The 48,463-nt window shown below is 40.6% G+C and carries 39 protein-coding genes, 1 tRNA gene, 1 rRNA gene and 2 pseudogenes; 29 read left to right on the top strand and 14 right to left on the bottom strand.

Annotated elements, in window-relative coordinates:
- The first annotated feature begins 112 nt into the window (after nucleotides 1-112).
- The 3 genes from rrf to FHQ08_RS08900 all read left to right on the top strand — a co-directional run bounded on the left by rrf (nucleotide 113) and on the right by FHQ08_RS08900 (nucleotide 1,646).
- Nucleotides 113-229, top strand: a 5S ribosomal RNA gene (gene rrf, locus FHQ08_RS08910).
- A gap of 186 nt (nucleotides 230-415) precedes the next feature.
- Nucleotides 416-1,177, top strand: coding sequence for a threonine/serine exporter family protein (locus tag FHQ08_RS08905; RefSeq protein WP_269073925.1), 762 nt, complete (start codon nucleotides 416-418; stop codon nucleotides 1,175-1,177).
- Nucleotides 1,178-1,190: 13 nt separating this feature from the next.
- Nucleotides 1,191-1,646, top strand: coding sequence for a threonine/serine exporter family protein (locus FHQ08_RS08900; protein WP_407929199.1), 456 nt, complete (start codon nucleotides 1,191-1,193; stop codon nucleotides 1,644-1,646).
- 230 nt (nucleotides 1,647-1,876) lie between these two features.
- Here FHQ08_RS08900 and FHQ08_RS08895 read toward each other — a convergent pair whose 3' ends face one another.
- The 3 genes from FHQ08_RS08895 to FHQ08_RS08885 are packed head-to-tail and all read right to left on the bottom strand — an operon-like array spanning nucleotide 1,877 to nucleotide 5,775.
- Entirely contained in the window at nucleotides 1,877-2,752 is an 876-nt protein-coding gene (locus FHQ08_RS08895) for an alpha/beta hydrolase (protein ID WP_230914059.1), read from the bottom strand.
- Nucleotides 2,745-4,097 (bottom strand): PTS transporter subunit EIIC, encoded by a 1,353-nt coding sequence (locus tag FHQ08_RS08890; protein WP_230914058.1) that lies wholly within the window; start codon nucleotides 4,095-4,097, stop codon nucleotides 2,745-2,747. Before FHQ08_RS08890 ends, FHQ08_RS08895 begins: the two co-directional genes overlap by 8 nt.
- Nucleotides 4,098-4,113: 16 nt before the next feature.
- Nucleotides 4,114-5,775, bottom strand: a complete 1,662-nt coding sequence (locus tag FHQ08_RS08885; RefSeq protein ID WP_230914057.1) for an acetolactate synthase large subunit — start codon at nucleotides 5,773-5,775, stop codon at nucleotides 4,114-4,116.
- Nucleotides 5,776-6,128: 353 nt separating this feature from the next.
- Between FHQ08_RS08885 and deoD the strand changes: the two genes are divergently transcribed.
- The 3 genes and pseudogenes from deoD to FHQ08_RS08870 all read left to right on the top strand — a co-directional run bounded on the left by deoD (nucleotide 6,129) and on the right by FHQ08_RS08870 (nucleotide 9,244).
- Nucleotides 6,129-6,833 carry a purine-nucleoside phosphorylase gene (gene deoD / locus FHQ08_RS08880; protein WP_230914056.1) on the top strand — a complete coding sequence of 235 codons (705 nt, stop codon included), beginning with the start codon at nucleotides 6,129-6,131 and terminating at the stop codon, nucleotides 6,831-6,833.
- Nucleotides 6,834-7,740: 907 nt separating this feature from the next.
- Nucleotides 7,741-8,115 (top strand): annotated as a pseudogene (locus FHQ08_RS13360) (C40 family peptidase); the annotation flags it as partial.
- A gap of 151 nt (nucleotides 8,116-8,266) precedes the next feature.
- Nucleotides 8,267-9,244 (top strand): annotated as a pseudogene (locus FHQ08_RS08870) (aldo/keto reductase).
- A 12-nt stretch (nucleotides 9,245-9,256) separates the two neighbouring features.
- Here the strand turns inward: FHQ08_RS08870 and FHQ08_RS08865 are convergent.
- Genes FHQ08_RS08865 through FHQ08_RS08855 form a run of 3 tightly spaced genes read right to left on the bottom strand, consistent with a single transcriptional unit; the run spans nucleotide 9,257 to nucleotide 13,306 of the window.
- Nucleotides 9,257-10,180: a sce7725 family protein gene (locus FHQ08_RS08865; protein WP_230914054.1), complete on the bottom strand. Its 924-nt coding sequence runs from the start codon at nucleotides 10,178-10,180 to the stop codon at nucleotides 9,257-9,259.
- Complete coding sequence (locus tag FHQ08_RS08860; protein ID WP_230914053.1) at nucleotides 10,170-10,889, bottom strand: hypothetical protein; 720 nt, start codon at nucleotides 10,887-10,889, stop codon at nucleotides 10,170-10,172. The genes FHQ08_RS08865 and FHQ08_RS08860 overlap by 11 nt, the downstream gene beginning before the upstream one ends.
- A 41-nt stretch (nucleotides 10,890-10,930) precedes the next feature.
- Nucleotides 10,931-13,306, bottom strand: a complete 2,376-nt coding sequence (locus FHQ08_RS08855) for an ATP-dependent DNA helicase (RefSeq protein WP_230914052.1) — start codon at nucleotides 13,304-13,306, stop codon at nucleotides 10,931-10,933.
- Nucleotides 13,307-13,428: 122 nt separating this feature from the next.
- On the opposite strand from FHQ08_RS08855, the gene FHQ08_RS08850 reads away from it, so the two are divergent.
- From FHQ08_RS08850 to FHQ08_RS08800, 11 genes are all read left to right on the top strand, one after another.
- A complete protein-coding gene (locus FHQ08_RS08850; protein ID WP_230914051.1) occupies nucleotides 13,429-14,016 on the top strand; it encodes a hypothetical protein in 588 nt (195 codons plus the stop codon).
- A gap of 21 nt (nucleotides 14,017-14,037) precedes the next feature.
- Nucleotides 14,038-14,886 (top strand): sulfite exporter TauE/SafE family protein, encoded by an 849-nt coding sequence (locus FHQ08_RS08845; RefSeq protein ID WP_230914050.1) that lies wholly within the window; start codon nucleotides 14,038-14,040, stop codon nucleotides 14,884-14,886.
- Nucleotides 14,883-15,251, top strand: coding sequence for a DUF1634 domain-containing protein (locus FHQ08_RS08840; RefSeq protein WP_230914049.1), 369 nt, complete (start codon nucleotides 14,883-14,885; stop codon nucleotides 15,249-15,251). The genes FHQ08_RS08845 and FHQ08_RS08840 overlap by 4 nt, the downstream gene beginning before the upstream one ends.
- Nucleotides 15,252-15,590: 339 nt before the next feature.
- Nucleotides 15,591-18,986, top strand: a complete 3,396-nt coding sequence (locus FHQ08_RS08835; RefSeq protein ID WP_230914048.1) for a hypothetical protein — start codon at nucleotides 15,591-15,593, stop codon at nucleotides 18,984-18,986.
- 126 nt (nucleotides 18,987-19,112) lie between these two features.
- A complete protein-coding gene (locus tag FHQ08_RS08830) occupies nucleotides 19,113-19,733 on the top strand; it encodes a recombinase family protein (RefSeq protein WP_230914047.1) in 621 nt (206 codons plus the stop codon).
- 267 nt (nucleotides 19,734-20,000) lie between these two features.
- On the top strand, nucleotides 20,001-21,629 hold the full coding sequence (locus FHQ08_RS08825) for a hypothetical protein (RefSeq protein ID WP_230914046.1): 1,629 nt from the start codon (nucleotides 20,001-20,003) through the stop codon (nucleotides 21,627-21,629).
- 100 nt (nucleotides 21,630-21,729) lie between these two features.
- Nucleotides 21,730-22,422, top strand: a complete 693-nt coding sequence (locus tag FHQ08_RS08820; RefSeq protein ID WP_230914045.1) for a hypothetical protein — start codon at nucleotides 21,730-21,732, stop codon at nucleotides 22,420-22,422.
- A gap of 4 nt (nucleotides 22,423-22,426) precedes the next feature.
- Entirely contained in the window at nucleotides 22,427-22,603 is a 177-nt protein-coding gene (locus FHQ08_RS08815) for a hypothetical protein (protein WP_230914044.1), read from the top strand.
- Nucleotides 22,604-22,762: 159 nt separating this feature from the next.
- Nucleotides 22,763-23,509 (top strand): zinc ribbon domain-containing protein, encoded by a 747-nt coding sequence (locus FHQ08_RS08810; RefSeq protein WP_230914043.1) that lies wholly within the window; start codon nucleotides 22,763-22,765, stop codon nucleotides 23,507-23,509.
- Nucleotides 23,510-23,637: 128 nt separating this feature from the next.
- Nucleotides 23,638-24,657, top strand: a complete 1,020-nt coding sequence (locus FHQ08_RS08805; protein WP_230914042.1) for an alpha/beta hydrolase — start codon at nucleotides 23,638-23,640, stop codon at nucleotides 24,655-24,657.
- 5 nt (nucleotides 24,658-24,662) lie between these two features.
- Nucleotides 24,663-25,886 carry a TcaA second domain-containing protein gene (locus FHQ08_RS08800; protein WP_230914041.1) on the top strand — a complete coding sequence of 408 codons (1,224 nt, stop codon included), beginning with the start codon at nucleotides 24,663-24,665 and terminating at the stop codon, nucleotides 25,884-25,886.
- Between the two features lie 72 nt (nucleotides 25,887-25,958).
- On the opposite strand, the gene nrdF is transcribed toward FHQ08_RS08800, so the two are convergent.
- The 4 genes from nrdF to FHQ08_RS08780 form a co-directional block, all read right to left on the bottom strand.
- Complete coding sequence (gene nrdF / locus FHQ08_RS08795) at nucleotides 25,959-26,936, bottom strand: class 1b ribonucleoside-diphosphate reductase subunit beta (protein ID WP_230914040.1); 978 nt, start codon at nucleotides 26,934-26,936, stop codon at nucleotides 25,959-25,961.
- A gap of 230 nt (nucleotides 26,937-27,166) precedes the next feature.
- Nucleotides 27,167-29,332: a class 1b ribonucleoside-diphosphate reductase subunit alpha gene (gene nrdE / locus FHQ08_RS08790; RefSeq protein ID WP_230914039.1), complete on the bottom strand. Its 2,166-nt coding sequence runs from the start codon at nucleotides 29,330-29,332 to the stop codon at nucleotides 27,167-27,169.
- 261 nt (nucleotides 29,333-29,593) lie between these two features.
- Nucleotides 29,594-29,824 (bottom strand): glutaredoxin-like protein NrdH, encoded by a 231-nt coding sequence (gene nrdH, locus FHQ08_RS08785; RefSeq protein ID WP_230914038.1) that lies wholly within the window; start codon nucleotides 29,822-29,824, stop codon nucleotides 29,594-29,596.
- A 400-nt stretch (nucleotides 29,825-30,224) separates the two neighbouring features.
- Complete coding sequence (locus FHQ08_RS08780) at nucleotides 30,225-31,445, bottom strand: aminotransferase-like domain-containing protein (RefSeq protein WP_230914037.1); 1,221 nt, start codon at nucleotides 31,443-31,445, stop codon at nucleotides 30,225-30,227.
- A gap of 122 nt (nucleotides 31,446-31,567) precedes the next feature.
- Here FHQ08_RS08780 and FHQ08_RS08775 point away from each other — a divergent pair, with 122 nt between their 5' ends.
- The 4 genes from FHQ08_RS08775 (at nucleotide 31,568) to brnQ (ending at nucleotide 35,875) form a co-directional block, all read left to right on the top strand.
- Complete coding sequence (locus FHQ08_RS08775; protein ID WP_230914036.1) at nucleotides 31,568-32,464, top strand: LysR family transcriptional regulator; 897 nt, start codon at nucleotides 31,568-31,570, stop codon at nucleotides 32,462-32,464.
- 201 nt (nucleotides 32,465-32,665) lie between these two features.
- A complete protein-coding gene (locus tag FHQ08_RS08770) occupies nucleotides 32,666-33,301 on the top strand; it encodes an LVIS_2131 family protein (protein WP_230914035.1) in 636 nt (211 codons plus the stop codon).
- A 26-nt stretch (nucleotides 33,302-33,327) separates the two neighbouring features.
- A complete protein-coding gene (locus FHQ08_RS08765) occupies nucleotides 33,328-34,323 on the top strand; it encodes a hypothetical protein (RefSeq protein ID WP_230914034.1) in 996 nt (331 codons plus the stop codon).
- A 208-nt stretch (nucleotides 34,324-34,531) separates the two neighbouring features.
- Nucleotides 34,532-35,875 (top strand): branched-chain amino acid transport system II carrier protein, encoded by a 1,344-nt coding sequence (gene brnQ, locus FHQ08_RS08760; protein ID WP_230914033.1) that lies wholly within the window; start codon nucleotides 34,532-34,534, stop codon nucleotides 35,873-35,875.
- Between the two features lie 118 nt (nucleotides 35,876-35,993).
- Here brnQ and FHQ08_RS08755 read toward each other — a convergent pair whose 3' ends face one another.
- A complete protein-coding gene (locus FHQ08_RS08755; RefSeq protein WP_230914032.1) occupies nucleotides 35,994-36,230 on the bottom strand; it encodes a DUF2187 domain-containing protein in 237 nt (78 codons plus the stop codon).
- Nucleotides 36,231-36,445: 215 nt separating this feature from the next.
- Between FHQ08_RS08755 and FHQ08_RS08750 the strand changes: the two genes are divergently transcribed.
- Nucleotides 36,446-36,802, top strand: coding sequence for a hypothetical protein (locus tag FHQ08_RS08750; RefSeq protein ID WP_230914031.1), 357 nt, complete (start codon nucleotides 36,446-36,448; stop codon nucleotides 36,800-36,802).
- Between the two features lie 183 nt (nucleotides 36,803-36,985).
- Here FHQ08_RS08750 and FHQ08_RS08745 read toward each other — a convergent pair whose 3' ends face one another.
- Nucleotides 36,986-39,511 carry an excinuclease ABC subunit UvrA gene (locus FHQ08_RS08745; protein WP_230914030.1) on the bottom strand — a complete coding sequence of 842 codons (2,526 nt, stop codon included), beginning with the start codon at nucleotides 39,509-39,511 and terminating at the stop codon, nucleotides 36,986-36,988.
- A gap of 111 nt (nucleotides 39,512-39,622) precedes the next feature.
- On the opposite strand from FHQ08_RS08745, the gene FHQ08_RS08740 reads away from it, so the two are divergent.
- From FHQ08_RS08740 to FHQ08_RS08725, 4 genes are all read left to right on the top strand, one after another.
- Nucleotides 39,623-40,654, top strand: a complete 1,032-nt coding sequence (locus FHQ08_RS08740; protein WP_230914029.1) for a branched-chain amino acid aminotransferase — start codon at nucleotides 39,623-39,625, stop codon at nucleotides 40,652-40,654.
- A 256-nt stretch (nucleotides 40,655-40,910) separates the two neighbouring features.
- On the top strand, nucleotides 40,911-41,651 hold the full coding sequence (gene ccmA / locus FHQ08_RS08735) for a heme ABC exporter ATP-binding protein CcmA (protein ID WP_230914028.1): 741 nt from the start codon (nucleotides 40,911-40,913) through the stop codon (nucleotides 41,649-41,651).
- A complete protein-coding gene (locus tag FHQ08_RS08730; RefSeq protein ID WP_230914027.1) occupies nucleotides 41,629-42,765 on the top strand; it encodes an ABC transporter permease in 1,137 nt (378 codons plus the stop codon). The genes ccmA and FHQ08_RS08730 overlap by 23 nt, the downstream gene beginning before the upstream one ends.
- A 14-nt stretch (nucleotides 42,766-42,779) precedes the next feature.
- On the top strand, nucleotides 42,780-43,433 hold the full coding sequence (locus FHQ08_RS08725) for a TetR/AcrR family transcriptional regulator (RefSeq protein ID WP_230914026.1): 654 nt from the start codon (nucleotides 42,780-42,782) through the stop codon (nucleotides 43,431-43,433).
- A gap of 22 nt (nucleotides 43,434-43,455) precedes the next feature.
- Here FHQ08_RS08725 and FHQ08_RS08720 read toward each other — a convergent pair whose 3' ends face one another.
- Nucleotides 43,456-44,115 carry a metal-dependent transcriptional regulator gene (locus FHQ08_RS08720; protein ID WP_230914025.1) on the bottom strand — a complete coding sequence of 220 codons (660 nt, stop codon included), beginning with the start codon at nucleotides 44,113-44,115 and terminating at the stop codon, nucleotides 43,456-43,458.
- 131 nt (nucleotides 44,116-44,246) lie between these two features.
- Between FHQ08_RS08720 and FHQ08_RS08715 the strand changes: the two genes are divergently transcribed.
- The 3 genes from FHQ08_RS08715 to FHQ08_RS08705 all read left to right on the top strand — a co-directional run bounded on the left by FHQ08_RS08715 (nucleotide 44,247) and on the right by FHQ08_RS08705 (nucleotide 45,789).
- Nucleotides 44,247-44,858, top strand: a complete 612-nt coding sequence (locus tag FHQ08_RS08715; RefSeq protein ID WP_230914024.1) for a histidine phosphatase family protein — start codon at nucleotides 44,247-44,249, stop codon at nucleotides 44,856-44,858.
- Between the two features lie 54 nt (nucleotides 44,859-44,912).
- A tRNA-Thr gene (locus FHQ08_RS08710) sits at nucleotides 44,913-44,985 on the top strand.
- Nucleotides 44,986-45,120: 135 nt separating this feature from the next.
- Entirely contained in the window at nucleotides 45,121-45,789 is a 669-nt protein-coding gene (locus FHQ08_RS08705) for a hypothetical protein (protein WP_230914023.1), read from the top strand.
- Nucleotides 45,790-45,872: 83 nt separating this feature from the next.
- Here FHQ08_RS08705 and helD read toward each other — a convergent pair whose 3' ends face one another.
- Nucleotides 45,873-48,173, bottom strand: coding sequence for an RNA polymerase recycling motor HelD (gene helD / locus FHQ08_RS08700; protein WP_230914061.1), 2,301 nt, complete (start codon nucleotides 48,171-48,173; stop codon nucleotides 45,873-45,875).
- Nucleotides 48,174-48,463: the final 290 nt, after the last annotated feature.

Below are 48,463 nucleotides of genomic sequence, written 5' to 3'. Positions count from 1 at the left end.
GCGGACTGATACTAATCGGTCGAGGACTTGACCAAAAGAACGGCAAGCAGAAGATTCAAGGGTAAAGAAGACATGATATGTGGTTTTGAGGGCACGAAGTGCTCAGGAGAAGTGCGGTGGCGATAGCGAGAAGGCAACACCTGTTCCCATGCCGAACACAGAAGTTAAGCTTCTTAACGCCGAAAGTAGTTGGCGGGCAACCGCCTGCGAGGTTAGGAAGTCGCCGCGCTAGGTTATACGGAAACCATAATGGTTTGCGTATTTTTTTTGTCTATTTTCGGCTATAATGAGTAATAAGCTTAGGCTATAAGATGTTTAGCAACTGTATACGAACAAAATAATGTTCGTAACTGATAGGAGCACTAAATTGGCTGAAGAAAAACATTTAGATCCGCAAAAAATTGAACTTAGTGATTTGAATGGTCAGGTAAATATCAACCTTGTCTTTGAAGCTTGTCTGCTAGCTGGTAAAATTATGGTTGAGAATGGTTCAGAGATGTATCGTGTGGAAGATACCATGCGTCGGATTGCGAATAACGGTGGGGTCCAAGAAGCACAGATATTTACGACCACTACAGTGATAACTATTGGGACTTTTGATGCACCGAATACGCAGCTCATTCAAATAAATAATCGCAAGATAGATTTGGAGAAAATTGCACGTGTCAATTCGGCATCACGTGATTTTGCACATCATCGAATTGATCTAACAGAATTAATTACCCGTTTGATTCAAATTGATAAAAATGCACCAACATTTCCTTTTTGGTGGCAATTATTAAGCGCGGGTCTTGTTAGTGCCACTTTAATGATTTTATTTTCAGGATATTATGATTGGTATGATTTACCGATTGCTTTTGTTATTGGTATGTTAGGCTTTTTTATCAATGATTACATCGACAATTTAATTCAGATTCAATTTATTAGTCAATTTACAGCTTCATTGACAATTGGGATTTTCACAATTTTGGCCGTTCGCTTTAATTTAGGTCATAGTGTAAACAATATTGTAATTGGAGCTGTCATGCCGCTAGTTCCAGGAGTACCACTAACAAATGCTTTGCGGGATTTATTAGCAGGCCATTTAATGTCAGGTATTACGCGGGGGGTAGAAGCTACTCTGAGTGCGGGTGCGATTGGCAGTGGCATCGCATTAGTTTTTCATTTTTTGACATAGGATGGCAATGCATATGAACCTTTACTTACAATTATTGGTACAGATTAGTTTTAGCTATATTGCCACAATTACTTTTGGGATTATGTTGAACATTCAGCGCCGAGTTTTAAATACCTGTGCTTGGATCGGGGTGGCCGGCTGGCTGAGTTATTGGGTTTTATGGCAGTGGGGGTCAGGCAAATTATTAGCCAATCTTGTCGGTGCTTTTCTGATTGGCTTTTTAAGTGTGGTTGTCGCCCCGCTGAAGCAAACCCCGACCCTATTATTTAACATTCCAGCGCTGGTTCCGCTAGTTCCTGGAGCCACTGCTTTTCAAGCCATCCGCTACTTTGTTTTGGGACGTTTGACGACGGCATTTTCGTATTTGCTAACCGTTCTAATGGTTATTGGGGCGATCTCGGTGGGGTTTATGATTGCGCAGATGTTGGGTGAATTATTGCAAAAATTCCGGAAACGGGTACATACTTGATAAATAAGTATAAATATGTTAAGTTAGAAGTTGCGATGAGTTGTTGTCCGAGAGATTGGACTTTATGCAGGACACGTGTCAATTGGCGCTCAACGGATTTTTGAGTAGTGTTTGTGTAAGCACGTTGTGGAGCGGACTTACACTACAGCAAATGCTGTACTGCGACAAATAAGCTAAAAACGGGTTGAACGCCGCTTTTAGCTTATTTTTTTACGTTAATTTTTTAATTGTTAATTTCGATTTCTCGCATTTGGGGTGCCATTACGGTTGTTACCATTATCATCTAAGACATATTGTTCAATCAAACGAACAATTTGTTGATTCGTTGGCAGATCAGAATGCTGAGAGTTCGATCCAGTTACGGTAATTTCAGTATAATGTTTTGCTTGATCTTGATAGATGAACTTGCCAGCCTCTACGCTTTGAAAAGGGACAATGCCATCATCATTGTAGTCTTCTGTGCCGGCAATAGAATAAACCGTTAGATCTGTTGGAATCTTCTTTTTATCAGTTATAAAATCACTGAGCATTTGTGTACGATTCGCGGGATTTTTTTCACTAAAATTGTAAGGGGTTCCAATGGTCATCAATGTGCGCATAGATAAATCATCACTATCAAAATATTTCTCTAGATATAAGGTGTAGATCAAACCACCGTTAGAGTGACCGATACCGGAAAAATTATTAAAATGATAGCGATCCACTAGATAATCCATGGCTTGATCAAACCAAGCCGCTTGTTTTTTGATATTACTATAGCCATCTTTATTATTTTCAAATCCGACCACAAAAAATGGTTGATTATCCCGCGGGCTGACTTTACCAGTTACTTGCAGCTTACCATTGGTGTGCACCGTAATTTTGACAAGACTATGATTCCGATTATTGGCATTGAGCTGATTGATCAAATCATCGAAGCGATCTTGGGTTGCACTGCTGCCGGGGATAAAAATAATTGGCGAAACTCGAGAATTGTGAATGACCCGTGCGTATTTGACATTTTGCTGCATCCAATGATAGCCCGGAATTGCTAAACCTAAAAATAAAGCAATCAACAATAGAGCGCCGATGATCCAGCGGTAATTTTGTGGAAATTTTCTATGCATGAGTTGTCACCTTTGATTTTGCAAAGCTTTCATGTGTGTTGATCTGAGCGATGATGCGGATAAAAGGATAATAGATCATTGCCGAAGTGAATAAACCTAGTATGCTGACAAGTAAAGCCATGTAATTCCCATTCGTGCCAAGAAAGCCTAATAAGATACCAGGCGTGGTTCCAGGAACGGCATAAACGGCTGGGGGCATCCAATGGACATTGATAAATAACCAAGCAATTGCCATGCTGACTAAGGGTGAAATTGTATATGGAATCAATAATAACGGGTTAAAAATAATCGGGATACCCAGCATAATTGGATCATTAATATTCACCAAACTAGGTAGGAAGCTAAAGGCCGCAACTTGGCGCAGACCATGATTTTTGATCAAAAATAAGATGACTAGGATCAGTCCAAGGGTCATGCCGCTGCCACCAAAGTTGCCGTAAGTATCGTATAGGGTGTGTAACGTTACTGGATTGGGCACTGTAAATAGATTCTTAGTACTCAAAGCGTGGCTTAAGTTGGCTGCCCCTGCTGGATTAGCGATATTTTGGGTCATAAAATTCAACGGTCCACTAATGCCTAAAAAGCCCAATAGCGTATTGATCAAGGTAATGAAAAAAAGAAATAAAGTTACGTGATTTCGTGTGCTTAAAGGGATTTCTAAGAGACCATAAAAAAGGGTGCTTAAATTATGTTGGGGTGTGAAACTAATGCCAAAACTAAGTAGTACAAACGTGATCAAAAGCACACTGACAGGAAAAATGGCATGAATACCACGAGTCGTAAAACTTTGATCGATGTTTTTGTGGGGTAAATGCCGTTTGGAAAAAGCGGCTAGGACATGATAAAAATAAGCGACGAGAATCCCAATAAGCAAACTAAAAAATAAATCTCTAAACCCAAAGTTATTAAAGGGTAATGTGTCGCTGCCATTTTGATGGTCAAGACTGTGAGAAAGCGCATTAAAGTTAAAATTAAGAATCAGTAAAGTCAAAAGACCACAAATGCCGACGATATGATCATCATCTTTCAGAGCATGGGCTAGATATTTTGCTACCAAAAAAACGGCTAGCAATGCAATGACATTAATCGTCAGCGTTGTGATAGCAGCAATTGGTTTCGCAATTTGGGTATAATAAGGCAGCCAATCCTCAATGTGCCAAACTGTCGCAAAAAAGCCATCCGGCCGAAAGATAGCTAAATTTAAAGCCCGAAAAAAGGACCCAATGACCACGAAAGGAAATAAAATCGAAAATGTTTGCCGAATGGCGGCATAAATACGAAACTTGCGAATCCACTTATTTAATTTAAAGCTAGTCCGCGTGAGACGAATGAGTAAGGCGTGCAACTTTAAGACCCCCTCACTATAGTTTGATGGTTACATTGCCTAAACGATTGATCAGTTTCATATTTTCAGAATAATCAACGGGTACTGAAATAATATGAACCCCCTTAGTTGCGGCCAATGCTTTAGCCAATATGAGGGCAAGATCTTGGGCACGTTGAATGTTATAGCCGATCGCGCCAAAACTGCGGGCTAACGTAACAATATCAGGATTAGTAAAATCGACTTGGGAATGATGCTTTAAGGATAGGTCCATTTTCCATTTGATCAGGCCATAGGATTGATCCGCCCAAACTAGAATGACAAGATGCAAGTCTTCACGAACGGCAGTTTCAATTTCCTGGACATTCATTAAGAAACTACCATCCCCCATGACCGCAAGCACGCGCTTGTTTGGCGCTGCTAATTTGGCACCAATGGCACCAGGTAAAGCCCACCCCATTGTCGAAAGACCATTATCGATCAAGCAGGTATTGGTAGCGTATGTTTCAAATAAACGCGCCATCCACATTTTGACAGCACCAGTATCTACCAAAACAATGTCATCATCAGCGAGGGCGGCACGCGTATCAGTCACGATTTTTTGCGGTTTGAGTGGGAAACTGTCATCGGTCACATGATCAGTCAATTCATGATGGCGCATTTTTTTGATGGGTAACTTTAGTTTGGGGAAATGGACGTTTTCTGCTTGTAAACCCGTATTTAAACGAGCCAGACTCTTGGCAATGTTAGCGACGATATTTAAGCTGACATTGTAATGACTGTCAGGATCTTCTCGGAACATATTGATATGTAAAATTTTTTTATCGCCATTAGGATTGATCTTAGCCGGATCAAATTGTTGAATGGAAAATCCAACGGCAATGATCAGATCAGCTTGATCAAAGGCAAAGTTTTCGTAATCATGGCGCATGAAACCAACGACACCAAGTGCATTAGCTTCACGATCGCTGATCGCACCTTTAGCCATAAAAGTAGTGGCAACAGGAATGTTGAATTGCCGACTAAAAGCCTGTAATTCCGCTTCAGCATTTTTTAAAACCACACCATGCCCAGCTAAAATGATTGGATGCTTGGCACTTTTGATCAAGTCGACGGCTGCTTCAATATCCGCCTTGGTAGGTTCGGTGATCGAAGCTGGGGGAATCGGCAATGGCTGTAAAGTTTCAGGGGCAGGCATTTGTTCAACATCTTGTGGTAAGGCTAAGTAGGTGGCACCTGGGCGGTCACGTTCAGCCAGTGAAAAAGCTTTGCGCATCATTTCTGGTATAGCACCGGGTTCAAGAATCATTTGGGACCACTGGGTGACGGGTCGAAACATGGACACAAGGTCGATCACTTGATGTGATTCTTTGTGAATCCGATTCAACCCGCCTTGGGCTGAAATGGCAACCAATGGCGTAGAATTGGTTTGTGCATCGGCGACACCTAGGACTAAATTTAGCGCACCAGGGCCTAGCGTAGCCACACAAACCCCAGCTTGGTTCATTAAGCGGCCGTAAACACTGGCCATGAAAGCAGCACCTTGTTCATGGCGGGCTAAGATAAATTCAATATCAGGCGCTTGATCAATAGCATCTACAAAATTAATATTTTCTTCGCCAGGAATACCGAAGACATATTTAACGCCTTCGTTTTTTAGCGATTCGACCATGAGTTGGGCGACGGTTCTTTTTTCCATAATGACGGGACTTCCTTCAACCTTAAATTAGTTATGTGTGTAGGTGCAGATAGGATTCAGACTTAGCCTGATAACACATTATTGGTGATGTGACTAACACACTTTATCATAAATGATTAAGGATAGTTTAACCCAAAAAAAGTCCTGCTAAAAGTATTTATCGCTGTAAGATTAAATGAGAACGGTTTTATAGCTCGCTTTGAGTTCAAATAAGTCTAAAAAATGGTTAGCTGGAACTTATTTTGATATGATTTATTAAAGATTCCACAAACTTGAAAATTTTAACCGGCTTTTTTGCTAAAATTTAATTGTGTCCGTTAAGGTTCATTGAGAAGTAAGGTTGGAGGGAAAAGATGAGTACACACATTGCTGCAAAAAAAGGTGAAATTGCTGACAGAGTGTTATTACCAGGGGATCCGCTACGCGCTAAGTTTATTGCCGAAAACTTTTTGACGGATGCCAAGCGCTATAATGACATTCGAAATATGTATGGTTACACCGGCAAATATCAAGGGGTACCTGTATCCGTGCAAGCAACTGGGATGGGGATACCATCGATCGGTATTTATGTTCACGAGTTATTAGCAGAATATCAGGTTAAAAAATTAATTCGTGTTGGCACTGCTGGTGGTTTGGCACCGCAATTAAAACTGCGAGATATTGTGTTGGCTCAAGCAGCCAGTACAGATTCCAGTGTGATACATAATATTTTTGGTCCGAGTATTTCTTTTGCGCCAACGGCTGATTTTGATTTATTGCGTCAAGCCTATCAAGCAGCACAAAATATTGAGCATGCGGCTTATGTAGGCAATGTTATCGGGCAAGATCGGTTTTACGATGCCCAAATCAACTTTAAGCAGTTAGCGGCTTATGGCGTGTTGGCTGCTGAGATGGAGACACCGATTTTATATCTATTAGCGGCTCAATATCAGGCCCAAGCTTTGGGGATTTTTACGATCAGCAATCACATTTTTAATGGCGGCGAAACGACGGCGCAAGAACGGCAAGAAACTTTTGGTGAGATGATCACGGTAGCACTGGAAACGATTATTAAATAACGGGCTTAGTTTTTTAAAAAAACAGGAATAAGTCACTTTTGGTAAGGATTGTTTTGCAAAAATTGAATCACAATAGTTAAGAGTATGTTAAAATGGTAAATGTAATATTAAGATGTTAATAAAAAATTAACATTTAGAACGAACGATAATTATATTGGGATTTGGAGGATTGGATATGACGCATCGAAAAGCTTTTTTAACAGTTTCGGCAGGTGTTGCTGGTTTGGCTGGCATTGCTTTGATGAATGCCAATCAAGGTCAGCAAAAAGTTCAGGCAGCGACACAATCAGCTACCGTTTCTTATCGTGAAGGTTCTACCACTGTCTGGGCTTCACCAAATTTTCAACAACCAAAAAGCTATGTGACTTATAAACAAACCGTGCAGATTTATGATTCCAAACAAATCGGAAATACGACCTGGTATAAAGTTGGTGACAATGCTTGGATTCCGGGCATTTATCTAAGTTTTGATAATAAGCAAGCACAGCCAGCAGCCACAGCTTCAACGAATACAAATCCGCAATCAACGACAACCAATACAACTGCTGCTAGTACCAATCAAACCCAAGCAGCTACTGCAGGACAGTTAACCGTTACATATAAAGACGGTGGGACAACACTATGGTCTCAGGCTGGCTTCAGTCATGCGACGGGTAAGTATTTGAGCAGCGGGCAGACAATCAGCTATGATCAAACACAAGATGTCGGCGGTGAAACATGGTATCATGTGGCAAACGGTTGGGTGCCAGCACGTTATGTTTCGGCTTCTGGCGGCGAGAGTGATCAAAATGCCAAGCACACGGCTGAAGTTGGCACGCCTCTTTCTGCACCTAGTGATGCCGTGTCTGGTACCAATACAGCAGTCACAAATACTGCAACCAATACGATAGCCACAAATAGCACAGCTACAAATACAGATCAAACTAAAGCACAAAAAGTTATTGCTTTAGCCGAACAGCAGATTGGCAAACCTTACGTTTGGGGCGGTAAAGGGCCAAGCAGCTTTGATTGTTCTGGTTTGATGCAGTATGTTTTTGCCAATGCCTTAGGGATGCAGATAGGTAGTTGGACCGTACCACAGGAAAGCGCTGGTACGCAAATTGCTGTCAGTCAGGCACAACCAGGAGACTTATTGTTCTGGGGTGACCGTGGTTCGACGTATCATGTTGCTTTGTATATTGGCAATAATCAATATGTGAATGCGCCGGTGCCAGGTGAAAATGTCACGATTGCTTCTATTTCGCAATACTTCATGCCAAGTTTTGCAGTTCGAGTTTTGTAATCACTTTTCATGAGCGATTCAATTGTAATTAAGTATAGTTAGACGGTTTTAAGGGTCTGGGGCAGCAAATGAAAATTTTTGATGTTCAGGCTCTTTTTTTGTGGCTTGATTTAAAACAGGGCTCATATTTATTTAGAAAGGTCGTTAATCAATGAACTATCGTCAATTAGGTAAGACAAATTATAAAATCAGTGACGTCTCATTAGGGACTTGACAGCTGGGCGGCAAATGGGGGGCACCCTTTGATGCCCAAGATGCAACGGCAACTTTGGCTGAAGCCTATGATCGCGGTGTCAATTTTTTCGATACGGCTGATGGTTATCAAGATGGCCGCAGTGAACAGGCAGTTGGTGCGTTCGTAAAACAACACCCAGATGTTCATTTCACAACTAAGATCGGCCGGAAGGAACAGCCATTAACGGTTGAACACTTTGATCCGGATCATGTGCGGCGCTATGTAGATGAATCTTTAAAAAATATGGGCGTTGATGCTTTAGATATCGTGCTATTACATTGTCCACCGATGTCTGTTTATTATCAGCCAGAAACTTTTTGGGCATTGGATGAATTGAAAAAAGCGGGTAAGATTCGTAATTATGGGGTCAGCGTCGAACGTGTAGAAGAAGGTATCAAGGCGCTAGATTATGGGACCAGCGTTGTTGAGATTATTTTTAATATGTTTCGGTTACGCCCAGCACAGCTATTTTTCCAATTAGCACAACAGCATAATGTCGGCATTCTAGCTCGGGTACCGTTAGCTAGTGGCTTATTGACGGGTAAATTTGATGCGCAGACACATTTTGATCCAGCTGATCATCGTGCAAGCAATCGTCAAGGTCAGCTGTTTGACCGTGGTGAGACCTTTTCAGGTGTCGATTATCTTACTGGTGTGAAAGCTGCCCAAGTATTAAAAAAACAGCTAAAAACGGATAATTTAGCTGCAATGGCTTTGAGGTATATTTTAATGTATGATGCAGTTTCTGCTGTCATTCCGGGTGCAAGTAAACCTGAACAAATCGAACGCAACACGATGGCTTCCGAATTACCACCGTTGACTGCTGAACAAATGAAAATCGTGGCTGATGTTTATGATCAATATGTCAAAAATCCAGTTGAATACTTGTGGTAAGCGTCTAAACGGCTAGTTGATTTGATCTAAAGTTTGATCAATAACGCGTAAATGATGCGCTAATAACAAACGCTTGACCGTACCAAAGCCAGGATTTTTAGTAATCTCAAAATGGTAAAGTAATTGCTGTAAAGGCGCAGTTAGTTGAATCTCTGACCGATGTGCCGCAACGAAATGCCGTAATTGAGTCAATAAATCAAGAAACTTTTCTTTTTGGGCAAATAACTGGCCATCATCGAATGAAACAAAATGATGCATACGAATATCACCAGCAGGACCGCGGTAAGTCAGATGAATGGCTTGCCGCGTTTTTGGTGCACCCACATCAGAATAATAAGCGCCACTGATCGCATAATCGCTAAAGCCAATTTGGTAAGGCCGAAGCCGACCTAAATAAGGGGCCCAGGTGAAATGTTCATCTGGCTGATCGAGGTATTCGCCCAGATCCGCTTCGTAATGGAATGGGTCTGACAAACTGATTTGGGGCAGTTGGGTATGCTGCAGTAATTGGCGAAAGCGCGCTTCATCGGGAATAATCACAGCTTGCGGCGACCATTGGGATAATTGCTGTTGGTGCGCATTTAGATAGGTGTAATTTTGGCAAATAACGTAGGTCTGGTTAGTGTTGACGTTGGTAGAGTCACAATTGCGCTGATCAAAGTAATAGACCGATTTCAGATTGGGTTGTTGTCGTAGTTTTGTTGTTGGTAGTTGCTGCTGTGCCGAAGGTTGTAACCCATATTGGCCCACTAAGGGATTCTCGATCCACCCCACTTGCTTTTTGGGGAGAAGCAGCCGCAGTGTCTTTTTTAACGTTGGGATAGCTTTGACTGGTTCAATGATGGGGATAATGTGCTTTGTAGACAATAAAATATGTTGTAAAGCTAGTAAATCAAATTGACGGCCACGAATCAAAGGATAGTAATTATAAGGCATCGGTAAACTCCTGATTCAACGGTAATTTTGGCTGGTGTTGGCTCAACTGCCAAAGTTGCAGCTGAGTTTGGGTTAACTCGGCCTTTAACGCTGCAATTTCTGCTTGCGCTTGCGCCAATGCCGTTGTTTCATAATCGGCCATCAGCGTGGTATAAAAATTATCGGTTAGTGTATCTGAAAGATGATTGCCAGCACGTCGTTTTAGTTCCTGTACCAATTGTTGACTATGGTAGCCGCGTAAACCACTTGTGAGCCGTTTGGCCTTATCTACTTCGCGATTTAAAGAATGTATAAAACGTAGCTCTATTTGGGCTGCTTTAAGTTTCAAAGGTTGTTGCGGTGCCTTGCGATAGACGGTTAAAATACCAGGGTTTGGTAAATGTCGCAGTTGCCGCAGTTGAGCATCAAAATAATCGAACACTAAAATGCCAACCGTACTAGGGACTTCTGCGGCTACTTGGGCAATTAAGTGGCGCGGTAATACAAAATAGTTGTAGTCACCTATAAAGGAAAGCTTAGCTTTAGAATGAAAATCAGCTTTGGTAACTTTCAATTCAAAGCAAGTGTAACGGCCTTGGGTATCACGACTTAAAGTGTCCACGATGCCTTGGTCATCAGGTAGGCTGACTTCTTCGACGACTAATTGGCCTTGTTCGCGACAATAGGCATAAAGTGTTTGTTCGATATCTAAAGTTTCGATCGTTTTCAAAAAGGATATACCTCCAATTTTGAGTTCGCAGCTATTTCAGTTTAATCACGCCAAAAGTCTGTAATTATGTGGGCCAATTCCTGGGGATTATGGGCGACTGTCAATTGTTGCTGCCAATGAGCCGGAAAATATTGTTGATAATTAGGTGTTAAAAAACGTTGATCTAATAATAAAACGATGCCACGATCGTTTAACTGCCGAATGAGGCGACCAGCAGCTTGGCGAACATTGTTCATACCTGGCAATTGATAAGCATAGGCAAAGCCACGACCGTTTTTGATGTCAAAGTAATCTTTTAACGTGTTATTTTCTAACGAAAGGCCAGGTAGACCCACAGATACGACGGCAACCCCAATCAAACGATCCCCAGTGAGATCGATACCCTCTGAAAAGATCCCACCTAACACGGCAAAACCAACTAAAGTTTGCTGAGGCTCAGCCGTGAATTGTGTCAAGAAGTCCTGACGTTCGGATTCAGACATAGCACTGGTTTGGGCGATGGTAGCGATGTCTGGTGCTTGAGCTTCGAAATCTGCGCGGATTTGTTCCAATAAATGGTAAGAAGGGCAAAAAACTAAATAGTTGCCCTTTTTACCTTGAGCTAGGGCATGAATACTAGCGGCGATTTTAGGGATATTTCGATCACGCGTACGATAGGTCGTTTGAATATAACTAGAAATAATAATGCGCTGATTTTTTGGCGGAAAGGGACTGGGTAAACGGTAGGCTAAAGCGTTCGGACTACCTAACACCTCGCGATAATAGGTGGTAGGTGAAAGGGTTGCTGAGAACAGAATACTGGCTTTCCCTTTTGCCAGAGCGGTATCCAAATGAGCTTGAGGATCCAAACAGAGTAATTTTACAGCCAACTGCGTGTCATTAATGCTACGGATCTCCGTTCGATAACTAGCATCATAAAAGTCAGCAATACGACTGAAAGTTAGAGCCGTCAAATAGTAATTGAGGACAGCTTGACTCAAGGGTGTGTCATCTTGGGTCTTTAACCAATCGTGGGCCCGTTCAATGAAGTTAGCAATCCGATCCAGGAGCTGTAAAGGTGCAGCGTCCTTGATCATTTCGGTTTGATTGGCGTGTTCTAGGTCAGTGCTTAACAAGGTAAATTCATCCAGCAAACGATGACAACTATTCAGTAAATATTTGGTCGGTCCAGTAACTCTAGGCAAGGCATCAAACAAACGGATCAATTCAGTCAAACCTTGATCGTTTATTTGTGTAGAATACATGTTACGAGAACGGTCAACTAAATTATGGGCCTCGTCAACCAAAAAAACGGCACCTTCAGCTTTATCCGCAAAAAAACGTTGTAAGAAAACCATTGGATCAAATAAATAATTGTAATCACAAATGATCACATCGGCAAACAAACTGGTGTCTAAAGAAAGTTCAAAAGGGCAGAGCGTGTGCTTGCGCGCATATTGCTCAATCGTTCCCCGGTCTAAATTATCTTCATGGTTCAAAAGATCCCAAATACCATCTTTCCGGCGGTCAAAATAACCATCAGCAAAGGGACAATGTTCAGGTGTACAAATCCGTTCATCCATAAAACAAATTTTATCTTTGGCGGTCAGCGTAATCGATTTAAGCTGAGCCCCGGCTGCACGTAATTGGGTCAAACTCTTTTCGGCCACGAGCCGTGTACTTTGCTTGGCCGTTAAATAAAAGATACGATCTACGGCGTTAGCACCAATGGCCTTGACCGTAGGAAATAATGTTGCCATGGTTTTGCCAGTACCGGTGGGCGCTTCGACGAATAAACGCTGCTCACTGAGAATCGTTTTATAGACACTTGCTGAAAGATCACGTTGTTTGTTGCGAAATTTGGCGAAGGGAAATTTTAATTTTGCAGCAGCTTGCTGCCGGTTTTGGTGCCACTTGGACTCAAATACCAGCCAGCCTTGATAGTCGTCTAAGATTGGTTCGGCATAAGCCGCCAATGCCTCAGCTGTGAACGTTTGCTGCGTCCGGGAAATTTCTTGGGATAGCGTTTGATAATAGGTTAACTGCAAGGTGATCTGAGGTATTTTTTTATTTTTGGTGAAAATATAACCGTAAAATTTCAACTGAGCCCAGAACAGATCTAGTGTATTTTGCTCAAGCTGCTCAAATTCAGTTTCTGAAGTTTTGATTTCATCGATGGTGTATTGGTCATTTAGCTCATCATAGATCAAACCATCCATACGGCCGTCCACGATAATTTCCTCACCTGTGCTCAAAGTCAAAGGCAATTTGAGAGTAACTTCTTTTTGATAATTTTTAGGTGCCTGACGTTGCAGTTTTTTATGAATGCGGGTGCCTTCCAAAGCCGTGTGGTCGGAGCTACTGGCACGCTGGTCAATACTGCCATGCTTTTCTTCAAATTCTACAATCGTGCGGACACCGATGCGCCGTTTTGCCATGTGCTCAGTTCCTTTCTCTCATGTTATACTATCACAAGTTAGCGCTAAGGACTTACATAGACAGTCTTGTTTAGATACGTTATGATAAGTTTGTTTCAATAATATTAGGGAGTAATTTTTTTATGGATATTAAAGTTCAAGACTTTGTTGACAAAGTTCAAGACAGTCAATTTCAACGGCATCAAGAAACTAAAACGACAACCCAGGTCAACCGCTCAAGCCTGCAAAAATTAATGTCCCCGATAATAGCAGCCTTATCGGAAGCTGTTGCCACTGGTCATTTGGCGCAAGTTTCATTAGATATCACCGGTAAAACCCAAGTCTCTTATCGATTGGAAACGGGTGTCATTAATTTACCATTCGAAAATAGTAATAAAGTTTTTCAATTTTTAGATTTGGAAAGTACCGTACCTGTCAAAATTTATTTGATCACGCAAGCTGAAAATCTCAATGCTTCTCATTTTCATATTGATGAAATGGGGCCAGCGGACGAATTGATGGCTGATGAAGCGGGAATGACGGCTGCGATCATGGCTAAAGTTCAAGAAACATGGCAGTATTTAGTCGATCATCCCGAATTACCCAAATCAAAATCAGCATCCAAAGCTAAAACAACTGCTAAAAAAACGACAGCCAAAAAAGCAGCGACACGTAAAACAACAAAAAAAGCAACAACAGCTAGACGGACAAAAACCAGACAAACGAAATAGAACAGTATAGGGAGCAGGATAATGTTAAATCAAGTTTTAATTTTATTAGCTGCTGGTTTAGTAGCTGGCATTTTGGGTGCAATTTTAGGTCTTGGTGGGGGGATTATTTTAACACCGTTTTTGACATTAGCATTGGGGTTAAATATCAAATATGCGATTGGTGCTAGTATCATTGCGGTGATTGCTACCAGTTCAGGGGCAACGATTGCTTATTTAAAAGATGAAATGCTAAATTTACGTGTGGCCATGTTTTTGGAAATTGCAACCTCTGTGGGGGCAATCGTGGGGGCACTTTTGACGGGCATCGCGCCGACAAGCTTTTTATTCGTCTTGTTTGGGGCATTGCTGGTTTTTTCTGGATACAATATGATTCGTAAATTACGCAGTAAATCTGATGGAACAGTCAATGCGGAAGATGATAAATGGGCTAAAAAATTAAATTTAGACGGCCAGTATTATGATAAAGTGGTCCAGCGAGAAGTCAGTTATCACGTCAAAAATGTACCAGGTGGCTTTACGATGATGTTTGGTGCCGGACTAGCCAGTGGGTTATTAGGCATCGGGTCAGGTGCCTTTAAGGTGATCGCCATGGATACGATCATGAAGATGCCCTTAAAACCTTCTAGTGCTACCAGTAACTTAATGATGGGGGTCACGGCTGCCGCAAGTGCCACAGTTTACTTTTTCAATGGTTCGATTCGACCCGAGATTGCAGCACCGCTTGCTTTAGGTATTTTGACAGGAGCAACGATTGGGTCAAGATTGATGCAGCATTTACGCGCTAAAGTCATTCGGATCATCTTTATTCCGATTATTCTGTATATGGGGATTCAAATGGTCTTACGTGGATTTGGGGTGAGCTTTGGATGAAGTCAAAAGCTAAAGAAATGCACGATGTGGAAATCATCATTGGCCAAATCTTGCGAATCGGTGTATTTATATCAGCGACAGTTATTATTATTGGTCTAATGCTTTATCTGATTACGGGAAGCAGTGGCTACGCTAATAATATGTTTCCAACTGCACCACACATCATTTTTCAAGGAATCTTGGCTTTGAAGCCCTTTGCCATCATTATGCTGGGGATTTTTTTATTGATTTTAACGCCAGTATTACGTGTCGTCGTTTCAATTTATGCTTTTTATAAAGAATCAGATCATTTATACGTTATTATTACAATTATCGTGCTGATTATTTTGATAATCTCAATGATCATCGGTTATTTTGGCAAATAGCGCAAGGTAAAGAAACACAACAAATGAGCACTGACAAGAACTATGATAATATCGAATTTTCTATTTTAATGAGTTGTTATTAGGAACGCACGTTACTTTTGGTATACATCTAAAATTAAGTTATTCGCAAATAAGTAGGCATCGACGAATTTTGTTCTTCGTCGATACTTGCTTATTTTTTTATGCAAAATATAATTACCAAGTCATTAAAAAATAAATACAAGTGTTAATTTGTTCCTATTAAATAAATATATTAATCAAAATAAATGAAAAAAATTGGTATGTGTGTTAACATGGCTTACGTAAAGTAACCATATTACGGGGGAAGGTATTAGCGTAATGGTACACAACCAGAGTAAGCATAGTTTGAAAGTAATAAATAAATTGGTATTGGTTATTTTTTTTATAATTGGTAGTTATTTGTTTTTGCTGTCTGGTGCAACAAATAGCAAGCGGGCTCGAGCTGCCGATACGGATACCACCAGTACCACACTCCAAAAGCCATATGCTCAGCCGGAGCTAAATGATCCGGTCAAAGCTAAAGCTTATGTCGATCATGTCGTTGATACGACACCAGGTGTTGAAAGTCTCAGCAAGGACCAACAAGCTGCCTTAAAAAAAGAATTCGAAGAGATGATCAAACCAAACAGTTATACTTCGTTTGGCGATAATGCGCAACGAATGGCTTTAACGCAGAAATTGAATTCTTCTTATTTAGCGATGCAAGCCAAACAAGCACAGACTAACTTGAATGCTTCTTATGCGGCCAATGACCAGACAACGAACGGGATATTGTCCAAGTATGTTTATGCTCAAGAGTGGAAGCCAGATACGAGTGCTGGACCAGATGAGCTACAAGATGATGGACATGGTCATCTGTATTTGACCGGACGTTCTAAAAAAGATGGTGACAAGGACTATACGGATGGCCTAGCCCAAGTTGAATTTACGACACCTAATTATCCATGGCAGAATAATAATGATTTTCAGGTACTATCTTTTATGTACCTAACAATTAATGGTTCTATCGCTGATAAGGGCAAGTTTGATGTTGGCTATATTTCAAACTCAAAAAATGAACCTTATTTAAACGGTAAAATGCAAATGTCCGGGACTTTACCAATTAATGCCAATATTTCCTCTCTAAGATTTTTGGTGCCGCAGGCTAATTTTTTAGCTGGGAACTACGGGGCTTATGTCCGTATCCAAGTTCCCGCTGGTGTTGATGCTAATTCTTTTGTTAAGACAATTGATTGGAATCAAACCGGTGGTTCTAGTCAGTTTAATATCAATGTTCTAGGGCTACACATTCCTTTGGTAGATAACTTCATTAGTAAATATGGTGGCTTGGTTCATTTTCCACTGACTTGGTTTCCTAAATATACTCAGGTTACTAAAGAAGACCCAACTGCCTTTTATGTGGCTTTGGGTGGTGTTCCAACGGCACAAACCGTGTTCAATAATGTCGGTGTGGAATCACCAGTGGGTGGTCCAGTAGTCAATGTGCCGATTCAGGCGGCAAACAATGTCTTCATTCATCTATTGATTGGGCTGGCTTCAGCCTCATTAGGGAATTTATCGGGCCGAGCCGCGGGTTGGCTGACTTTCGACATGGGTCGTTATGGTGGTAACTATTCCTCAAACGAGTTAGATCAATTAGGTTATAGTCGTACTAAAAATAAGGATCTCTATGCTGGTGCTGATGATAGTCCTAACAAGGTTATTACCAAGGGTTCACTGCCACCCAATCCTTCTAACGTTTGGGAGGAGAACTATACCGCATATATGAGTAATGCCCTATTAGCTAAGAAAAAAGACGAAATTTTCCGTCTAGCACCAATGATGGGCGATAAGGGGTGGTTGAATGCGGCTATTAATCGAAATGAGATTAAAGGTAACAATGTTGAAACCAATTCGTTGAAGACTTGGAGTACGTACTTTGCACCGATTGATAATAATCACACAGCTTATACCGGCAATGTCTTAGATCAATATACGAATTCGGCTGATCATGATAATGCCAGTTATAATGTGAAGAATCAATTAGATAGCAACAATCAGTACAAGACAGGAGAATTCCAAGAAGTTCAAGACCCTACGGACCCCAATTTTGGTTATCATTATGTCTTAGACGGGCCGAACTTCAGACAGCGCAGTATTACAACTTATTATGACAAAGATGGCTTCTTCTCTAAGTATGATCAGAAACGTTTCTTCCGCGTACTGGACTATTTCAATAAAAAAGTCATCACCAATGCCAGCACCACAAAAATGGATCCGTTGACTACCGAAGATCCAGATACTGGCGCTTATGTTGGGCCTAATGATTTCAAGCAATTTATGAATACCCATTTTAACCGCACACTAAAAGTCTTTTATAATGGGACTTCTAATTCATCTGATGGCACCAAACCAGGATCGCCGATCAACCTAGGACCGATTAATACGAACTATATTGCAGTAACACAATGGGTCAAACCCAGCACGATTTCTTGGTCGGGGACTTCAGATACCACGCGTAACATGACGACAGGGGTAAATACCAGTCAGTTATTGTCAGGTATCATTTATTCTAAAGACGCCTGGAATGCGAAGATGTATTACCGCATTGATGATGGCAAGTGGCAACAATTTGCGCCCCTGGACAATACGGACGCTATTACGACACCGACTGTATCTAATGGCAATCCCAATGGCCCCGGACCAATTGGGGATAAGAACTTTGATATTAATGGGACACCTAATTGGCGGTTGATGCTCAAATTCAAGGATTCGGGCACTTACAAAGTTGATATTAAAGCGACTGATAATTTCGGGGTGGACAGTACCACGGGCACACCGGATCATCAGCAGCCAGGCGTGCTGACTTATAATGTCAAGGTTGGGAACGGCTATAATATCAACCGGAAATATGTCCAAACAAGTAACAATCAACCAATCAAATATCCAGATACTGGTCAAGAGGTTACGGTCAAGCCATTTTTCGCGGATACTTCCGCATCATCAACGGTCAACTTTCCTGTTTTTGATAGTCGAATGGAAGGTGTACTAGACTCACAACAACGTCAAGAATTGGGTGTGGAATATCATTTGGACTATGTCACATTGGATGATCCCAAGGCAACAAAACACTATGGTGCCTACGATACGATTCAAATTCCAAATATTAGTCATGACCACACAGTTTATTACCATTACACACCAATCACTTTAACATTGTCCGAGGTCCCAACTGGCATTAACTTTGGGAAGCGTGCGTTACCAAGAACTGGACAGAAACCGACTTTCTTACCGAGAAAAGTGGCTGGTCATTTAACGGTGACAACTTTTCCTGGCGTAGATGATAGTTGGAAATTGACTGTAAAAAGTAATAACTTGATGAAAGATAATGTGTATGAGGACTTCCCAGTAGCCAATGCGCTGTACTATTATAGCGATCCCAAGACAAGTACGATGCTATCGCAGGATACACCAGCTGTGGTTGAAGATACGACCGATTCCAGAAGACCGATGCCGCCAAAGACCACTGAACAAGATGGCGATACGACAAAAACTATTTACCATTTGGATGACGACTGGATTACTTCTGATCGAGGCGATTCAGATGATGTGGCCAATAATACGAAGTTTAAGTCTGGCTTTGTATTGAAACCAGAAAGCAAACCTTTTGCGGAACTACATCAAAATGTTTATAAAGGTGATATGACTTGGACTTTGACCAATAGTATTAATTGATTCATAGAGAAACTAATAGCGTTATCAGAACACTTTTTTAAAAGGTGCTTTGATGACGCTATATTTTTTTAGCATTATTTTTATGAAATAATAGCAGTTTATATATTTTTTCGGAGGGATCACTATATGACAGAAAACAAACAGGCAATTCATAAAATTGGTTACATTCGTGTGAGCAGCGCGGATGATCGGCAAAAACTTGGTTTAGAGGTGCAGCGTCATGCGTTAGAGGCACTAGAGGTAGATGAAATTTTTGAAGATAAATCCTCAGGCAGAAATGATGACCGTGCGGCGTTCAAGCAGGCAATTCAGCGCGCAAAGATTTTAAGCTGTGCTGGCCACGAAGTTGTATTCGTGGTTTATAAGTTAGATCGATTAGCACGCAAAACAAGCACATTGCTTTTGACTTACGAAACTCTGCTCAAATATAACATTCGACTGAAATCGTTAAAAGAAGAGATTGATACGTCAACACCAACGGGAATATTATTATTTCAAATGATTGCCATTTTTAGTGAATTTGAAGTCAATAATCTAAGAATGCTTACCAAAGAAGGCTTGGCACAGGCAAAAGCTGATGGTAAGCTACTAGGCCGGCCAAAAATTGATGCGACGATTAAAACTCGTGTTTTGGAACTATACCAATATCCAAATCTTCGATTAAAGGACATTGCCCGCGAATGTGGCATCAGTACTAAGAGTGTATATAATATTGCGAAAGCAGCAGGATTACAACGACATGCATAAAAAAATCTTTTATTATTCCCTAAATAATGATATTATGTGTTTCGTAATAAGGATTTAAACAATTTGTGCAATTAACGAACGTTTTTTGCACTTTGTAATCTCTGAGTTTTGATGCCCATTGGCGCTATGTTTTCATAGTCTCAATGGGTCTTTTTTTATGCCCTGAATTGTAAATTCGCGAGCGTTAAAAACGTTCGTTATTTACGCCTTTGGGTTAACTGTGTGAATTGTTCAAATCTAAAAACTAGTTTTATAGGAGGTTTTTTGATGAAGAAAACAGTTAAATATTTGGGGATCGCAACAGCGGCTTTGTTAGCGGTTGCGCCGGTAGCAGTACCAGCGGTTAGTGGTCAAGGACAAATTGGGGTAGCTAAAGCAGCTACGGCGGATTCAGACACAACTTTGCCGCCTAAAATTACAACGGCAATTCTTGCTCCAGCAGGTGGAGACTCTAGATATGTATATTCTGATAATTTGTACACAAAAAATGGCAATGACTTTGTAGATAGTCAAAAGAAAGTAGCAGATGAATATACATTACCGGCGAATACGGAGGGTTATTATTCTACTCAGGTAGCAGAAAGTGAAACTCAGGGGTCAAATAAATATTATATGATACTCGATCATAGTCAGGATAATCAGACGTATTATGTGAAAAATCTTAAGGACACTCAAATGACCACGTATGAGAAGTCTACTACTGATCCTAGTCTAACTAAATCTTATGTTAATGATAATATTCAAGGATCTCCGGTGTACATTGATAATCTTGTTAATCCTATTGTTGGGTTAGATAGCTTAAATCTAAGTTCAAAATTTAATACACCACAAGCACCAATTGCCATGTATAAAGATAGCGCTGGCAAATATAGTTCTTATTTGGTATTCAAGATAGATGGACATAATTATTTTATTGATTCAAGTGCAGTAAAAACACAAGATGCTCAGAGTGGATATGCGAGTGATTTTAATCAGATTACAACTAATCCAGATACGACGCAGCCTCAAGTTAAATTTGTGAAAAATTTACCAGCAGATCAGGTGTTAGTACCTATTAACGGCAATTTAACGAGTAGTTCGTACGTACCCGTTGAATACTTTGAACTGAGTGGGAAAAATATTACAAATGGCGGATATGCTTCTTCAGACCTTATAAAGGCTATCAATAGCAAACAACTCGGGCCGGTATCAGAGTACGTTATGACTTATGTAGGACAATCATTGTCATATTATGCCGTTAAATTCAATAATCGAATTGTATTTTTTGGATTACGTCAGGGTCAAGATGTCAAATTAGCCACTAAATCAACATCAAATAACAATCAAGGGAACAATACTAACAATCATGGTAGTTCCAATACCAACCCAATTTGGATTACACCATCACAACCAACGGACAATCAAAACAAACCAGATACCACGACAACGACCACAGATAATGATGATTCAACGGATACAACAACACCTAAAAAGAATTATTATGTTGAAAATTATCCAGACAATACCATCATCTTTTCTGAAGGCAAGGCTGCCAAGATTTACTCTGATCCACAAACCCAAGATTACACTGGCCACAATTTAGCCACCGGAATCACTGATTGGAAGACTTTGGCTGTTGCCAAAAACGCCAATGGTCAACCAATTGCTTATAAATTAGGCGAAAATCAATGGGTCAAAGCGGGTGCATTAAACTTTGAAGCACCAAAGACTGGTGTGTTAGTACTGAAACAAGGCACACAATTGTTTGATACTACTGGGAATCCAACTGGAACAATCAGTCAAAGTTTGGCATATAAAGTCTTCGCCGAACGCTTCATTAATGGAGCTCAATCCTTAAAACTTGGTTCAGACCAACAATGGGCTCACGCAGCAGATGGGGCTTATTATCCTGGCTAGAGTTTAGAATCAACAATTGAGTAAAGCATGATTGAAGCTTCTCTATCAGCAGAATAATCTTGTTTTGCTGGGGGAGCTTTTTTATTAGGGAGAGTCAATTATGAGTGATGATGTACAAGTAACGAAAGTAAAGCGCGAATTATCGCCACGAGATAATTTAAAGTCTGCCTTAAGTTTGGCGTATGCTTCGCTAGCACCAGTAGAAAAAATTGAACAGGATATTGAGCATACCCAACAAACGGTATATGAACATATCTTGCAAAAAGAAAAGCTTCGGGCTTTCTTGATTGGTTTAGCAGCGGTAGCTGTCATTGTGTATATTTTCTTTTCAAATTTCTTTGCTGCAGTCATTGTCGGTGTGATCGGCGGGGCAATTGGGGTCAAGATTGCAGATTCACGCTTTGATGTTCATAAGACTTTGCCGCGCTATCAGAATAACGATGCAGCCGTAAAGCAAGATTTAGAAAAGATTCAGACGTTACAGCAAAAACATGATGGCTTGATTGCAAACACAGGCTACCAGCGAGCTGTTGATTTTGTGCCGACCAAATACCGCCACTCGGCCGATGTGAGTTGGTTATTTACTTATCTTGACGATGGTCGCGCGGATACGCTAAAGGAAGCGATTAATATTTATGAACAGGAATTACACAATTGGCGTATGGAACAAATGCAGCAACAAATTATTGACACCACTCAGCAAGCGGCATTAGATGCAGAAGCAGCTCGAATCGCTGCCCAAAATGCAGAGGTTAATTCAGCTGCCGCTATGTATAACAGTTTTTGGAGGTGAAAGAATGAGTAATGATAGTAATTGGCTTGTTGCCTTAGTGACGTTTATTTGGCTCACTTTAATTATTGGTACGATCAAGTTGGCTTGGCATCTGGCTTTCGGTATTGGCAAATGGACCTACCATACATTAGCACCAGTATTTTCAAGCAAAGCCGCGCATCATGAAAATATGAATCGATAGTATCCGTGTCATCATGGAAAGACTGTCATTTAATCGAATATTATCAAAGCAATTAGTTTTTATGAATTTAAAAGAGTGGCCTACCACTCTTTTTTTGCTAGGACAGACAATTAATCAACATTAATATTGCTTATTTAAATTTTAAATGGAGGTCATCAAATGGCGGAAAATTTCAAGTTTTGTCCCAACTGTGGGGCACCACTACGATCTGGTGTGAAATTTTGCCCTAAATGTGGGACTAATTTGCAAACATATCAGGTAAAAAGCAATCCAACATCAGCCAGTTCAGTTAAAGATACGGTAACTGAGAATATTAATAAGGCCAAAGCAAACATTACCAACTCTGAGACTTACCAGAAAGCCAAAGAGAATATTGCCAAGTCAGAAACCTATCAAAAAGCTAAGCAAACGGCTAAAACATCTAATCAGAAATTTAAAAAGTTACCCAAAAAGCAACAACAAAAAGTTTTAGGCATCGGATTTGTGGTGCTTTTATTACTTGTTTTTGGCTTTGTGCATCATCACAACAGTTTAAAAGTACAGTTGGTTTCACATGATGTTTGGTATCTGGTTGAAGATAATGATGATCCATCGTATCCAGATGGGCCACTGTTTGCACAGGCCATCGCACTTAAATTTCAAAAGAACGGCAGCGTGGCTGAAGATTACTATGCGGGTGTTGAGCAAGCACCTAATTTTGAGAATCAACGACGATGGCAAGTTAAAGATCAGACAATCATATTTGACGGCGGCGATAACTTTGACAATATTAAGATAGATCACAAAGCTAAGGTGGATTATGAGACGGCAAAATTTGAAAAGAATAAAACTTATAAAGGTTACAGAGTATCATTTCGTGATCATGATGATCATAAACACGTTCAAGGCTATCTTGTTCATGAATAGTGACCCCAAATATACTTGTAGTAACTATTATCAAATAGATTGATTTTTATGATTTTAAGAAATAGACTTAAAACATAGATGCAGTTATTTCAGATAAAAAAACGACATTGGGGCGTAATCATGTGATTATGAAAGAAATTCTATTGTTCATGCTGTGCGCGGGCATATTGACGGGACTAACGGGTTGTGGCTCAGCGCACTCTCAGAATCAATCATCACCGAAAGTAGCGTCAAGTAAAGCATCAAGACAGGCGCAGCAACGTTCAAAGCCAAAAACTACGGCTAATTCTAAAAAGTCGGCTTCAACGAATGCAAAACCACAACAGACGTTAAAGCCAAAAGGGACAACACCAGCACGTCAAGCCAGCATGATCGAAGCATTGAGCATGTGGTCACCAACTTTGCAGCGGAACTGGCCCTACGCCGTATATACGCCGAGCCATTATGATCCGACACAACGGTATCCAGTAATTTATTTATTACACGGAATAGATGGTGATTACACTAATTTTTATAAGTTGGTAGATTCCAAGTCGATTCTTGATCAAGTAGAGCAGCGCGACCAACAGTCAGCAATTGTCGTATTTGTTCAAGGCGATAATAGCTTTTACATTGATTCTGACCAAGCCAAAATGGCCACAGCAATTACTCAAGAGCTGCCCCAGCAATTAGACCGGCAATATGCCATTGCTGCAGGGGCTAAGAACCGGGCTATCGGTGGAATTTCCATGGGCGGTTATGGTGCCATGAGTCTGGCTTTTCAACACACTGATCAATTTTCGTTAGCTTTTGGGATTTCACCAGCGGTTTGGTATCAGGTACCAGCTGGTTTTCAAGCACCTGGACGTGTACCCGTTTTTAGTGACTCGAATGGTAACTGGTCTCAAGAAAAATGGCAGCAGGCATTTCCAACGCAATTTTTAAAGCAAGCAAGCGGACACGTTAAGATCATGTTAGCTTCTTCCAAGCAAGATACCACGGTGCCAGTAGCTAATGTGGTTCGATTTGCGGACGAGACAAAAGCGGCAGGTGTGGACACAACGCTAGAATTGGATAATTTTGGGGGACACACGTTTCCTTATTGGGGGCAAGTCTTGCCTAATGCTTACAGCTGGACTTTGCAACAATTTAAACATCAGGGAGGATAATCATAATGGCTGAAGATTTAAAATTTTGTCCTAATTGTGGGGCTCAGATTAAAGACGATGATGAGTTTTGTCCCAATTGTGGTTTTGATTTGAAGCAAGCACGCCGTGAACCAGTAGAAGCCAGCAAAAAAGTTGAAGCTGGATGGACTGGTAAGCAAGGCGACGGAGCACAACCACAAGCATCCGAACCAGAACCAGCCACAGATGTTGCGCCTAAAACTGCGCCTAAGGGATCTTTTGAACGACCAGCGCCTGACAAAGCAATGGACACCGTATCAAAACCAAATAAACCGCATCGACGTTGGCCATGGCTATTAGTCTGTGTCTTATTACTTATTGGCGTCGCTGGTTATTTTACGGGTAAGTCAGTTTATGCGAAAGACAAACAAGTGGCCGTGCTGATCAACCAATTAAATAGTTCTAATAGCCAGAATGTGACCCGTGCTTTAACTAGTAAAGATGAAAATTTACATTTGAATAAACAAACAGTACAACCATTTATGACTTTTCTAAAACAAGATAAGTCATACATTTCACGCCTAAAAACAGATTTGATCAGCTCTGGGCACTCGGCTGATGATGATTTTAAATTGACTGAAGTGGGTCGCTACTTTTTAATTTTTCCTAAGTATAAAATTCAAGTGCAGGCACTGTATCCAACTTTGAAAACCAATCATAAAGCTGATGTCACCCTTAACACCGAGTTGTTGAAGCCGACCACAGGACACACGTACAAAGTCGGGCCTTTGATGTTAGGCTCTTATCAAGTCCAAGCTAAAGCCAAGCTAGCAAATAAAGTAGTTGTCGCGCATAAACAATTGGTACCTCTTAAAGATAGTCAGTTGGTTGAACTGGATTTGAAAGCACCGAAGCAACAAACGGCGAATACAACAAAGCAGAAAACCAGTGACGATATGACGAGTAACGGGATCACTGAAAGTCGGGCTAATAAAGATGGTGTCACGGCACATGATGATTCTAGTTCTGATGAAGATACCAATACCAATCATGATCGGCGTTGGTATGAAGATCTAGTCATGACCTACGATGATGACATTTCCTTTGAAGATACGAATTGGGAAATCTCTACACCAGCTGATAATATGAAAGAAATTCGAGCTTATGATAAATCCGATAATACCTTGGAAGGTGCTTATCGCTATGATATGCTGCATCATTTATTAAGTAAGTATGATGACGATACCGGCAAATGGACGCTTCTAAATTAAGTTTCCATACAAAAACTGCGCAACGAAATTTCCGTTGCGCAGTTTTTTGAATGACATAAATAATGTTAGTGTTTATTTGTCTTTTGGTAGGCCAATATTATAATCATCGTCTTGCATAGCTTCTACATGGCCTAGTAGGTAGCCATTACCGACTTGAGAGAAGAAATCATGATTTGCTGTTCCAGTTGATAGGCCATTCATTACAATTGGGTTCACGTCATCAGCAGTATCTGGAAAGAGGGCATTTTGACCAAGATTCATTAGAGCCTTATTGGCGTTATAACGCAAGAACGTCTTAACATCATCGATCCAGTCAGTTCCAGCGTACAAGGTCTCAGTATAGCTCTCTTCATTATCATATAGTTCATACAATAAATTATACATCCAGTCTTGCATTTTCTCTTGTTCTGCTTCTGAGAGCTCGTTAAAGCCTAGTTGGAATTTATAACCAATGTAAGTACCATGAACAGATTCATCACGAATGATCAATTTAATGATCTCGGCCACATTGGCAAGTTTATTATTGCCTAAGTAATAAAGCGGGGTATAAAAACCAGAGTAGAATAAGAAAGTTTCTAGGAAGACACTAGCGACCTTTTTCTCTAACGGGGTGCCACTTTGATAAATCTTGTTGACGATCTTAGCTTTCTTCTGTAAGAATTCGTTGGTATTCGTCCATTCGAAGATTTCATCGATTTCTTCGCTTGTATTCAAAGTACTGAAGATGGAAGAATAACTTTTGGCATGGACAGACTCCATAAATTGGATATTATTAAAAACGGCTAATTCTTGCGGCGTCCGGACGTCTTTGCGTAATTGATCGATGCCATCTTGAGATTGTAAGGTATCTAGCAAAGTCAAACCGCCAAAAACGTGACCGACAACATTTTTTTCAGTAGCATTTAATGTGCGCCAATCATCTAAGTCATTGGATAAGGGAATCCGGGTATCCAACCAGAATTGTTCGGTTAATTTCTCCCAGGTTGATTTGTCGATCAAATCTTCAATTGCGTTCCAGTTTATTGCTTTATAGTATGTGCTATCAGTCATTGTAATGCTCCTTATGTAAGTAAACTAGTCAGTTGCAATATGACTGACTAGTTAAGGGTTATTTCATAAATTAAACAAGTTACCAAAGTAAATTAGCTATGTTCACGCTCTATCAAACGCGCTCACAAGACCACCTTTCTCCCACAACTACGGATTTATGTGTGGTGAAAGGCAACCACCACAAAATCCTAGGTTGATGTTCGAAAGCTAAACGGTCTTGTTTTACGCTCTTAAATAATGCAGCTTTCGCAGTCATTACTACCGATTTCCTGTGAGTTATCAGTAAATGTCCGAACATAATAGATGGATTTAATACCTTTATAATAAGCATAATTTCTTAAAATACTCAAGTCACGCGTTGTTTGTTCGGATTCGTGCTTCCATTCATATAAACCGGCAGGAATCGTCGAACGTAAGAATAACGTTAAACTCATACCTTGGTCAATGTGTTGTTGTGCTGCGGCATAAACATCAATGACTTTCCGCATATCCGTGTCATAGGCTGAAGTGTAGTAAGGTAACGTATCGTTATCTAGCAATGGTGCTGGGAAGTAAAGTTTCCCATTTTTCTTTTCAGTTCTTTCTTCCACTAACCGAGTAATTGGATGCAGACTAGCAGAAGTATCGTTGATGTATGAGATTGATCCTGTTGGTGCTACAGCCAAGCGGTTTTGATGATACAAACCGTCGCGTTGCACAGCCATTTGTAAGATAGCCCAATCGGATTCTTCCGGAATGAAGACATCCTTAAAGAGTGCTTGGACGCGTTCTGATTTTGGTGCAAAAGATCGTTCGGTATATTTCTTGAAGTAAGAACCGTCGGCATATTTTGATTTTTCAAAATTATGGAAGGTTTCATGGCGCTCCTTAGCAATTTGATTACTTTCAACCAAGGTCCAGTAGTTCAAGAGCATGAAGTAAGTACTGATAAACTCTAAAGAGTCTTTAGAACCATATTCAATATGATTCTTAGCCAAATAAGTATGCAAGCCCATTGCACCTAGACCAATTGAATGGCTTAGTTTGTTACCATATGCAATTGTTGGCACAGCTTTGATATCTGATTCATCAGTTACAAATGTCAAAGCACGGGTCATCGTCCGAACAGATTTACCAAAATCGGGGCTAGCCATTAAGTTGACGATATTCGTGGAACCTAAGTTACAAGAAACATCGGTACCCATTTTAACGTATTCTTGACTATCATTTAATAACGATGGTGTTTGAACTTGTTGAATTTCAGAGCAAAGGTTACTCATGATGATTTTGCCATCGATAGGATTGTCACGATTGACCGTATCAATGTTTAAAATATAAGGATAACCGGACTCTTGTTGCAGTTTACTGATCTCGTTTTCTAAATCCCGAGCCTTGATCTTATATTTTTTGATGCGGTCATTTTGGACCATGTTGTCATATTCTTTAGTAATATCCACGTAAGAGAAGGGCACACCATATTCCCGTTCAACCGAATAGGGACTAAATAAGTACATATCTTCGTTATTACGAACTAACTCGTAATATTTGTCAGGCACGATCACACCTAAAGATAATGTTTTGACCCGGATCTTTTCATCAGCATTTTCTTTTTTGGCAGAAAGGAAATTAATAATATCTGGATGGAAAACATTCAAGTAAACAGCACCAGCACCTTGACGCTGACCGAGTTGGTTGCTGTAGCTAAAGCTATCTTCTAACAATTTCATCACCGGCAAAACACCGCTAGAAGCGCCATCAATACCTTTGATAGGCGAACCAGCTTCACGTAAGTTGGACAAGGTAATACCAACACCACCGCCAATGCGCGAAAGTTGCAGGGCACTATTAATGCCACGACCGATGCTGTTCATATCGTCCGTGATTTGAATCAAGAAACAAGAAACAAATTCACCGCGGCGCTTACGACCCGCATTTAAAAATGAAGGCGTTGCTGGTTGATAACGCTGATGAATCATTTCATCGGCCAAAGACATGGCTAGGTCTTCATTGCCATCTGCAAAGTATAAGGCATTGATCATAACTCGGTCTTCAAAAGATTCTAAGTATTCTTCACCATCGTCTGTTTTAAGCGCGTATTGATTATAAAATTTATATGCAGCCATGAAAGATTTGAAAGTGAATTCTTGATCAGCTAAATAATTGTGGATGCGATCGATGAATTCTGGGGTGTATTTACTGAGAAAGCCAGCTTCCAAGTAACTGTTTTTAACCAAAAAGTCTAATTTATCATGAATTGAATCAAATTTTTTTGTGTTTGGAACCACGTTTTCCTTGAAAAAGGCTGTCAAAGCCTCTTTATCACGATTTAGCGGGATTTTTCCGTCAACTGGACGGTTCAATTCATTATTCAACTTGAAATATGATACATCACTGATATTAATTTCTTTAAGACTCAAGTTCAGTCACCACTTTCTTAAAATTCACTGTTTTCTTGGCTGTACACTAAATTCAAAAGTAAAAACCAAGGGTACATGTCGTCCCTTGGCGAGATCTTTGACCGTATAAATGTCATTTGGTTGGCGTTAAAGCCCACTACCGTTCATTAAATCCGAAATAAAGTTTGCTTGAACTTTGGAGTTAAAAAATCGATGACAGCAGTCATTTTGTCGTCATCGTATGTGGCAGGCACGCCCAATGATTAGGCTACAATTAGTTGCTTAGCCGACTAATGTTTTTAATTGGTCTGGCCGGAAGCCGATAATTGGACCTTGTTCTTTAGCCATGACGATTGGCACACTCTTGAAGCCTTGCTCTTTTAATGTATCAACATATTGTGGTTCTTCATTAATATTACGTTCTTCGTAACCAATGTGGTGTTCTTTCAAATAGCGTTTTGTCATTTTGCACTGCATGCAACCGTTTCTTGTATAAATAACAACATTATTCATATTGATAGCCTCCTTGGAACGCGGTTCTAAGTTTTTTATTTTATTGATTCAAAGTGTGTGTCCCGTGTCCGATTAATTAACTGTGACTATAATAGCAGAATTTTGACTCAAACACAATATATTGTGTTCCAAAATTTGAAACAGTCCAAATAGTGTGGTCATGCACTAATTATTCCGAATGTCAATATATTCACTGTAAAAAAATAATTTTGTCATGGGACCCGTCATTAACCAATTTAAAGGCTGGCTAGTCATAAAATAACACGATGATTGACGAATGAATTGTCTGTCAAACATCAAAAAAGTTCAGTTAAGCTTTTTTTGCCTAACTGAACCCTTAATTGATCGTAAATAGATAACGCTAGATATGGTAGGTCACGATTAGCAACATATGTAGGGCCTACCTATTAAAAGCCGCATATATCGGTTGTTCAACATGCGCTAGTTCTGATTTGAGAATGGTTGCCATTCGATGAATCCCTTCATAGATATTTGGGATAGATTGACCAGTAAAGTTTAAACGGGCCGCATTATTATGCTGCTTAGATGGGAACAGATTCTTAGCTGGAACGTAAGAGACATTGCCTTCAGGCATCATACGTTTGATAAGCAGCTGGCCCATGTCGATTTGAGTTGGCGCTGTCAGCCAAATGAAGAAACCACCGGTGGGCGTATTGTAATGAATTTGGTTAGGCATCTCTTGTTGCAGAGCCGTCAGCATGGCGTTCATTTTTTGGGTATAGCTGTCACGGATCACTTGAATATGGGCATCTAAATCATTTTGATCTAGATAAGTATTGACCCCTTGCATGATGACGCTAGAAGTTTCCACGTCACTACCAGCTTTTAATTCGACTAAATTATCAAATAGTTCAGTTTCAGCCGTGAGCCAACCTAAGCGTAGACCAGGTGCCAAAATTTTTGAGAAACTGCCCAAGTTAATAACACGGCCATTGGTGTCTAGAGATTTTAGTGAAGGCAAGGTATGTTGATCGTAGGTCAGATCGCGATAAGGTGAGTCCTCTAAGATAATGAAATTATAGCGTTCCGCTAATTGGATCAAGGTTTGCCGCTTGGATAAGGACATAACCGTGCCAGTTGGGTTTTGATAATCAGGAATCGTATACAACAACTTAATATCGTATTGCAGTAACGTTTTTTGCAGTTGTGTGGTATCTAGACCGTCAGCAGCCACTGGAATTTCATAATAAGTGGGTTCATAAGCATCAAAACTAGCTAAAGCCCCAATGTAAGTCGGTGCTTCCACGGCTAAGCCATCACCAGGATCTAAGACTAAGCGCGCGACTAAATCAATACCTTGCTGGGCGCCTTGAGTCAGCATAAGTTGGTCAGCATGAGCGGGCGTCCCAGTTTGATTAAGATGTTGAGCGATTTTTTCACGCAGCGGTTTCAAACCCAAGCTGTCGTGGTATTGCAATGTATCATTACCTGGGCGATCAAAGATATCACTAAAAGCTTTTTTCAAAGCTGCTTTGGGAAAAAGATCTTCCGCCGGAAAGCCTGCGGCAAATGAAATCAAATTGGGGTTACTGGCTGCAAAGACATCCCCCAAACCTGATTGTGCGGTTCTGCTAACGCGACGTGCTAATCTTTTCTCCATAATAGTCACTCCTAAGACCTTTATTTACTGACTATTATGATATACTGGTCTTTAAAACAAGTAAAATTCAACTTTTTCATAATTAAATGAATAAAATTCATCTAAGCTAAGATAGGAGTCATATGGCTAATTTCAGTTATGAAGTTTTTACTACAGTTGTTGAGAAACAAACTTTTTTTGCTGCAGCTAAAGTTTTGAATGTGACACCGAGTGCGGTCAGTCATTCTATTAATCAATTTGAAAAGGACCTAGGGTTTCCAATTTTTATTCGTCACCGGACGGGGGTTCAATTAACCGATGAAGGGCGACGTATTCTGCCAATTGTACGGCAGATTTTAAATACCGAAGGCCGGCTGCAGCAAGAAGCTGATGATATCAAAGGCCTCAACGCTGGTTTGATTCGCATCGGAGCTTTTAGCAGCGTTTGTATCAATTGGCTGCCAGATATTATTCGAGGCTTCCATAAACAATATCCCAAAATCGAAATTCAGCTCTACCAAGGGGCATTCAATGATATTGCGGAACAAGTTCGCCTGGGCAGTATTGATATTGGATTTTCCTCATTGCCGGTTTCAGATCAATTGATTGTTGAACCGTTGATTGAGGATCCGATTTATTGCATCACACCACAAGAATTTCACCCGGTTAATGGGCAATATATTTCGGATCAAGATATTGGCAAGCAAAATTTCATTTTGCAGCAGATCGATTACGATCGGGATACAAAACTAGCCCTGGATCGTTATAATGTCACGCCTAATTCCATTTCTTATTCCATTGATGATCAGTCGATTCTTTCGATGGTTGAGTCTGGATTAGGATTGGGTATTCTACCGCAGCTGGCGTTGACCAAATTGACTGGTAACGTCAACCATTATCCGTTCTCGGAGCCTTTCAAGCGGACTTTATGTCTCGTGACGAATAAGATCCAAGCACAGACGCCAGCAACGCAACATATGTTACAGGCCATCCAAGATTATTTGCGTGGCCGCTATCAGGAAAAATATTTGGGTGTTTAGCAACTGAGCTCTAACAAGAACCCACAACAAATGGTGGACTTTCCATTTAAGTACGTCAGCGTTAGTTTTGTTTCAGCCACACGGAATTAAATTATTTGATCATATGGCTAATCTATTCAGAACAAAATTAACTAGGTTTATTTTCAATAGCTCGTGGAACATGTATAATTATTTTCAGTAATAAGATTAAGGAGTAAGCAAATGTCAGCTTGGAATTTTATTGGAATTACAGCTTGGTTGATCGTGCTCGCATGGCTTATTTTTATCATTATAAATATTCGCCAACGGCATTTGAGAATGATCATTAAAGAACGTCAGCGTTTTTCCGCGAAGCATTTGATTTTAGATATTGTCGAGATTTTTGTTTTCTTCATATTATTTATCGGAATGATGTACGTGACCTTTTTCAGAACGCCCAATTTGAAGGCAACTGATGAAGTTAAATTAACTTATAGCTACAAACCGTTAGTCTTGCAAACCAATGGCTCGCAAGGATACTTTGTCAAAGTCCAAAATGGTGGGACAAAACGTTCGACGCAGTATTATACTTATTGGGTCAAAGGTGCACGGTATGAAGTTTCATCTAATTATGCCACGATCACCTCAACATCAAAGCCATTAACGGTAAATAATACGGGTATTCCTTGGCCAAAGGTTCAATTGAATCGTATCGATGAGCAAATGCAACAAGCATTTGTTGCCCGGGCAAAGGGAACCTATCAACCTAACTTTATGAACGGTTTAGGTCTACATGTGGGCCATACCGCGGTGGATTACTTTTTGATTCGGGTACCGGCAGATACTTTTATTGAGACTGAGGCACAGAATAATGACTAGAATTTTTATGAGAGTGGTGCAATTTTTTGAGTAGAGTGATAAAGCAGCTGGCCAAAATTGCCGGCATCGTGGTCGTTGGGTTGATTTTATTTGTGGGTGCTTATAAAGGCTCACAATTAGTCAAACGACATTTTGAACAGCAACGTGTTGCAAATATGTACCAGAATTTTCGCAAGCAAGGTAAAATTCGTGTTGGCAAGTACCAGTATATTTATTTAACTGATTATGGTCGACGACGCTTGCAATCAGATATGTCTTTTAAAGATAGCAAGCATAAAAAGACACCGGCAACGGCGTATATTGTGAATCATACGCGACAAGTTACCTTTAATTACGTTGCGGAGACTAAGTTGCCAATGACTATCAAAAAAGGGACACAGCTTAATTTTGAAGCACCTTTTCGACTGGAACGTTCAGCTGATTTTAAATTGAAATTGTTAGCTGACACCGCAAAACCGGTCAAGTATCAAACTGGAAATATCAATTTACCTGCCAAACACAATAAGCACGGTAAAAAGTTGAATGTAATTGTGGGCTACAATTTAGACAAGGATAGTGACTTGATCAAGGATCTACAGCCCTTGACACAGCGTGCTGGACAGACGATTACTTATCAAATTCAAAATGAAGTCTTGACGACTGGTAAAATGAAGAAGAACAACTTTTCTAAGCTCAGTAAGGCACCTAATATTGATGTGCCAAGTACTTGGCTAGCCAAGCATCAATTGGTAGCTAATTTTGAAACCCTGAAAGATATTTCAAATCCTAAACCCCGGTTTAAAGCTACCTTAGATGGACGTGATGTCAGTCATGAAATCACGCTGTCAACTAAGCTAAAGACTGACAAGCATTTCGAAAAAGACTGGCAGACAACCTTTAACTTATCATCTAAATTAAAGCAGGCGGTAGCTGAGTCTAAATCTAAACGTTTAAAAATTACGGCCGCATATTATGGGCGTTCGGTAGAAGCTTACTACTATGACGGTAATAATCTCTCTGGTTTATATGAATATGGACACTAATTGAGTTATTCATAGTTAGGTGAGGGTATTGCCTTTTGGAACTAAACTAAAATTGTTTGTAAACAGATAGAGGCCGGAAACAAAACGCTCGTTTTGTCCCGACCTCTTGTTGTATCGGCACAATTTTAACTGACCCAGATCTGGTAAAGAAAATGTTTCAAAAGAAAATGGCAGTATTTAAAATATCATTTGGTTTAGGGAGGTCAGTATGACAAAAAATTTAACGCTTCGTAATCGTGTATTTATTGGTATTATGTTATTTGGTATGTTCTTTGGTGCGGGTAATTTGATTTTTCCCGTATTCATGGGACAGCAAGCAGGTAAAAATGTCATTCCAGCAATCATTGGTTTTTTGGTCACAGGCATTGGGCTGCCCTTACTAGGGGTGGCTGCGATTGGAATTAGCCGCAGTGAAGGGGTTTTTGATTTAGCTCAAAAGGTCAGTCGACCCTATGCGTATGTATTTACCATTTTGCTGTATTTAATTATTGGGCCATTCTTTGCGTTACCACGATTGGCAACAACTTCGTATCAAATTGGGATTGCCCCGTTTGTTGCTAAAGGCCAGCAAAGCTTAGCACTATTGATTTTTAGCATTCTGTTTTTTGGGTTAACTTGGTGGTTTTGTCGTAAACCGACCAAAATCATGACCTACGTGGGTAAGTTTTTGACACCTTTATTTTTGATCTTTTTAGTGATTTTCTTAGTTGTCGCATTAGTTCGACCAATGGGCGGTTTTAACCATTTAGCTCAAGGAAGTTATCGAGTGCAACCTTTCGTCAGTGGCTTTACAGAAGGGTATAATACGATGGATGCTTTAGCTGCTCTGGCTTTTGGAATTACGGTGGTCAACGCGATTCGCCAACTGGGTGTTACGGATCCTAAAGTTATTGCCAAAGATACATTAACTTCAGGTGTATTTAGTATTATTTTAATGGGAATTTTATATACCTTATTAACCTTATTAGGCACAATGAGTTTGGGACAGTTTAAACCGGCGGCAAATGGTGGCGTTATTCTAGCCCAGACGGCCCATTATTATTTTCGAGAAATGGGCAGTGCCCTCTTGGCAGCGATTGTCATTCTAGCTTGTTTGAAAACAGCTATTGGCTTGATTACTTCTTTTGGGGAGACTTTTACAGAACTCTTTCCCAAGTGGGCTTACGGCGTGGTCGTACTAGTGGCAAGTATCTTGCCGATGATCTTTGCTAATGTCGGTTTAACAAAAATGATTGCTTATTCTTTACCAGTACTATTTTTCATTTATCCATTAGCTATTATGCTAATTTTAGCTGGTATTCTAGCGCCACTATTAAAGGTAGAACAAACTTGGTTTTATCGTTTGCCGATTATTTTTGTCGTCATTCCGGCTATTTTGGATGGTTTACAAAATGCCCCTAAAGTCTGGACGCAAGCGTTATTTGTTCAGCAATTGTTACACCTGCGAGGCAGTTTGCCTTTCTCAGAAGTGGGTCTTTCCTGGGTCATTCCGGGACTGATCGGATTGATTTTAGGGTATTTACTTGGCTGGCATTTACAACGACGAGCGTGAGACAAAGGGGATTGCCTTTTAGCACACAGGTAAAATAAAATTGGACACAAATAAATAGAGGCGAGCGAAAACAAAACGTTAGTTTTGTCTCACTCGCCTCTATTTATGAATCAACACTTTATTTTTCTTCTGCTTCGACACTAGTTTCCGGCTTGATGAATTGTTTAAAGTTCACAACAATTCGATGATTCAACTCTTCAACGTTTAGTTGATCTGCCTGAGAGTTATAATCCGTGATCGTGAGTAAAGCTGAGTTTTCATAGACCTTATCCACATGACCAACGAAAGGTGCTTCCATATCTTCTTTAACTTGGCATTGATAAGAATTACCAACGGAAATTTCTTCTTTTTTCATGTATATCACCTAAAACGCTTTCCTAAGATTACTCTAATATAATATTTTTTTATAGTAAATGCAATATCTTTTATCATATTACGATTTTTATCAATTAATACAACTATTAATAATATAATATAAACCCATATTGATTAAAGGGGTGCATTAAAGCCATTGCAATATTTTTATGGCGGGACTAACATAATAATTGGAATAATTAAAGAGGTGTAAAGATGGCAAAAAAATTTGTGGAAATAGACAATTTGACTCCAGATGCCCAAATGACAGCTGTAAAAAAGTTTGCGAATTTTTATTTACAGCTGCAAAAAGATGAAAATTTAGATGTTGTCTCTGAAATGGATAAAAAAGATGTGATCACATCCATCAACTTATTTATCTTTGATAATATCAGCTTTACGCACGATGAATTATTGAACCGTTTGGTTGAAAATCGGCAGCCAGAGTTTGTCACTTTGATCGCACAAACTGGACAAAAATTCTCAGAAGACGGTCAAGCGGCTGAACAAACTTGGCCGCAATGGTTAGCTGATCGTGAAAAAGGCATTGATACCAAAGAGGCCCTATCCTAACATGAGCGGTACTTTTATTCAAGGATAACTTTTGATTCGTGTCGTGCAAAATGAGCAACGGTTAGTTGATTCGCCAGCTGACTATTTATAAAATACGCCATACGCATGATATTAAACGCAGAAAACCCTAGTCGCTAGATTTAAATCTAAGAGCTGAGGTTTTTGTTTGATTTGGGACATATTCTAAATGGAATTATTGTGTGTCAATAATTGTTTAAGGTAGCGCGCAGTAATACTTTTAGGCGCTTTAACAAAATCGGCTCGAGGACCAGCATAAAGAATTTGTCCGCCAGCTGCCCCGCCTTTAGGCCCCAAGTCAAGGTTGTAATCAGCGTTGGCAATAATATCCAAGTCATGCTCGATGACGATGATCGTGGCACCATCAGCCAAAAGGGCATCGAAAACCTTGATCAAGGTTTGAATATCTTGAGGGTGCAGGCCGACAGAAGGTTCATCAAAAACATATAGTGTGTCTTTTTGAATGCGGCCCATTTGCGTCACCAGTTTTAAGCGCTGCGCCTCGCCACCGGAGAGAATGGGAGTGCTTTCGCCTAAAGTCAGGTAACCTAAGCCCATAGCAGCTAATGTCTGTAGAGTCGTGTAGATAGCTGGTTCATGTTGAAAAAATGGTAAAGCTTCAGTGACAGACAATGCTAGGATATCAGCTATCGAGTAGCCTTGCCATTTAACGGCTAAAATATCAGGATTGTAGCGTTTGCCGTGGCAAGCAGGGCATATTTGCTGAATTTCAGGCAAATACTGAATATCTAAATCAATGGTGCCCGTACCACCGCAAGTTGGGCAAGCACCATATTTTAAGTTATAAGAAAAATAGCTAGCGGTATATTGGCGCTGCTGTGCCAGGTCTGTTTGGGCAAAGATTTGACGTACGTGGTCTAAAATACCCGAGTACGTCGCGACGGTTGAGCGATTTGTTTTACCAATGGGTGTTGAGTCGATCATCTGCACATGGCGAATGTAATCATTGGTTAATTTAGCCACATGAGTTGGTAAAGGCTGCTGTTTGGTCTGGGCAAGAATTGCCGGTACTAGGGAATTAAGAATCAACGTGGTCTTACCTGCACCAGAAAAACCGGAAACAACAGATAGACGATTCAAGGGAAAGTCTACAGTTAGATGATCTAGGTTAAACTTATGCTTGATTTGAATGCCAAGTTTGCCGTGTGCAAATAAATCACCCTTTGTTTGGGGATGGCTTAAAATATTTGCTCGCCCACTTAGATAAGGGCCAATTAAAGATTTTGGGCTGGCCATAATTGCTTTTGGGGTACCTTGATCAATGACACGTCCGCCTTCACGGCCAGCACCAGGGCCAATTTCAATAATGTAGTCACTGGCCGCTATGATTGCTGGATCATGTTCAACCACGATCAAAGAATTACCTAAAGCAACTAAACGTTTAAAGATTTGAATCAGACCGGTAACGTTGTCTGGATGTAAGCCCACGGATGGTTCGTCTAGGACATATAGAATACCTGTCGTTTCATTCTGTAGTGTCTTAGTCAGTTGGATCCGCTGTAATTCACCGGTGGATAAAGTTTGGCCGGCGCGATCTAAGGTAAGATAATCGAGTCCCAGATCTACCAGTGGCTGTAAGGTATGGGTCAATTCTGTCTGTAATCGTTTGACAAGCAGCTGCATGTTATCTGGAAAATAGTGCGTCAAGTCTTGGCTAAAGTTTAAAAGTTGAGCAATGGTGAATTGGCTGACTTGAGCAATATTTTTGCCAGCTAATAAACTCGTCAATAATTTAGGGGCAAAACGAGTGCCGTGGCAGTCGGGGCAAATACCAAAATTGTAAAATTTATCTAACCGTTTCAAAGTTCGTTCATTGTGTGTGTTCTTAGCCGTGTCCGTTACCGCATCGTAGGCATTTTCGTACAAAGCGTGGTCCATATTAAAAACACGGCCAGTTGCTGTAGGAATAGAAATTTTGTATTGTTTCTTGGCCCCGTGGAGAACGATATTTTTTTCCGCTGGGGTTAGTTCTTTATAGGGCACGTTGATTCGAACGCCGATTTGTTCAGCCACATAGGGCATAAAATTACGGCCAGGTAAGCGCCAGGAAGCAACTGCACCATCCAAAATTGTTTTGTCGGGATCATCGATTAATGTTGTGGGATCGATTTGGCGAATGCGACCAAGGCCGCCGCAAGTCGGGCAAGCACCTGCAGCATTGAAGGCAAAATCTTCGGCTGAAGGAACTGAGAAGCGGACGCCACAGGTCGGACAAGTGATACGGCCCATTTCAGCACCTGCCACAGCCATGGCTTGAGCCACACCAATATTGGCTGGAACCTGGTGCCCATTCGGACATTGGTGCGAAGCCAAGCGGGAGAACATCAAGCGCAGGACGTTCAAGCCTTCAGTCATGGTACCGACAGTAGAACGAATGTTGGGTACCGAAGGCCGCTGCCGGAGCGCAATCGCCGCGGGCAGATATTTAATGTCTTGGACTTGTGAACTAGCTGCTTGCGTGATCCGCCGCCGGGTATAGGTAGATAACGCTTCTAAGTAGCGTCGTGACCCTTCAGCATATAGAGTGCCTAGGGCTAGTGAAGATTTGCCAGAACCAGACAGTCCAGAAATAGCTACAAAACGATGTAAGGGAATCTTTAAATCAATATGTTTTAAATTATGAATATGAGCATCTTTGACTTCAATGTTTTGTGGTAGTTCAGTTGACACGTTTCTGACCTCCGATAAATATGAAAAATTAGAGAATTATTAAAAATGATATAGCATTTATTCATAATTTGCGTTATGATAATGGAAATCATTAAGAAGGAGCGATGCAATATGGTCGTAAAAGCATCTGATATTGATTGGAACAACTTAGGATTTAACTATATGCAATTACCTTACCGCTATTTAGCCTATTATCGCAATGGTAAATGGGAAAAAGGCGAATTAACAGAGGATCCTTATCTACATTTACATGAAGGCTCACCAATTTTACATTATGGTCAAGGTGCCTTTGAGGGTTTGAAGGCTTACCGGACAAAAGATGGTTCGGTTCAATTATTCAGACCAGACCGTAATGCCAAACGGCTGCAAAACTCAGCTGACCGGCTCTTAATGCCAGAATATCCAGTTGAAGATTTTGTGAATGCTGTTAAAGAAGTTGTTAAAGCAAATGAAGATTATGTCCCACCATATGGGACAGGTGCCACATTATACATAAGACCATTATTGATTGGTGTCGGCCCAAATATCGGGGTCAAACCAGCTGATGAATATATTTTTAGTATTTTTGTAATGCCTGTTGGCCCATACTTTAAGGGTGGCTTAGTGCCAACTAAGTTCGTTGTTTTGGATTATGACCGTGCCGCCCATAAAGGCACTGGTCAAAGTAAAGTTGGTGGGAACTACGCCGCTAGTTTACTAGCTGGTGACTGGGCACATAAACATGGCTATAGTGATGCCATCTACTTGGATCCAATTGAACATAAATATATTGAAGAGGTTGGCTCGGCAAACTTCTTTGGGATCACTAAAGATGGCAAAAAATTCTTAACACCAAAATCACCATCGATTTTACCAAGTATCACTAAGTATTCATTACTTGATCTTGCTAAGGATCGTTTAGGGTTAGAGACTGAAGAAACTAAAATTTCAATTGATAACTTGGATGAATTCTCTGAAGCTGGTGCTTGTGGGACTGCAGCTGTTATCTCACCAATCGCTGGAATTCAATATGGCGATAACTATCATGTCTTTTATAGTGAAACTGAAGTTGGACCAGTCACTAAGAAGTTATATGATGAATTAACCGGCATCCAATTTGGTGATGTTGAAGCACCAAAAGGCTGGATCGTTAAAGTCGATTAGTTGTGATTATCGCGTGAAACCAGCGCTTTTGGTACGCGGTTAAAATTAGATTATCAATAAGTAAGAGAGCGAGATAAAACTAACGTTTTGTTTTCGCTCTCTATTTATTTGCGTACAGTTTTATTTTAAACGTATTCTAAAAGGCAGTACCTTTTGTCACACTCTTTTTTGTTGTCGAAAATTAAAATGGTGGTATATTATAAGTGAGTGTTCACTCACTAAAATAGAAATGTTAATGAGAAATGAGGTCATGTAAATGGTACCTATAATTTCGGCAACTGCAGTGACACAAATTTATGGTCAACAAGTGATTTTAAAGGATATTAATTTACAAATTGCGCCAGGTAAAATCGTAGCATTAATTGGCCCTAGCGGTGCCGGCAAAACCACATTGGTTCGCGCAATCATGGGCATGATAACACCAAAAGCGGGGCGGATAACGGTTTTAAATCAGAAAATGCCCAATCGTCAGGTGTTAGGACAAATTGGGTATATGGCGCAAACCGACGCTTTATATGAAACTTTAACAGCCCGGGAAAATCTGCAATTTTTTGGGAAATTACAAGGTCTAAAGCAACAGCAATTGAATCAAAAAATCGCACAAGCGGTGGCAGTTGTTAATTTGTCAGCTGATTTGAACAAACAAGTCAAAGTTTTTTCAGGCGGCATGAAGCGGCGGCTATCATTAGCTATTGCACTGGTTGCGCAGCCGCAACTACTGATTCTAGATGAACCTACCGTAGGAATCGATCCAGAATTGCGGCAGCAGATTTGGCGGGCATTACACCAATTAGCCCAAGCTGGTAAAACGATTTTATTAACGACTCATGTGATGTCAGATGCTGCCCAAGCTGATCAGATTTTAATGATTCGGGCAGGCAAGATGATTGCGCAAGGCACAGTGCAAGCTTTAGAACATAAATATCAAGTAACTGATCTGGAAGCTGTCTTTTTAGCCGCAGGGAGGGCTCAAGATGCGCATATTAGCAATGATTAGACGGGTATTATTGGAAATGGTACGTGACAAGCGGACATTGGCCTTGATGTTTTTAGCCCCGTTATTAATATTGACGTTAATGTATTTTTTGTTTCAATCCAGCACAACTGAAAAAGCAAATCTAGCTGTTAAAAATGTGGATAGCAGCTTAATTCAAGCGCTGAATCAGACGCATGTCAAAATACATCGCGTCACTAGTAATGACAGTACGAAAAAAATAATTCGTAATCATAATTATGATGGGTTATTGGAACAAAAAAATCATAAACTAACCCTAACGTTGGCCAATGTAACTCAGACTAAGACTGGGATGATCAGACAAAGTTTGCAAGCAGCTCAGGTAAAACTGCGATTACAGACTGCTGGTCAAACAATTAGCAGACAGCAGGTGATTTTAAAACAACTGCAACTAATGTTAGGGACAAGGACACCCCGGGATAAAACAGCTCAGCAACGCATGGTACCTGCTAGTTATCAGTTATCAACGCATTATTTATACGGGAGCAGTGATTCAACTTATTTCAATACCTTGCTGCCAATTATGATTGGTTTTGTGGTTTTCTTCTTTGTCTTTTTAATTTCAGGCGTAGCCATGTTAAAAGAACGAACATCAGGAACGCTTTATCGTTTATTGGCGACACCGATCCGCAAAATAGAGATCCTGATGGGCTATTTGATTGGCTATGGATTATTTGCATTGATTCAAACGTTGTTGGTCGTGGTGTACAGTATTTTTGTTTTCAAAATTCAGATTTTGGGTAGTATTTGGGCGGTCTTATTAGTCAATATGTTAACAGCCATCGTTGCTCTGGCATTGGGCTTGCTTGTTTCCACCTTTGCCACTTCTGAATTTCAAATGGTCCAATTCATTCCCATTGTGGTGATCCCCCAGATTTTCTTCTCAGGTTTGATTCCAATCGATCAAATGGCGCGTTGGTTACAGCCGGTGGCTAAAGTGATGCCCATCTATTATAGTGCGCAAGCGGTGCGGGATATTATCCAAAAAGGGGCTAACTTGGTAAATATTATGCCCGAGGTTATAATTTTATTGGTATTTACCGGCATATTCTTAGCGCTGAATTTATTAGTATTTAGACGTTATCGTCAAGTTTAGGTGGTTTGTGGTGTATGACATTAAAGAATATTGATCAATTATTTCAAGCAAGCTTAGCACAATCAGATTTATCAGCAAAACAAAAAGCCGTTCTACAAGCAAGCTTGATGCTGTTTGCTGAGAAAGGCTTTGAACGGACCACGACGCGTGATATTGCAACGCTGGCACAGGTTTCTGAGGGGACTGTTTATAAACAATTTAAGACTAAGCAACAAATTTTGGATGCCATCTTACAGCCCTTTATCACGCAGGTTTTTCCGCAAGCTGCGAATGAATTTATTGCTGAGCTCACAGCAAGACCAGTTACCTCATTACACGCGTTTATCCAATTTATTGTCTATGATCGGATCAACTTTGGCTTGACCAATCAAAAGCAGCTAAAAGTTTTAGTCCAGCAGCTTTTGGATAATGGTCGCCTGTTGGCCGAATTAGGGCGGGTATTTGATAAGGTTTTACAAGGACCAGTCAAGTCGATTTTAGATCAACTACAACGCCAGGGTGAGTTAGTCAACTGGTCCCATGCGCGTATCTTTCGTCATATCATCAGTACTGTCCTGGGATATGTCCTTCCAATAATCATTTTACCTATCGCTGATCCTGACGTGGAGAAAATCACGGCAGAAGCGACTGAATTTTTATATGCTGGTCTGCATCAAAAGAAGGCATGAAAAAAGCGGTCGCGCATAAGGTTTACTCTGGGTCTGTGATATGGTCTACAAAAATATAGGTTGCGGCACTGGTGCCAATTTGAATTAACCGGTCATCGTTAACTTTGACTTCAATGGGGCCGCCTAGTGGTAATTGCCGGACAAAGGTCAGTTTGTCGCCTAAATTGAGTTTCAATTCATAAAAATAGGTTAAAAACTCGTGATTATCAATGACGCGATCCACCTCACCTGATTGTCCAGGAGCTAAAGTTGCTAAGGTGACCATTGATTCATTGGCTTCATCGCAATTATCGGGAATGATGCTGCCATGTGGGCAACGTTTAGGATAGTCCAAAAACCGATTTAAGCGATCGACAAGATCTTCATTTGTCGCATGCTCTAAAGTATCGGCAGCGTGATGAACCTCCAAAGGGGAATACCCCAACTTATCCACTAAGAAAACTTCCCAAATGCGGTGTCTCTTAACCATTGTTCGGGCAGTTTCACGGCCAGATTCGGTTAAAGTTATTTCATTGTAAGGACTGTGTTCCACTAAGCCGTCCTTGCTCAGAGCCGTGATCATTTCACTGACAGAGGGGGCGCTGACACCCATGATATCGGCAATATTTTTGTTATTTATTTTACGATGGTCATATTGTAGTTCAAAAATAGTTTTAAGATAATTTTCTTTATTCGGTGACATGTTGTTTCCTTTCGGACGTTAGGCTAAAGATAAACGTTCAAGTAGAGATATTATAAACTTATTTGATGGATTTTTGAAGTAGAAAACATTACACTTAGACTTATGTAACGATAATGAACGAGGTGAAACAAATGGAATTAACGCTCATTCGACATGGCGTGACTGAATATAATGAACACGCTTTAATTCAAGGAGGCGGTTCAGACACGCCTTTAAATGCCCTTGGTCGGCAGCAGGCACGACAATTAGCGACTGTTTTTGATGCGCGTATCTATGACTATATTGTTGTTAGTCCGATGAAACGAACTTTGGAAACGGCTCAGATATTATTGGGTGCTCAAAATCAATATACAATGGATGAACGCTTACAAGAAACAAATTTTGGTGATTGGGAGGGTCAGTCCATCACTGCGTTGCAGCAGCAATATCCAGGGTGTTTTGATGAAACTGGTCTGATATTGCCAGACTATGCAGCTATTGCTCATGGGGAAACGTTCCAAGCTGTGCGGGAACGCACGCGGGCTATTACTGCAGCAACTTTAAAAGACTACCCTAACGGCAAAATATTATTTATTTGTCATGGTTCAGTGATTCGCGCGTTAACGGCTGAAATGATGCATTTAGCTGAAGTCGAACAACTAGACCAAGTAGCTAATTTGGGATTGGTTCGGCTAAAGATCCAAGCGGAATATCCTAATAACGTTCGATTACTTTTTTATAGTCGGACCTACAAAGATTATTAAAAAAGACTTGTCAGCAAACTCATTTTTCGTTATACTATTTTTTGCTGATGAATTGCCACTTTAGCTCAGCAGGTAGAGCATCACCATGGTAAGGTGGGGGTCGCCGGTTCAAATCCGGCAAGTGGCTTAGTAAATTTGTATACCAACCATTTGGTAGTTGGGAGGCTGCGGCAGGTTTTCTGTCCGTCAGCCTTTTTTCTTTTAGGCAATTGAACATTTTTTGTGTAAAATGGGGGTATATTTTAAAAATTAGGAGCCCATTATGAAACTTCTCGGCAAACGGCACTTCATTGTTGCTTTTTTACTGCTCGTCCTTTATGGTTTACTGATTTATTTTGAACGTGCGATCATTCTAAACTCTAACGCGACGCCGGACTTTCTATTGCTTTTGTACTTAGTAGCAGGTTTGATTTTAGCAGTTTTAGCGGTGACATTTTATCGCAGTTCCTTTGATCGGACGCGGCCAAAGACCTTTACCACGCGCTTCCTTGGTAATCCACAATTTTACATAACACTTTTATTTTTAGTTTTGGTTGTGATGATTCAAATTATAACCGCTTGGCTGCAAACCAAGGCACTCGTACCCGCTTTTGGGTTACAAAAGCAAGTATCTCAATTAACGGGGTTAGAGATTTGGTCTTTCCGACTGTTTTATGTGGTGTTGATACCATTGATCCAACAGCCTTTATTGAATAGTGTGGCTTTTTCAGAGCTTTTCCATTCCGGTAGAACCGGTGCGAATTGGCTCGCATTATTTTTGGTTGCCCTGTTGACAGCTTGTTATAGCGGTCAAAGTTTGGGTCTATTATTTGCTTTACAATTTATCTTAGGTTTATGTTATAGCAGTTCATTTTTAGCGACGAAGAATTTAGTGGCGCCGACGTTGATTCAAATCATCAGCCACCTCGTGTTTGTCATTCTTTATGCTTAGATGGAATATAAAAAGCGGCTTTGAACCAGAACAATTTGTGCTATGTTCTGGCTCGAAGCCGCTTTTTTTGTAACAATGAAATGTTAGGCCTTGGCTGTCACCGGGTCGATGTCATGCCAATGAAATAAGTTAGCATCAAGTGTTTTGATAATTGGACTTGGAACGTCAATGCCAATGAGCTCTAAATTATGCATGGCCCGAGAAGCCAACGTATATAAAATATCCCGGTCGCCTGAATGACCATAAGTTTTGGCAGAAATATCATAACCAATCACGGCATCAAACTCTAAGCCTTTAGCTAAATAAATGGGAATGATCAAGATACCATGAGGAATACTACGATCGCGATCGGTCATGAGGGTGACATCATGATCCGTTTTTAGGGTGGCAAATAAATGATTAGCTGCTTGTTCTGTCTTAGTTAAAATGGCTACTGTTGGCTGATCAACCAACAGCTTACTTGCTAATTGAATCACTTTTTGGGTGGCCGTCGCTTGATCTGGACAGAGATAGTAGTTAGGTTTGTGGCCGTCTCTAGAGAAAGCTTGAATTTGATCGCCATCAGGCAGCATGGCTTTGGCAAAATCTGTAATCGGCTTGGTGGATCGGTAGCTCTTCAATAAAGTGAATAAAGCTAGACGATCATGGGGGAAAATTGTTTCGATCGTGTGAATAAAATCGCTAGGATTGTAATCCGCTGTGAATACATCTTGCGCACTGTCGCCCAGGAGGGTAAGTTTTGCCCGCGGAAAGGCATGCTTCAAATAAATTAATTGTGCGGGTGCATAATCTTGCATTTCATCCACAAATAGGTATTGCATACTATGGTTTTGACCACTACCAGTTAGCAGATCACGTAAATACAAAATCGGCGCAGCATCCTCTAAATGGATTTTATGGGCTTCAATATCATTTTGAACTTGCGTGACCATGGTTTGCCAAACGGTTGGCGCAATGTTTTCTGGTCGCGCCGTAGCTAAAAAGTGGCCGTACTCAGCATAAAGGTCCATAAAGTAGTCATTATAAAGGGCGTCATAGATGACTTCATAACGTTTACGGACCAGTGCTCGGGCGACATAGTTGATTTCTTCATCACCCGAGCGGAAATGTTTGCCAGCTACCAAGTCTTGATATTGATAATCATCTAATAGACTAACAGCCTCTTGGACATCGTCTGCTTTGGCATCGGTACGAATGTGGCGCTTCAAGCGTTTGATCAAGGTGTTTTTTGTCTGTAGAAATTTGTCACGCGGTAACATTAGTTTTGGCAGGTCTAAATAGATTGCTTGGATCTCGGCTTTGGTGAAGAAGGGCTTGCCGTTATAGTAAACACTACTAAAAGCCAGGCTGCGTTCGTCTGTTTGTTTGACATAAGTTTTAATGGCGACCATAAAGTCAGGGCTTTCCTTATAGCGGCGAATCTCTTGCGCAAGCTCTGGTAATGACTGCTGGTCCTTTTCAAAACGGTCAAATAATGTTTCCACGGCTAAGCCGGAAAAACGTTGATCTAAAAATTCAGCTAACGTGACTTGCCGCATATTTTTTTCGCCTAAACTTGGCAGAACTTCAGAAATATAATTGGAAAATAAGCGATTGGGGGAGAACAAAATGATTTGATCGGCATTCAATTGGCTGCGCGAATGATAAAGTAGGTAAGCAATTCGTTGCAAAATCGCTGATGTTTTACCACTGCCAGCTACGCCTTGCACCACAAGTAGATCGGCGTTGGTGTTACGGATAATGTCGTTTTGTTCCTTTTGAATCGTAGCGACAATGTTGCGCATGTGTTCATCATTTTGCTGCCCCAAAACAGATTGTAAAATTTCATCGCCCACAGTTTCATTCGTATCAAACATATTTTGAATTTGACCATGTTCGATCAAAAATTGACGTTTTTTCTCTAGATCAACTTGCTGACGGCCCACAGGTGTGTCGTAAGTCACGGGACCAAGCGTACCATTGTAGTAAATACTAGAAATCGGCGCTCGCCAGTCATAAATTAAAAAGTTGTCATCTTCATCCTGCAGCGTTGCCGTGCCGATGTATAAGGTGTCTTTTTCGCCATCTTCATCAATATCGATGCGGCCAAAATAAGGTGAATCAGATAAAGCTTCATATAAAGCTGCTTGATTTTGTAGAATTTTTTCGGTTTCAACGGCACTAGCAACCAAGTCTTTTTGCTGTTGGACAGCAGCGTTGGTTTCCATTTGATCATCAACTTCAGTTACGTTGACCTTAGTGTTGTCACCATAGTTTAGTTCGATCTTATGGGTTTCTTTATGGGCTAGATCTAGTTGTGCTTTTGTTTCAGCCAACTGCTTTTTGATCTGAGTGCGCACGTGGTTTACCCGATTTTGTTCTTGAGTACGCTCACTTTTTTCCACGTCTGTCGTTGAAAGATCGTGCTGTTGTGTTTCTAGTTCTTTCATTCAGTGACCTCCTTATGATGTCCGAATGAGTGACGCTATTTTGCGTGATTTTCCGATAGCACTTCAAAGGGTAACTGTCTCATGCGCTAAACGCGTTCATGAAGCTAACTTTGTCACCTAACCCTAATTGTTTGTTGAAGCTGGCGCTTCATCGGCACAATTTGTGTTAATGTTCCAAAGCTAACCAGCTTCATTCACGCTCTGTATTAAACGCGTTCATGAAGCTAACTTTGTCACCTTAACCC

Origin of the sequence: Agrilactobacillus fermenti (assembly GCF_021030645.1) — a bacterium.
Classification (GTDB): Bacteria; Bacillota; Bacilli; order Lactobacillales; family Lactobacillaceae; genus Agrilactobacillus; species Agrilactobacillus fermenti.
Note: the sequence above shows the minus strand (reverse complement) of the source record. Positions and strands in the feature narration are given on the sequence as shown.

Excerpts from the sequence above, each read along its gene's own strand:
- FHQ08_RS08900 (WP_407929199.1), top strand. The coding sequence starts at position 1,191 with ATGAACCTTTACTTACAATTATTGGTACAGATTAGTTTTAGCTATATT.
- FHQ08_RS08895 (WP_230914059.1), bottom strand. The coding sequence starts at position 2,752 with ATGCATAGAAAATTTCCACAAAATTACCGCTGGATCATCGGCGCTCTA.
- FHQ08_RS08885 (WP_230914057.1), bottom strand. The coding sequence starts at position 5,775 with ATGGAAAAAAGAACCGTCGCCCAACTCATGGTCGAATCGCTAAAAAAC.
- deoD (WP_230914056.1), top strand. The coding sequence starts at position 6,129 with ATGAGTACACACATTGCTGCAAAAAAAGGTGAAATTGCTGACAGAGTG.
- FHQ08_RS08865 (WP_230914054.1), bottom strand. The coding sequence starts at position 10,180 with ATGCCTTATAATTACTATCCTTTGATTCGTGGCCGTCAATTTGATTTA.
- FHQ08_RS08855 (WP_230914052.1), bottom strand. The coding sequence starts at position 13,306 with ATGGCAAAACGGCGCATCGGTGTCCGCACGATTGTAGAATTTGAAGAA.
- FHQ08_RS08850 (WP_230914051.1), top strand. The coding sequence starts at position 13,429 with ATGGATATTAAAGTTCAAGACTTTGTTGACAAAGTTCAAGACAGTCAA.
- FHQ08_RS08845 (WP_230914050.1), top strand. The coding sequence starts at position 14,038 with ATGTTAAATCAAGTTTTAATTTTATTAGCTGCTGGTTTAGTAGCTGGC.
- FHQ08_RS08840 (WP_230914049.1), top strand. The coding sequence starts at position 14,883 with ATGAAGTCAAAAGCTAAAGAAATGCACGATGTGGAAATCATCATTGGC.
- FHQ08_RS08835 (WP_230914048.1), top strand. The coding sequence starts at position 15,591 with ATGGTACACAACCAGAGTAAGCATAGTTTGAAAGTAATAAATAAATTG.
- FHQ08_RS08830 (WP_230914047.1), top strand. The coding sequence starts at position 19,113 with ATGACAGAAAACAAACAGGCAATTCATAAAATTGGTTACATTCGTGTG.
- FHQ08_RS08825 (WP_230914046.1), top strand. The coding sequence starts at position 20,001 with ATGAAGAAAACAGTTAAATATTTGGGGATCGCAACAGCGGCTTTGTTA.
- FHQ08_RS08820 (WP_230914045.1), top strand. The coding sequence starts at position 21,730 with ATGAGTGATGATGTACAAGTAACGAAAGTAAAGCGCGAATTATCGCCA.
- FHQ08_RS08815 (WP_230914044.1), top strand. The coding sequence starts at position 22,427 with ATGAGTAATGATAGTAATTGGCTTGTTGCCTTAGTGACGTTTATTTGG.
- FHQ08_RS08810 (WP_230914043.1), top strand. The coding sequence starts at position 22,763 with ATGGCGGAAAATTTCAAGTTTTGTCCCAACTGTGGGGCACCACTACGA.
- FHQ08_RS08805 (WP_230914042.1), top strand. The coding sequence starts at position 23,638 with ATGAAAGAAATTCTATTGTTCATGCTGTGCGCGGGCATATTGACGGGA.
- FHQ08_RS08800 (WP_230914041.1), top strand. The coding sequence starts at position 24,663 with ATGGCTGAAGATTTAAAATTTTGTCCTAATTGTGGGGCTCAGATTAAA.
- nrdF (WP_230914040.1), bottom strand. The coding sequence starts at position 26,936 with ATGACTGATAGCACATACTATAAAGCAATAAACTGGAACGCAATTGAA.
- nrdH (WP_230914038.1), bottom strand. The coding sequence starts at position 29,824 with ATGAATAATGTTGTTATTTATACAAGAAACGGTTGCATGCAGTGCAAA.
- FHQ08_RS08780 (WP_230914037.1), bottom strand. The coding sequence starts at position 31,445 with ATGGAGAAAAGATTAGCACGTCGCGTTAGCAGAACCGCACAATCAGGT.
- FHQ08_RS08775 (WP_230914036.1), top strand. The coding sequence starts at position 31,568 with ATGGCTAATTTCAGTTATGAAGTTTTTACTACAGTTGTTGAGAAACAA.
- FHQ08_RS08770 (WP_230914035.1), top strand. The coding sequence starts at position 32,666 with ATGTCAGCTTGGAATTTTATTGGAATTACAGCTTGGTTGATCGTGCTC.
- brnQ (WP_230914033.1), top strand. The coding sequence starts at position 34,532 with ATGACAAAAAATTTAACGCTTCGTAATCGTGTATTTATTGGTATTATG.
- FHQ08_RS08755 (WP_230914032.1), bottom strand. The coding sequence starts at position 36,230 with ATGAAAAAAGAAGAAATTTCCGTTGGTAATTCTTATCAATGCCAAGTT.
- FHQ08_RS08750 (WP_230914031.1), top strand. The coding sequence starts at position 36,446 with ATGGCAAAAAAATTTGTGGAAATAGACAATTTGACTCCAGATGCCCAA.
- FHQ08_RS08740 (WP_230914029.1), top strand. The coding sequence starts at position 39,623 with ATGGTCGTAAAAGCATCTGATATTGATTGGAACAACTTAGGATTTAAC.
- ccmA (WP_230914028.1), top strand. The coding sequence starts at position 40,911 with ATGGTACCTATAATTTCGGCAACTGCAGTGACACAAATTTATGGTCAA.
- FHQ08_RS08730 (WP_230914027.1), top strand. The coding sequence starts at position 41,629 with ATGCGCATATTAGCAATGATTAGACGGGTATTATTGGAAATGGTACGT.
- FHQ08_RS08725 (WP_230914026.1), top strand. The coding sequence starts at position 42,780 with ATGACATTAAAGAATATTGATCAATTATTTCAAGCAAGCTTAGCACAA.
- FHQ08_RS08720 (WP_230914025.1), bottom strand. The coding sequence starts at position 44,115 with ATGTCACCGAATAAAGAAAATTATCTTAAAACTATTTTTGAACTACAA.
- FHQ08_RS08715 (WP_230914024.1), top strand. The coding sequence starts at position 44,247 with ATGGAATTAACGCTCATTCGACATGGCGTGACTGAATATAATGAACAC.
- FHQ08_RS08705 (WP_230914023.1), top strand. The coding sequence starts at position 45,121 with ATGAAACTTCTCGGCAAACGGCACTTCATTGTTGCTTTTTTACTGCTC.